Below are 55635 nucleotides of genomic sequence, written 5' to 3'. Positions count from 1 at the left end.
TTCGGCCTCGACACCCTCACCACCGCCTTCCCCGACGCCAAGGTGCTGGCGCCGCAACCGGTGGTCGATCACATCAAGGCCACCGTCGCCGGCAAGCTTGAGTTCTGGGGCCCGAAAATGGGTGCGGACAAGCCGGCCAAAACTATCGTGCCGCAGGTCCTCGAAGGCCACAGCTTGAGCCTGGAAGGCCAGCAACTGGAGGTAATCGGCCTGGACGGCCCACAGCCGGATCGCAGTTTTGTGTGGATCCCTTCGATCAAGGCCGTGGTCGGTGGCGTGGTCGTCGCCGAAAACATTCATGTGTGGATGGCCGACACCCAGAGCGCGCAGTCCCACAAAGACTGGCTGGCCACCCTGCAACGCATTGAAGACCTGCAACCGCGCACCGTGATCCCGGGCCATTACCTGGGTACGCCATCTGTTCAATCCGTGAAATTTACCGCCGACTACATCAAGGCCTTCGACGCCGAAACCGCCAAGGCCAAGGATTCCGCGGCCCTGATCGCGGCCATGAAACAGCGTTACCCGACCCTCGCCGACGAAAGCTCGCTGGAACTCAGCGCCAAAGTCGCCAAGGGCGAAATGAAGTGGTGAACCGTTTCAAACCTTAACCGTACTGGAGAACGTCATGAGCAAGATCGCAATCATTGGGGCCACCGGCCGTGCCGGTAGCCAACTGCTGGAAGAAGCCCTGCGTCGCGGGCATAGCGTTGTGGCCATTGCACGTAACACCGACACGCTGGCGACGCGCCCTGGCGTCACCGTCAAGCAGGTTGATGCCCTGGACGCAGAGGCCCTGCAACAGGCCATCAGCGGCAGTGACGTGGTGATCAGCGCAGCGCACTTCGCCACCCTACCGGCCAGCGCCGTGATCGGGCCGGTAAAGAAAGCCGGGGTGAAACGCCTGCTGGTGGTGGGCGGTGCCGGTTCGCTGTTGTTGCCGGGTGGCGGTCGGGTGATCGACAGCGCAGGTTTCCCGGCTGAGTACAAAGCCGAAGCCAGTGCAGGTGCCGCGTTTCTCGACACACTGCGCCAGGAAAAGGAACTGGACTGGACGTTCCTGTCGCCTTCGGCGGAGTTCGTCGAGACCGAGCGCACCGGTCAATTCCGCGTGGGCCAGGACGATCTGCTGGTGAGCAGTGAAGGTCGCAGCTGGATCAGCTTTGCCGACTACGCCATTGCCTTGATCGACGAAGTCGAAACACCCAAGCACCCGCGCCAGCGTTTCACTGTCGGCTACTAACATGTGGGAGGGGGCTTGCCCCCGATACCGGTCGATCAGTCACACCTGTATTGACTGGCACACTGCAATCGGGGGCAAGCCCCCTCCCACATTTGATAGATGAATGTCAGGAGATTTTGGCTTGGGTGACCAACCAATCCATCAACGCCTCAAGCCCCGCCGAAGGCTCGGTGCCCGGTGGATACACCAGGTAATAGCCCATCCCCGTCGGCACCCGCAGCTCAAACGGCGTCGCCAACCGCCCGGCCTTCAAATCGTCGCCAATCAACGCGCGGTCGCCGATCGCCACACCGGAGCCTTGCGACGCCACCGTCATCGCCAAATCCAGCGTCTCAAAATGATGCCCCTGGCTCAGGTTACTCAGTCGCGTCTTCGCCGCTTTCAGCCACAACGCCCAGTCCCGTTCATCCCGCGTGGGGTGCAGCAGCACCTGTTGCTGCAAGTCTGCCGGGCTGTGCAGCACACCGAGCAGAGCGGGCGTGCAGACCGGGGTGAGTTGTTCATCGAACAGATGCCGCGCCTCGGCCGACTGCTCGGCGATGGGCGCATAGATCACCGCCGCATCGAATTGCTCGCGGCGAAAGTCCACGGTGTAGGCCACGGTGGTAGTGAGCGCTACCGGCACATCCGGACGCTCCTTCTGCCACTGCATCAGGCGTGGCAACAACCAGCGCATCACACAGGTGGAGGCCTTGAGTTGCAGGACCTGGCGGCGACTGCCGATCTGCTCCACCGCCTCGCCGATCAGACCGAAGACCTGCTGGGCGCGCAACGACCACTCACGCCCCTCCTCGGTCAGGCTCAAGCCCCGCGCCTGGCGTTGGAACAGCGCGTAGCCCAGGTGGCTTTCCAGCCCGGCAACCTGCCGGCTCACGGCACCCTGGGTGATGTGCAGTTGCTCGGCGGCGCGGGTGAAGTTGCAGCATTGGGCCGTGACCCAGAAGGTGTGCAACGCGGACAGCGGCGGGAGGCGTTTCATCGGGGCGCAGCCATGACGTGAGGACATGGCTAGTATGACTTTTTATCGATTGTTGCCGCTACCGGCCAGCCGGTCCAATAACGCCTTATCTCAACAACAAGAGCGACGTTTATGGCGACCTGCGGCGAAGTATTGGTCAACCTCCTGGAAGGCTATGGCGTGGACCAGGTGTTTGGCATCCCCGGCGTGCATACCGTGGAGTTGTATCGCGGCCTGGCCCGTTCCAGCATCCGCCACGTCACCCCGCGCCACGAACAGGGCGCCGGCTTCATGGCCGACGGTTATGCGCGCACCAGCGGCAAGCCCGGCGTGTGCTTCATCATCACCGGCCCCGGCATGACCAATATCACCACCGCCATGGGCCAGGCCTACGCTGACTCGATCCCGATGCTGGTGATCTCCAGCGTACAGTCGCGCAGCCAATTGGGCGGCGGGCGCGGCAAGCTGCATGAGCTGCCGAACCAGGGCGCGATGATCGCCGGCGTGGCGGCGTTCTCCCATACGCTGATGTCGGCGGCCGAGTTGCCCGGCGTGTTGGCGCGTGCCTTTGCGTTGTTCCAGGCCGGACGACCACGCCCGGTGCATATCGAAATCCCGTTGGATGTATTGGTAGAAAACGCCGACGCACTGCTGGGCAGTGAACCGGTCAGCGTGGCGCGCGCCGGTGCCGCGCCATCGGCGATCAAGCAGATGAGCCAGTTGCTCGCAGCGGCCAGGCAGCCCTTGATCCTGGCCGGTGGCGGCGCCATCGATGCAGCCGCAGAACTCACGCAACTGGCCGAAGCCCTCGGCGCGCCGGTGGCCCTGACGATCAATGCCAAGGGCATGCTGCCTGCCAACCATCCGCTGTTGATCGGCTCGACCCAGACCCTGGTCGCCACCCGCGCCTTGGTCGCCGAAGCGGACGTGGTGTTGGCCATCGGCACCGAGCTGGCGGAAACCGACTACGACGTCACCTTCGCCGGCGGCTTCGGGATTCCCGGTGCGTTGCTGCGCATCGACATCGACCCGGACCAGACCGTGCGCAACTATCCGCCGCAGGTTGCCTTGGTGGCCGATGCACAAATCGCCGCCGAAGCGCTGCTGGTCGAGTTGAACAGCAAACCCTTGCCGCCCCGCAATCGCGCGTGGGGCGCGGCGCGTGTTGCACGCTTGTGGGCCGAACTGAACCCCGGCTGGGACGCCGCCACCCGCGCACAAACCCGGTTCCTCGACACCGTCCTGGAGGAGTTGCCCAACGCTGTGCTGGTCGGCGACTCGACCCAACCGGTGTACAGCGGCAACCTGACCCTGAACCTCGACCACCCGCGCCGCTGGTTCAACTCGTCCACCGGCTACGGCACCCTGGGCTACGCCCTGCCCGCCGCTATCGGGGCGTGGCTGGGGCGTGGCGACGGGCAACCGGTGGTGTGCCTGATCGGTGACGGCGGCCTGCAATTCAGCCTGCCGGAACTGGCCAGCGCCGTGGAGGCGCGCACGCCGATCATCGTGCTGCTGTGGAATAACCAGGGCTATGAAGAGATCAAGAAATACATGGTCAACCGCGCCATCGAGCCGGTGGGTGTGGACATCTATACGCCGGACTTTATCGGCGTAGCCAAGGCGTTGGGCTGTGCCGCTGAAAGCATCCAGGGCATCGCGCATCTGCGGACGGCACTGCGCAGCGCCGCTGATCGCCAAGGGCCGACGCTGATCGAAATCGACCAAGGCCTGTGGATGAAGGAGGTGGCGGTATGAGCGCGGTGTCGAACGGGATCTACATCGACGGCGCGTGGCAAGCCGGCCAAGCCGTACTCGAGGTGATCAACCCGGCCACCGAGGCGGTATTGGCCCGGGTCAGCGTCGGCGATGCGGCGGCGGTGACCCAGGCGGTCGACGCCGCCAGCGCGGCCTTCAGCGAATGGTCGAACAGCACCGGCCGTGATCGCGCCGCCCTGCTGCGCAAGATCGCCCAGGGCGTGAGCGAGCAGCGCGAACAGCTGATGCACCTGCAATCGAGCAACAACGGCAAGCCACTGTTTGAAGCCGCAATTGATGTGGACGATGTGATCGCCACGTTCGAGTACTACGCCAGCGTTGCCGAAGAAATGGACGCCGCTCAGGACCAGCCGGTGGCGTTGCCCGGCGATGACTTCAGCGCACGTATGCGCCGCGAGCCCTGCGGCGTGGTGGGGCTGATCGTGCCGTGGAATTTCCCGATGGTGACCACCGCCTGGAAACTCGCCCCGGCCCTGGCCGCCGGTTGCTGCGTGGTGCTCAAGCCCTCGGAAGTCACGCCGTTGGCCGAGTTGCAGTTGGCGCGGATCATCGCCGAGGCAGGCTTGCCCGCTGGCGTGTTCAACCTGGTGTGCGGCACAGGCCTGGATGTCGGCGCGCCGTTGGCGGCGGACCGTCGAGTAGCGAAGATTTCCTTTACCGGCAGTAACGCCGTTGGCGTGCAGGTGATGCAGCGCGCGGCCGAAACCATCAAGGGCGTGAGCCTGGAACTGGGCGGCAAGTCTTCGCTGCTGGTAATGGCGGATGCCGACCTGGACCTGGCGGTGGAACTGGCCTGTGGTGGCGGTTTTTTCAACGCCGGGCAGATGTGTTCAGCCACCAGTCGCGTGTTGGTGGCTGACACGCTTGCCGATGAATTCCTGGTGCGTGTGCAGGCGCGGGCCGAAGCGATTCGCGTGGCGGACCCGTTTGCCGATGACGTGGAAATGGGTGCGCTGATCAACCGTACCCAGTATCAGCGGGTGCTGGGACATATCCAGCGCGCAATCGCGGACGGCGCCCGCTTGCTGTGCGGCGGTGAACGCCCGGCGGACTTGCCCAAGGGCTTTTTCATTCGCCCCACAGTGTTCACCGACGTGCCGCTGGACAGTGCGTTGTGGAACGCAGAGATCTTCGGCCCGGTGCTCTGTGTCCGGCGTTTTACCTGCGAGGCAGAAGCGATCGCTCTGGCCAACGACAGCGATTTCGGCCTGGTGGCGAGTGTGGTCAGCGGCCATGCCGAAACCGCCGAGCGTGTGGCGAATGCCTTGCAGGCCGGGCTGGTGTGGATCAACGCGCCGCAAGTGATCTTCCCGCAGACCGCGTGGGGTGGTTACAAGCAGAGCAGCATCGGCCGCGAGCTGGGACCGTGGGGGCTGGCGGCTTTCCAGGAGATCAAGCATGTGATCCGGTCTATCTAATGTGGGAGGGGCCTGACCCCTCTCACATTTTGACCAGCGCAATTTTTAGATAGACCTAGCGACTTTCTCATTTGCCCCCTGCTCCCACCCGTGGCCTGATTCGCCCTTGATCACTCAAGGGCCTCCCATGGAAACCGTTCACGCAAAACCCACCACCGCCCTCTGGCTGATGACCAGCGTCGTGCTGGTCGCCCTCAACCTGCGTCCGTCGATGGCGGCGGTCGGCCCGTTGTTGTCATCGATTCGCGGTGATGTGTCGCTGAGTTTCAGCAGCGCCGCGTTGCTGACCATGTTGCCGGTGATGGCCATGGGCTTGGCGATGTTCTTCGGCATGGGCCTGGCCAAACGCTTTGGCGAGCACCGCAGCATCGTGGTGTCCCTGCTGGTGATCGGCGTGGCTACGCTGTCGCGGTTGTTCCTCGATTCGGCGCTGGAGTTGATCGTCAGCGCCATCGCGGCCGGGGTGGGGATCGCGATGATCCAGGCGTTGATGCCGGCGCTGATCAAGTCGCGGTTCAGTGACAATGTTGCGCTGTTCATGGGTGTTTACGTCACCGCGATCATGGGCGGCGCAGCACTGGCGGCGTCGTTCTCGCCGTTCGTGCAAGTGCAGACCGGCAGTTGGCGCATCGGCCTGTCAATCTGGGCGGTGTTGGCAGTGCTGGCGTTGGTGTTCTGGTACGCGCAACGCTCGGTACTGCCACCGTTGCCGCAAGCCGGCACAGCTCAACAGGCGTCATTTTTCGGCAATGGCCGGGCCTGGTTGCTGGCGGTGTTTTTCGGCCTGGGTACCGCGTCCTACACCTGCGTACTGGCGTGGCTCGCGCCGTACTACGTGGAGCAAGGCTGGAGCGAGCAGAATGCCGGCCTGCTGCTGGGCTTCTTGACGGCCATGGAAGTGGTGTCCGGCCTGGTCACTCCCGCCATCGCTAACCGCCTCCAGGATAAACGCGGTGTGGTGGCGGTGCTGCTGGTGCTGATCATCCTCGGTTTCTGCGGCCTGATTCTCAGCCCGCACCACCTGAGCCTGTTGTGGCCGTGCCTGCTGGGCCTGGGCATTGGCGGTCTGTTCCCGATGAGCCTGATCCTGTCCCTTGACCATTTGGACAACCCGCGCCGCGCCGGTGGTCTCACCGCCTTTGTGCAGGGTATCGGCTACCTGATCGCCGGGCTGTCGCCGCTGATCGCCGGGATGATCCGCGATCAACTGGGCAGCTTCGAATGGGCCTGGTGGTCGCTGACAGCGGTGATTGGGGTAATGCTGCTGATCGTCACGCGCTTCAACCCCAGGCATTACGCACGACATATCCGCTGACGTCGTATTGCAAACAGTATTTGTCTCAAGCCAAACATAGAAACGCCCTACAGAGCTTTCTAATGGCACGTTCGTTCCGTTAAGCTTTTGTGCTGTCTTGTACTGAGTTCGGTACAAAGGGTTTACGGACGAAACCGATGCTAAACAGTAACTTGCTCAGAAAGCTCGATATGCAGGACTTGATGGTGTTTATCGCCGTCTACGACCAGAGCAGTGTTACAGAGGTGTCCGAAACGCTGTTTGTCAGCCAGTCCACCGTGAGCTACAGCCTGAAGAAGCTGCGCACCAGCTTTGAAGACGAGTTGTTCATCAACACCCGGGCGGGCATGCGCCCAACGTACAAGGCCACCACCATGTACGGGCATGTGCAGAAGATCCTCGAATCCATCAACCTGTGCCACGCCGGTGGCCAGGCCTTCGACCCGACCCAGAAGGCCGTGACCTTCAACGTGTGCGCGCCGGAATACTTCGAACAGTTGATCCTGCCGCGCCTGTTGAAGCACTTCGACCGTGCCGACCTGCCGGTGATCGTCAACGTGCAAAAGCTGGAAACCGACATCCCCGCGGACGACCTGCGCGAAGGCCGCCTCGACCTGGTGATCTGTTTCGGCCCCAACTTCCACCGCGCCCACAAGGACTTGCGTACCCAGATGCTGCTCGAAGACGACCTGGTGTGCGTGTTCGATAAACGCTCGGCGCCACGGGAACCGGCGTTCAGCCTGCAGTCCTTCGTCGAACGGCGCCACGTGTTCCCCACGCCGTGGACCTCCGACACCAACATGATCGACGGCTGGCTGGCGCGCCAGGCCCACAAGCGCCAGGTGATCGCCCGCGCCAACAGCTACAGCGCAGCGTTGAAGATGATCACCGGCACCGACTTCATCGTCACCCTGCCGCGTCGCGTACAAAAGTTGCTGGCGCCCGCCACGACGTTCGGCCACTGCGAAGTGCCCAACGGGTTGCCGGGATTCACCCTGGAGATGCAGTGGAACGAAACCAGCGAACAGGACAGTGCCAATACCTGGTTTCGTGAGCAGGTGGTGAAGGTGTGCGCGGATCAGGGTTTGTTGTAAACCTCAGCCGATGGCGACTTTGCTGTAGCAGTCGCGATCCATGTCGACCAGTTGGACGCTGAGTTGAACCTGGATACCCTCCGGCCAATCGCCCATGTCCTGCAGGGCTGCCAGCAGGCTGTCCGACAGCTGTTTCTTGACCTGGGGTGGGCGCCCGCTGAGCAGCGACAGCTTCACCGCGATAAACCCGCGTGCTTCGAGGGAGGTGCCCACCTGGAACGTCTCGACCTTGACCACACGACTTTTGATGTCCAACTCGGAACTGAACTGCCCGGACGCCATCAGCACGTTGTTGAGCCGCAACAGGGTCTTCTCGACAGCAAGGCCCGTCAGGTTGGCGGTGTATTCCAGGTGCAGGTGCGGCATGGATGGCTCCGAGTCTTTGGTAGGAAGATTCCTAGATATACCACGGATAAAAGCATCAGGCTTTGCTGGCCAGCCCTCTGTCGCTCATAAACGCTTCGAGCCGCGAACGTACCCAGCGCTCAGCCGGGTCGGTGTCCACGTGGCTGAGCCAGACCATCGACAAATCCAGGGTTGGCGTTTCGAACGGGAACGGCTCACAGAACAGGTGGCCCGACACTGCCATGGCCTCGGCGGTGTAGTCCGGCAGGCTGGCGATCAGGTCAGTGCCGGCGAGCAAGGCCGGCAGCGCGCTGTATTGCGGCACCGACAGCACCACATGGCGTTTGCGGCCGATCTCCGCCAGCCACTCATCGGCAAACCCCGACACGTTGGCGGTATGGGAAACCAGCACGTGGGGCCGTGAGCAATATTCATCGAGGGTCAGCGGCGTTTCAGACGCATCGGCGCGCAGGATACGCGGACGGATATGGCGCAGCAGCTTACGCTTGGCATTCGCCGGCAGGCCACGGGTCTGGGTGATGCCGACGGTGATATCGCCGGAGGCCAGCAGGTCGGGAATGCGCCAGTAGTCCACATGCTGCACCACGAATACCACTTGCGGCGCTTCCTGGCGCAAGGCGCGCAGCAAGGGCGGCAACAGGCCGAACTCCACGTCATCGGAGAGGCCGATGCGAAAGGTCATGGTGCTGATCGACGGGTCGAAATCGTGGGTCAGGCTCAAGGCCGATGACAACGAATCCAGGGCCGGCGACAGGTGCTGGATGATCTCCTCGGCCCGCGCGGTGGGCTCCATGCGGTGGCCGACGCGGATGAACAGCGGGTCGTTGAACAAAGTACGCAAGCGGTTGAGGGCCGAGCTGATGGTCGGCTGGCCGAGAAACAGCTTCTCCGCCACCCGCGTCACGTTGCGCTCCAGCATCAACGCTTCGAACACCACCATCAGGTTGATGTCGGCTTTGCGTAGTTCATTGCGATTCATCGGCGCCTGCCCTTTTCCCAAGACAAGCCGCAGTTTAGAAAGCCCCGTAGCCGGCGTCTACGTGTAGGACGCTTCGCTGGCCTGCGCACCACGCTCAGGTTCGTGCCCCATGCGCAAGCGCAGGGCCGCCACGGCCGCCACCACCAGCACCAGCGCAATGACTTTCAAGCCGTTCATTGCATTGCCGGTGCTCATCTCGATCGCGCCCATCACCGACGGCCCGACAAAGCCGCCCAACAGCCCGCAGGCGTTGACAAATCCCAGCCCGCCGGCCAGCGCAACGCCCTTGAGGCGCGAAGCCGGGTACAGGAAGATGATCGACTGCACCACAAAGAACATCACCGCCGACAGGCAAAAACCCAGCAGGCTGAACACCGGCCCCGACACCGAGGCAATGCCCAGGCCCAACGCCATGGTCAGCAGGCCGGTGACCAGCAAGCGACGGCAGCGCCCGGGTGTAGTGGCAAAACGCGGAATAAACAATGCCCCGAGTGCCGCCGCGATCCACGGTAATGAAGTCAGCAGGCCGACGTTCATGGTGCTCAGTTCGCCATACTTGCTGATGATGCTCGGCAGGAAAAAGATCACGGTGTAGAGGGTGATCTGGTGACAGAAGTACACGAAAATCGCCAGCAGGATCTGCGGGGTCAGCCAGTTTTTCAACGAGTGACCGTCCTCGCCCGCGCCCTCCTCGACTTCCCGGGCAATGCGCTGCTCGATACCGCGCGCTTCCTCGGCCGACAGCCACGGCGCCTTGCTCGGACGATCCGGCAGTTTGCGCCAGACCACCCAGGCAAACGCCACGGCTGGCAAGCCTTCGAGCAGGAACATCCACTGCCAGCCGTGCCAGCCGTGCCAGCCGAGCAGGCCGTCCATGCGCATCAGGGCCGCACCCACCGGGCCACCGATGATGTTGGCAAAGCACACGCCGAGCAGGAAATACCCGGTGGCCCGCGCCCGTTGCTCACGGTTGAACCAGTAGGTCAGGTACAGCATGACCCCAGGAAACAGCCCCGCTTCGGCGATGCCCAGCAACAGGCGCAACACGTAGAACGAGGTTTCGCCCTGCACAAAGGCCATGGCCGCCGAGATCAGGCCCCAGGTCACCATGATCCGCGCGATCCAGAATCGCGCGCCGACCTTGTGCATTATCAGGTTGCTGGGGATTTCCGACAGCGCATACGTCAGGAAAAACAACCCCGCGCCCAAGCCATAGGCGGCGGCTGAAATGCCCAGGTCGACGTCCAGGTGATGCTTGGCCAGGGCGATGTTGGTGCGGTCCAGGAAGCTCAGGATGTAGGCGATGATCAGCAAGGGCATCAGCTTGACGAACATCAGTTTGTTCAACGCCTGCGGTGTGCGGGCGGCGGTGGCGGTGGTCATCGGCAGTTCCTCTTGGCGCCCCGCCAGGCGGGCTGGGGGGCGCATCGGTGTTGTTCTAGGAGTCGAGTTGCAGGGCCAACGCCTGGGGGCGATGGGAAAACAGTTGCAGCAGCGCGCCGCCGAGGGCACAGCCGGCCATCACGAAGAAACACACGGTGTAGCCGTGCAGCGTGGTCCAGCCGCCGCCCATGGCGATCAGGCTGCCCATCAGCACCGGCGCCAGGCCGCCGCCGATAAACATCGCGGTGGTGATGATGCCGTTGGCGGTGGACGTCGCCGACGGCTCGGCCGAGTCGCAGGCCACCGCGTAGTAGATCGGCCACACCGCGTTGGCCACCAGGCCGAACAGCAGTTGCACGACGATGATCAGGGTCAGGGTGTTGGCGAAGTAGAACGCGCCGACACTCGCCGCCATCCACACCCCGCAGATGATCAGGGTGGTGCGTCGGCCGATGATGTCCGACAGCGACGGCCACACCAGTTGCCCGAGGATGCCGGTGAGGGTGAACACCACGCTCATCCCCGCCGACTCGGCCAGTGACAGTCCGGCGATGTTGTAGAGGTAGGCCGGTAACACGATGTTGACGCCCATGTACACCACCTGGGTGAGCATCGTATTGCCCGCCGTGAGGGCGATATTGCGGTTGCGCAAGGTGGCGACGAAAGTGCGCCAGGCCTCGCCCTTCACCGAACTGGCCGGCGCGTTGTCCGGTGGCGTCATGCCCTTGGCGGCGATGTCGACGTACAACGCGGTGATGCGTTCGGCGGTGGAATAACGCGCCCAGAAAATCATCAGCGGCAACGCCACCACGAAGGCGAAGAAGAACACGTAGCGCCAGTTGTCCTCGCCAAACACGGTGATGACGAAACTGGCGACGATACCGCTGAGCATCGCACCAATCGGATAGCCCGTATGGTGCGCACCCAGGGCGAAGCCGCGCCGCTCCACCGGCCACCATTCGGCGGTGTTGCTCACCCCCACCGGCTCACCCCAGCCGGCGCCGAGGTTGACCCCGACGCGCAGGGCAATGAAAGTGGCGAGGTTGCCGCTCAGGGCCTTGAAGCCGGACAGAAACGAGATCGCCGTGTAGCCCAGCACCAGCGGCACCTGGAAACGTGCACGTTTCCAGCCGCCGCCGTAGCGGTCGCTCCACATGGAGCCGGGTATATCCAGCAACGCCAGGGCCAGCATGACCACCGTGGCCACGGTGCCCCATTGGTCGGCGGATAAATCGAAGTGCTTGGAGATGGTCGGCCCCAGGCGCAACACGATCTCACGGTCGTAGGCGTTGAGAATCCAGATCATCCAACAGACCAGCAGCGACACCCAGGAATGTCGGTGAATGCTGCGCAGCGACGCTTTTTTGATAGTTGCCATGGGCCTCTCCAGGCGCGCGAGGGCGCGCACTGACACAAGGTTGCGAAGGAATATGCCTTGTCACACACACGCGCTAGCTGGCGAACCGTCGCTCGGCTATTCCTTGCACGCCCAACCCGGTAATGGCGAACAGCGCTCCGCGCTGCTGGCCGTCCGCCGGAAAACGCGGCAGCGGCGGCTTGGCCATGGAAGTCACAAACAGGGTGTCCAGGTTCGGCCCGCCAAAGGTCAGGCTGGTGACCTTCTTCACCGGCATCTGGATGATGCGGTCGACGTGACCGTCGGGGGTGTAGCGCACCAGTTTCCCGGCGTAGACCAAGGCTTGCCACAGGCAGCCCTCGGCATCCACCGTGCAGCCGTCGGCAGCGCCGCCGCCCGAGGTGTCGACCCTGGCGAAGGAGCGGCGGTTGCTCACATTGCCGGTGGCCAGGTCATAGTCGTAGGCCCAGATCTCGCCGGACCAGGTGTCGCAGAAATAGAAGGTGTCACCGGACGGGCTCCAGCACGGGCCGTTGGACACGATGATGCCTTCGTCCAGGGTGTGCAGGCTCAGGTCGGCGTCCAGGCGGTAAAGCCTGGCGCTGGCGTTGTCCTCCAAGGTGTCCATGGAGCCGAAGATGAAGCGGCCCTGGCGGTCGACCTTGCCGTCGTTGAGGCGGTTATCCGGCAGGTGCGGTTCCGGGTCGATGACCAGGTTTAGCTCACCGCTGTTGAGGTCGAGGGTGTGTACACCGTTTTGCAGGGCGACAATCGCCGACTCACCGTTATGGCGCAGGGCCATGGAGCCGATTTTCTGGCCGACCTCCCAGGCACGCAGTTCGCGGCCGTCGTCGGTGCAGCGCAGGATGCGGCCGTCGGCGCTGTCGATCCAATACAAGCGTTGTTGTTCGACGTCCCACACCGGGCCTTCGCCCAGGGTGGTCTTGACGTCGACAAGCACTTCGATACGCATGGTGTGATCCCCTTATTGTTGTTGTGCGGGATGCAGGCCGCGCCGTGACGCGGCAGTTGGTCGGGTTAGAAATTGACCTGATCGCGCCCCTTGAGCCCGAGGATTTCCCGCGCTTCATCCGGCGTGGCGACGCGATGGCCGAGCGCCTCGATCACCGTACGGATACGTCGCACCTGGTCGGCGTTGGACGCGGCCAATTTGCCCGGGCCGTCCCACAGCGAATCCTCCAGACCGACACGCGCATTGCTGCCCATGGACAGGCCCATGGTCGCCAGCGGAATCTGCCCACGCCCGGCGCCGAGGATCGACCACACATAGTCGTCGCCAAACAGGCGGTCGGCAGTACGCCGCATATGCGCCAGGTCTTCGGGGTGCCCGCCGATGCCACCACGCAAGCCGAACACTGACTGGATAAACAACGGCGGCTTGAGCAGGCCGCGTTCCAGGAAATGCGCGGCGGTGTACAGGTGGCCGATGTCGTAGCACTCGATCTCGAACCGCGTGCGGTTCTCGGCACAGGAATTGAGGATATGGGTGATGTCACGGAAGGTGTTGCGGAAGATCCGGTCGTCACTTTCTTCCAGGTACGGCCGCTCCCAGTCGTGCTTGAAGTCGGTGAAGCGGTTGAGCATTTCATACAGGCCGAAGTTCATCGAGCCCATGTTCAGCGAGGCCAGTTCCGGCTTGAACTGCATCACCGGTTGCAGGCGCTCTTCCACGCCCATGGTCGGCGCGCCGCCGGTGGTGATGTTGATTACCACGTCGCTGGCGGCCTTGATCTGCGGCAGGAATTCGGCGAACAGCGCCGGGTCCTGGCTTGGGCGGCCATCGTTGGGATCGCGGGCATGCAGGTGGACAATCGCGGCGCCGGCTTCGGCGGCACCGATGGCGGCATCGGCGATTTCCTGCGCAGTGATCGGCAAATGCGGCGACATCGACGGCGTATGAATCGCACCGGTAACGGCGCAGGTGATGATGACAGGACGATTTTTGGACATGACAACTCTCCGACTTTTATTCTTATGAAAAAAATCCTGGGTGCAGCGCGCTATGTTCTTGCGTGGCTTACAGGTACTCGACGTTACCGTCGACGCTGATCGCCTGGCCGGTCACGTTGCGTGCGGCGGGCGAACAGAGGAACAACGCCATGGCAGCCACGTCTTCGGCGGTGACCATGCGTTTGAGGGAAATTTTGTTGAGGTATTCCTGGCGCATCTCGGCTTCGGGCACGCCGACCTGCTCGGCACGGGCACGAATCACGCCGTCCATGCGTGGGCCTTCGACAATGCCGGGCAGCAAGGCGTTGACGCGGATATCGCTCTCGCCCAGCTCCGAGGCCAGGGATTTCATCAGGCCGACAATCGCCCATTTGGTCGCCGCGTACGGCGTGCGCCACGCGTAGCCCAGGCGCCCCGCCACCGAGGCGATATGCAGCAGGTGGCCGTGGGACGACGCCTTGAGCATCGGCACCGCATGGTGGGCAAAGCGGTATTGCGCGGTGAGATTGATGTTGATGGTGGCCTGCCACTCGGCGTCGCTGATCGCATCGATGCCGCCGGTAGGCCCGGCGATCCCTGCGTTGTTGACCAGCACATCGAGACCGCCGAAGTGCTCGCGCTGCACCTTGAATACCGCCTCGATCTGCACGGCATCGCTGACGTCGGCGCGGGTGGCGACGGTGCCCGGGTAATTGTCGCGAAACGCGGCCAGGGCCGGCTCGCTGACATCACACACATGCACCTGGGCACCGGCTTCCAGATACGCCGCCGCCAGCACTTCACCAATGCCGGCAGCCCCGCCGGAAATCAACACACGTAACCCAGGATAGGGCTGCAGCCGCTGTAAGACACTCATGCACGTTTACCTCCTGAAGCAGACGACCGCGAACGGTCGTTCTTGACGAGCAGGCGCGCCAGGGAATCGGCGGCCTGCATGATGTCATCGGTCACCGCTGCGCGTGCACCGGCGCCATCGCGGGCCGCCAGGGCTTCGACGATGCGCGTGTGCGCCTCCATCGAGCGTTGCAGGTGAGCTTTATCCGGGGCGACCAGCGCAAAGCACGGGCCCATGTGCAGCCAGAAGTTTTCCACGGCGGCCATGGTCAACTCGGCCTGGGCCACGGCGTAGATGCGCCGGTGAAACGCAAAGTTGGTCCACAGGTAGCGCGACACGTCGACTTCGTCGGCGGCGTGCTGCATTTGCTGGCAGAGGTCGGTGATTTCGTCGAGGTCGGCCTTTTGCAGGCGCAGCACGGCTTTTTCCGCCAGCAGCCCTTCGAGGGCGACTCGTGCATCACGAATTTCACGCAGGCGTTCGACCGTCATCAAGCGCACGCGCAGACGAGAGGTCTCGGTGACTTCAAAGGCGTTTTCGGCGCTGAGGCGTTGCAGGGCTTCGCGCACCGGCATCGGGCTGGAACCGAGGGCTTCGGCAAGGCCGCGGATGGTGAGTTTCTGGCCAGGCTGGAAACGGCCACTCATCAGCGCTTCGCGGATCTGGCGGTAGACCTGGTCTTGCAAGGTATCGCGGGACACCTGGCGCAGGGTGGGCAGGAGGAGCGGACCATCTGTCATGAGGCAAAACCTGTGTTGTCGTTCTTATGGCCTCAATATGTGATCACAAATCAAATATGTCAAATAGTTTCCTGATTTTGGGAGTTGCACATACAACTGTGGGAGTGGGCTTGCCCACTCCCACATTTGCAGCGCATTTAACCTGATATCAGGGTTTTAGCGGACGCTCCTGATCCCGCTCTGAAAGCTCGGTGCCATCATCGGGATGTTTCCAGGTCTGCGGTTTTTCTTCCTCACGCCGCTGGGGCTGCTCACGTTCCGGCTCGTCCCGCCGTTTCTGTTGATCCGTCATTGCCACCTCCCATCCGTAAGAATTGGTCACATCTTCAGCATAGACAGCGAACGCATTTCCGACTGCATTACCGATTGATAGCCAACGAACATCAATCTATCCAAAATTGTCACTTAACATTTCTAAATGTGTCAGCCACTATTCCAGGTCTTAAGCGAAACAAGCACATTCAAAAAGAACGCTGGAGACATAAAACCATGACTAGCCCTACCCGGCCCGACTCTACCCGTTCGAAAGTGGGGGCGGTATTTCGCGTTACTTCGGGCAACTTCCTCGAACAGTTCGACTTTTTTCTGTTCGGTTTCTACGCCACCTACATCGCTGCCGCCTTCTTCCCCGCCGCTAATGAGTTTGCGTCATTAATGATGACCTTCGCCGTATTCGGCGCAGGGTTTCTGATGCGTCCGTTGGGCGCGGTCATCCTGGGTGCCTATATCGATGACGTCGGTCGCCGCAAAGGGCTGATCGTGACCTTGTCGATCATGGCCAGCGGCACCCTGCTGATCGTGCTGGTGCCCGGTTATCACACCATCGGTTTGTGGGCACCGCTGCTGGTGCTGCTCGGTCGTTTACTGCAAGGCTTCTCGGCCGGTGCGGAACTGGGCGGTGTGTCGGTGTACCTGTCCGAAATGGCCACGCCAGGCCGCAAAGGCTTCTACACCAGCTGGCAATCCGGCAGCCAGCAGATCTCCATCGTGGTCGCCGCCGCACTGGGTTATGGCCTGAACGTGTGGATGGAGCCGGCCGTGGTGGCCGATTGGGGCTGGCGCATTCCGTTCGCCCTCGGCTGCGTGATCATCCCGTTCATTTTCATCCTGCGCCGCAACCTGCAGGAAACCGAAGAGTTCGCCAACCGCAAGCATCGCCCGACCATGCGTGAAGTGATGGCGACCCTGGTGAAAAACTGGACCGTGGTCATCGGCGGCATGCTCATGGTGGCCATGACCACTACCGCGTTCTACCTGATCACCGTGTATGCGCCGACTTTCGGCAAGACCGTGCTGCAATTGAGCACGTCCGATGCGCTGCTGGTGACCTTGCTGGTAGCCGTTTCGAACTTTGTCTGGCTGCCGATCGGCGGCACCTTGAGCGATCGTTTCGGTCGCAAGCCGGTGCTGATCGCGATGACCGTACTGACCGTTCTCACGGCTTACCCAGCGCTGTCCTACGTGGTGAACGCGCCAAGCTTCGCCCATATGCTGGAAACCCTGCTGTGGTTCTCCTTCCTCTATGGCATGTACAACGGCGCGATGATCCCGGCCCTCACCGAAATCATGCCGGTGGAAGTGCGCGTGGCGGGCTTCTCACTGGCCTATAGCCTGGCCACCGCGATCTTCGGCGGTTTCACCCCGGCGATCTCCACCTGGTTCATCCACATCACCGAAGACAAGGCCTCGCCGGCCTACTGGATGATGTTCGCCGCAGCATGCGCGCTGTGCTCGACCCTCGCGCTGTATCGTCGTGCCAACGCCCGTGGGCAAGTGATGCAGGGGGCCGCACAATGAAGGCTCTGCTCAAGACCCTGACGGCCCTGGCCCTGGGCGCACTGGCATTGTCGGCCCAGGCCGAGCAGTTGAAGGTAATGACATCGGGTGGCTTCACTGCCGCCTATAAACTGCTTGGCCCGCAATATGCCAAGCAAAGCGGCGATACCCTCGACACTATCCTCGGCCCGTCGATGGGCAAGGCGCCGGAAGCGATTCCCAACCGCCTGGCCCGAGGCGAACCCGCTGACGTGGTGATCATGGTCGGCTACGCCCTGGATGACTTGATCAAGCAAGGCAAGGTCGACCCGGCCTCCCGCGTGGAACTGGCAGACTCGCGCATCGGCCTGGTGGTAAAAGCCGGCGCCGTCAAACCGGCCATCGGCACCGATGCCGAATTGAAAGCCACCCTGAGCAAAGCCAAGTCGGTCGCCTATTCGGACAGCGCCAGCGGTGTATACGTCGAGAAAGAGTTGTTCAAGAAGCTCGGCATGCCCGCCAAAGGCACCATGATCGAACGCCAGCCGGTGGCCGAACAGGTGGCCAAGGGTGACTACGAAGTCGGCCTGCAACAGGTGGCGGAATTGTTGCCGGTGCCAGGTGTGACCTTCGTCGGCAAGATCCCGGAAGATGTGCAATCGGTGACGCGCTTTGCCGCCGGCATTCCGGTCAACGCGCAACACCCGGAGCAGGCCAAGGCGTTGTTGCAATTCCTGGCCTCACCCCAGGCGCAACCGGTGGTGCAATCCACCGGCCTGGACTCGGTGTCACGCTGAGCGAAACGGCATCTCCCGCAATAACCGCTCCAACTCCAGCGCCGCTGGCGGCAATGTCCGCCCGCGGCGTTTTATCAAGCCCACGTTGCGCATCACCTGCGGTTCCACCAGCGGCACGCCGACCAGGATCGGGTGCTCCAGGGCCGGCATCGCAATCGATGGCACCATCGCCACGCCCAATCCCGCCTCCACCAGGCCGATCATGGTAGTCACATGGTGCGTCTCGCAGACACTCGGCTTTTTCACCCGTATGCCGCGCAAGGCCTGGTCAAGCAGGAGGCGGTTGCCGGAGGTCTTGTCCAGGGTGATGTAATCATGTTCGCAGGCCTCGGCCCAGCTCACGCTGTCGCGCTGGGCCAGCGGGTGATCGCGGCGACAGGCCAGCACGTAGCGCTCCTGCAACAACAGTTCGAATTCCACTTCCTCGGCCAGGCTGCCGCTGAAACTCAAGCCGAAATCCGCTTCGCCACTCTCCACCGCGCTGCACACCTCGCCGGCACTGGTATCCAGCACCCGCAAGCGGATCTTCGGGTACAGCTTGCGGAATTCGGAGATCACGTGGGGCATGAAGTAGTACGCGGTGGACGGCACGCAGGCGACAGTGACATTGCCCATGCGCGTGGACGCGACGTTGCTGATGCCCATCAGCGCCACGTCGAGGTCGTCAAGCATGCGTTCGACTTGTGGCAAAAACGTACGGCCCACCATGGTCAGGCTGACCCGCCGGGTAGTGCGTTCGAACAGCTTCACATCAAGGGCGGTTTCGAGCTTTTCGATGCGCCGGCTGAGGGCCGGTTGCGAGATGCGGATGGCCTCGGCGGCGCCACGGAAACTGCCCTTGTCTACCACGGCGCGGAAGGCCTGGAGGTCGTTGAGGTCGAAGTTGATGATCACGGGAGGGCCAATATGGTCGAAGTGGCGGGCATTATCGTACGCGAGCCGCAGGGTCGCCATCTGTGCGTGACCGATACGCCGTTAAATGACCCGCGTCACTGGCCAAACAGAAGGCCCAAACTATAGTCCCCCAGGGCACTTTTTAAAGTGACGGCCCCCCTGAACGAATCCGCTTGAAACAATTCCAAACAGCTCAATTTAGTATAGATTGCGCGCACCGCATCAATGGCATTCAAGGAGGTTACCGTGGCAACTCTGCAAACGAACACAATCCAGGCCCTGCAAGCTAATCGCAGCACTCTCCTTGATCAATGGAAAGCCAGTCTCGAAGCCTCGGGGGCCACGCGCAATATCAAGCCTGACGACGTGCAAACACAGACCGCCGAGTTCCTGGCTCTGCTGACTGAAGCCCTGCAAAATGGCGGTTCGCAGCACATCGATCATGAAAACTGGGCACAAACCCGCCTATTCCTGGAAAAGCTCTCCCACACCCGCGCCCTCGCCGGCCAGGACTCCCAGCAGACCGCCAGCTTCATTTTTGTCCTCAAGGGCCCGCTGTTCACGCTGTTGCAGCGTGAATATGCCGACCAACCGGCACAATTGGCCGAACAACTGCTGACAGTCTCCGAGCTGCTCGACGCCCTGGGCATGCACACCATCCGCACCTTCCAGAAATCCCGCGAGTCGGTGATCAAGCGCCAGCAGGAAGAGTTGCTGGAGCTGTCCACGCCGGTGGTCAAGTTGTGGGAAGGCGTCCTGGCCCTGCCGATGATCGGCACCCTGGATTCGCAACGCACCCAGGTGGTGATGGAATCGCTGCTGCAACGCATCGTCGACACCGGCGCGGAAATCGCGATCATCGACATTACCGGCGTACCGACCGTCGACACCCTGGTCGCCCAGCACCTGCTCAAAACCGTCACGGCCATCCGCTTGATGGGTGCCGACTGCATCATCAGTGGCGTACGCCCGCAAATCGCGCAGACCATCGTGCACCTGGGTCTCGACCTGCAAGGCGTGGTCACCAAGGCCAACCTGGCCGATGCGCTGGCACTCTCCCTCAAACGCTTAGGCGTTACCGTCACCAAGGCCGTTTAAGCATGGAACGCATCCCTATTTTGCAGATGGGCGAGTTCCTGCTCGTGACCATCCAGGTGGACATGCACGACCAACTCGCGCTGACCCTGCAGGACGACCTGTCCGAGCGCATCAGCCGTACCTCCGCCCGCGGTGTGCTGATCGATATCTCGGCGCTGGACATGGTCGACTCGTTCATCGGACGCATGATCGGCACCATCTCCGGCCTGTCGCGCATCATGGATGCCCAGACGGTATTGGTCGGCATGCAACCGGCCGTGGCCATTACGCTGGTGGAACTGGGCATGACCCTGCCTGGCGTGGCGACGGCGTTGAATGTCGAGCGCGGCATGAAACTGCTGCGCGACCGGGTAGAACACTCATGACCCAAGCCAGCAATGGCACCCACCCGGTGCTGATCGAACAGGACGTCGTGCTGGCTCGACAACTCGTACGCAAACTGGCCCAGGACTGCGGCATGCGCCTGATCGACCTGACCAAGCTGGTCACGGCGGTCAGCGAGTTGGCGCGCAACACAGTGGTCTATGGCAAGGGTGGCTACATGGACTGGGCGGTGGTCGAAAAAGACCACCGACCCGGCCTGCGCCTGACCTTTCGCGATGAAGGCCCGGGCATTCCCGACCTGAAACTGGCAATGACCGACGGCTGGACCTCCGGCAGCGGCCTGGGCCTGGGGCTCACCGGGGCCAAGCGCCTGGTGGATGAATTTGAACTGGAGACCGCGCCAGGCCAGGGCACCCGCGTGACGATCACCCGATGGGCCTGAACATTCCCAGTGCCTTGACGCATGTGCTGCTGATTGAAGACCCCAGCCAGGTCGGCCACGCCCGCCGCACGGCGCAGCAACTCGCCGAGCAATTGGGCTTCGACGACACCGATGCCGGGCGCGTGGCCCTGGTGGCCACCGAACTGGCCAGCAATGTCCTCAAGCATGCCGAACATGGCCAACTGCACCTGCGCACCACCGGTAATGGCGGCCTCGAACTGATCGCCATCGACCGTGGCCAAGGCTTCGACCTGAACAGCTGCCTGGTGGACGGTTACTCTACCGGGGGCACCCAAGGGATTGGCCTGGGTGCGATTTCGCGCCTGGCCCAGGTATTCGATGCCTACGCCAATCCACGCGGAACGGCGATCCTGGCCAGGCTGTATCCACGCGGCTCAGTGGCAAAGGACATTCGCTACGGGGTCAGCCAGCACTCACTGCATGATGATCCGCATTGCGGCGATGCCTGGCACCTGGCAATCGAACCCGGTGGTTTCAGTGTGATGGTGGCCGATGGACTGGGCCATGGCGAATATGCCGAGCAAGCCGCCCGGGCAGGTGAGGTGGTATTTGCCCAGAATGCCTTCCTGGATTCGACGGTGCTGATGAACGATCTGCACATTGCCATGAACGGCACCCGCGGTGGCGCCCTCGCCGTGGCCCAATACGATGCCCAGGCCGATAACCTGAGGTTTACCGGCGTGGGCAATATTGGCGCCAGCCTGATCGGGCCGGAAAAGTCCCGTGGCCTGGCCTCCCATCCCGGGATCGTCGGCGTGCAGTTTCGCAAGGCACATGCCTTCGACTACGCTCAAGTGGGCGGCCAGTTGCTGATCCTCTACAGCGACGGCCTGCAGTCACGCTGGAACCTGTCGGACTACCCCGGGCTCGTCCACCGCCACCCTGCCCTGATCGCCGCCGTCCTGCACCGTGACTTCTGTCGCGGCCGGGATGACGTCACGGTCTTCGTGATTGCCCTGGAGGCCATTGATGGCTGACACCCCTGCCGCGCTCGCCGCTGAAATCCAACGCCTTCGCCTGGAGGCGGACGCCCTGCGTTCCGAGCTGGACGAAACCAACCAGGGCGTGCTGGCGCTGTATGCCGAACTGGACACCCAGGCCGACCAACTGCGCCAGGCGTCGGACCTCAAGAGCCGCTTCCTGTCCTACATGAGCCATGAGTTCCGCACGCCGCTGGGCTCGATCCTGAGCATCACCAGCCTGCTGGCCGATGAGCTGGATGGCCCGTTGAGCGAGGAACAGCACACCCAGGTCGGCTTCATTCGCAACTCGGCCCGCGAACTGCGCGAGATGGTCGATGACCTGTTGGACCTGGCGAAGATCGAGGCCGGACGTATCAGCATTTCCCCGGCCTGGTTCGATATGTTCGACCTGTTCTCGGCGTTGCGCGGCATGTTCCGGCCGATTGTCGATGCGTCCTCGGTGGACCTGATCTTCGAAGAGCCCTCCGGCTTGCCCAAGCTCTACACCGATGACAAGAAACTGGCGCAGATCCTGCGCAACTTTATCTCCAACGCGCTGAAGTTCACCGCGCAGGGCGAAGTGCGGGTGTCGGCGCGCATGGAGAATGAACACGAGATACGCTTTGCGGTGCAGGACACCGGCCTGGGTATACCGGGTGAATTGCACAGCAATCTGTTCGAAGACTTTTCCCAGATTGATTCACCGTTGCAAAAGCGCCTGCGCGGCACCGGCCTGGGCCTGTCCTTGTGCAAGCGTTTCGCCGAACTGCTCGGTGGCCGGGTGGGCGTGGAAAGCACACCCGGTGTGGGCTCGCTGTTTTTTGTGGTCATTCCCTTTTCCATCGCCAGCGAGACCGTCGATGAAACGTGACATACAACTGCTGATCGTCGACGACAACGCTGCCACGCGCTATGCCCTGCGCCGACGCCTGGAGCGCCATCATTACCTGGTACTGGAAGCCGGCACGGGCCAGGAAGGGCTCGACCTGATCGCGAGGGGCAAGATCGACGCACTGATCCTGGACGTCAACCTGCCGGACATGAGCGGCTTCGACATCGTACGTGGTTTGCGTGCCAACCCGGCCACGGCCTTGCTGCCGGTGGTGCACGTTTCGGCGGCGTCCATCGAGACCGGCGACATCATCACCGGCCTGGACGCAGGCGCCGATGCCTACCTGATCCACCCGGTAGACCCCGAGGTGCTCCTGGCGACCCTGCGCACCTTGCTGCGGGTACGCGACACCGAATACGCACTGCGCGAAAGCGAGGCGCGCTTCCGGGAAATCTTCTTCAATATCAGCGCACCGATTGCGGTGATGGACGCGCAGTTGAAGGTTCACGAGTGCAACCACGCCTTCGCCCAACTGATCCACGACAACCTCAACCCGGACGCCCTGCTCGAATGCTTCGCCAGCGATCAATACAGCGTCATCCAGGAGCTGTGCCTGCGCCTCGCGGCGGGTGAACGCTGGAAGGGCACGCTGCAGATGAAGGTCGATGGGCAACTGCGCGAAACCGAATGGCAGATTTCGCCCTATGACCGCGCCGAATTGAGCCTGGTGTTTGTCGAGGACGTGACCGAACACCGCCATCGTGAACGCCACCAACAGGCCGAGCTGGCCAACGCCGCCACCCAGTTGGCACGTACGGAAGCGCAACTGCTCCAGGCCCAGAAAATGGATGCCCTGGGCAAGCTCACCGGCGGTATCGCCCACGACTTCAACAACCTGCTGACGGGCATCATCACCAGCCTGGAACTGATCAAGAAGCGCATCGAAAGCCAGCGCACCGACAAGGTCCTGGGTTATGCCGACGCGGCGCTCAGTTCAGCCCTGAGCGCCGCCGGCCTGACCAACCGTCTGCTCGCCTTCGCCCGCCAGCAGCCGCTGGACACCCGGCCGACCGATATCAACGCACATATCCGCTCGCTGGAAGAGTTGCTGGTGCGCACCATCGGCGAACACATTGCCCTGAAACTGGAGCTGACCACCAACCCCGCCGTGGCGCTGGTGGACCCGATCCAACTGGAAAGTGCGGTACTGAACCTGGTGATCAACGCGCGGGATGCACTGCCCCAGGGCGGGATTATCTGGGTGACGACTTACCCGTCGTATTCCAACGGCAACCTCAAGCTGCAAGATGGCCCGTACGTTGCCCTGTCGGTACGGGACAACGGTGTGGGCATCGAGCACAGCGTGATCGACAAGGTGTTCGACCCCTTCTTCACCACCAAACCCGTCGGCCAGGGCACCGGCCTGGGTCTGTCGACCATCTATGGCTTTGCCCGCCAGTCCGGCGGTGATGCACAGATTCGCAGCGTGACCCGCCAGGGCACCGAGGTGACCCTCATGCTCCCCGCCGCCGACGGCCCCGCCACCTTTGCCACCAAGACCGTGGCGGTGCCGGGCAACAGCAAGGGCGAACACATACTGATCGTGGAAGACATGCCCTCGGTCCGCAGTTTTGTCGCCGAGGTACTGGCGGATGCCGGCTACCGCTGCAGCCTGGCGGCCGATGGTGACGAAGCCATCGTCATCCTGAAAGCCAATGCGGGCATCGACCTGCTGCTGACGGATGTCGGCTTGCCGTACATGACTGGCCGGGAGCTGGCCGACCACGCGCGAGCCCTGAACCCCAACCTGCCGATCCTGTTCATGACCGGCTACGCCGAGAATGCGGCCAACCGCCAGAACTTCCTGGGCGAACGCATGGACCTGATCACCAAGCCTTTTCATATCGATGAGCTGCTGGAAAAGATCAGACAGGGCGTAGGGGAGCAGGGCTAGGCGCCGATAGACCGGGACACCTAACAGGGCAGGAAGCCTATCTGCTGGCGGAAGGCGGCAGCGATCCGGTGCTGGAACGCACGCGTGCCCGGGCCTCAGAAATTTTCACCGTAAAACTGCGCAGTATCACTCAATTGATCGAGCCGCGAACCTGTCAGGAATGACAGTACCGCTGGTCTTGCGACGCGTTGACGGGTGGCCGCTTCGGGACTTTGCTTAGGCATACCGCTACCGGCAATGTGTCGGCGTACAGCGGGAGACGTGGGTTTGCGAGGATACGAAGAATGAGCGGAAGACAAAACGGTACGGTGAAGTGGTTCAACAGCGAAAAAGGGTATGGGTTCATTACTCCGGAGAGCGGGCCTGACCTTTTCGTTCATTTCAGAGCGATTCAGGGGGATGGATACAAAGAATTGAAAGAGGGGCAGAAAGTCACTTTCGTAGCCGTGCAAGGTCAGAAGGGCATGCAGGCGGATGAAGTGGCCGTGCAGGTCTGATCCCCTTCGGATCAACGTTTGAGGCCCTCACTGAAGTCGCTATGTTGCACTGAAAAAGGAGAACGGCCATGCCCTGTAAAGCTCCGCGGACTGCAATCACCACCAGCAGCGAGACAGCGACCTACGATGACCAGGATATCTTCTTCCACAGCCCGTCCTTCGCCAGGGGAGGCCAGTTGCTACGCGAAGGGCAAACCGTGACCTACGAGTTGAGAAGAAGAAGCGACGGTGTGCTGGAGGCATTCAACATTCGCGTTGAGGAAGAACCCAGTACGCATTAGTGCAGCCTACGGCGTGCCATGAACCGCGTTCGCGGCACGCCTTTCACTCTTTCCTCCCCCGTACGGCCAACGCCCCACCTGCGCACGGACTGCTGCCTCGTCATGCAGTGCGTGCCAGAGCGTCGCATCGATAGCACTGATGATTACTATCGAAACGAGCGCCTGCCCGATTTTCAGTACCGGTTCCTATAATCGCCTCCAATTTCCCTCCCCCGCGCCTGGCTTCAGGCGACATTCACCCTGGAACCCAACACCATGCCAAGTGCCAGCCAAGCCCCCAGCGGCCTCCCCGAACATAATCAACAGAGCGTCAAACAGCAGTGGCTGGCGATTCTCTCGGTCGCCGTCGGTGCCTTCGCCCTGGTCACCAGTGAGTTTCTCCCGGTGGGCGTGCTCAACGACGTCGCTGCCGACCTCGGCATCAGTGCCGGCCACGCCGGCCTGATGGTGACCCTGCCCGGCATCATGGCCGCCCTCGCCGCCCCATTGCTGTCGGTGATCATTGGCGCCATGGACCGCCGCTACCTGCTGATCGGCCTGACGCTGATCATGATCATTGCCAACATGGTCGTGGCGTTCGCCAGTGACTTCAGCCTGCTGCTGTTCGGCCGCGTGCTGCTGGGCATCAGTATCGGCGGTTTCTGGGCGACGGCCATCGCCCTCAGCGGCCGCCTGGCGCCCAAGGGAGTGGACGTCGCCAAGGCCACCTCGATCATCATGATGGGCGTGACCCTGGCCACCGTACTGGGCGTGCCGGTCGGTACCTGGCTCAGTGGCTTGATGGGTTGGCGCATGACGTTCCTGGTCACCGCGCTGGTGGGTATCCCGGTGTTGTTGGCGCAGGTCCTCCTGCTGCCCCGGCTGGACCCGGAGAAAGCCATTCTCGTGCGCGACCTGCCCGCCTTGTTCATCAACCCACGGGCTCGGGTCGGGTTGATCGCGGTATTGCTGATCGGGTTGGCACACTTTGCTGCGTACACCTATGTCGCACCGTTCTTTAAATACAGCTCCGGTTTCGACGGCCCAACGATTGGTTCACTGTTGCTGCTCTTTGGCGTGGCTGGGGTATTCGGAAATATTTTTGCCGGTTTTGCCGCCAACCGCAGCGTACGCCACACCTTGATGCTGGTTGCACTGATGATCGGCACCAGCACCGCCCTTTTCCCTTACTTCGCCACCGGCATGACCGGCGCAGCGATGCTGATCGGCCTGTGGGGCTTTGCCTTCGGCGCCTTCCCGGCCTGTGCAAGTATCTGGATGTTCGTGGTCGCGCCCAAGGATGTCGAACGCGGCATGCCGCTGTTCGTCGCCTTGTTCCAGGTGATCATTGCCCTGGGTTCGTTCTTTGGCGGGCGGATCGTCGACCAGATGGGCAGCTCGGTGTTGTTGAGCCTGGCCACGGCCTTGGTCGGCGTCGGTTTTATGACCGTGCTGGTGCTGGGGCGGAATGTAAGCAATAGCCTGGCGGCCCAACCCGCCTGAGCGAAGAGTGCCCACCCAAAAAGCCTGCTGAGCCTTAAGCCCAGCAGGCTTTTTTATTTTCAATGTCCCAACGACCGTCACAGCGATGGAAAAGCCTGGTAATGAGAATTCGCACAATGAATCTTGTGCCCCCAGGCCCCTGGGCTAGCCTGAAAAAGTCGCCGCCGTGGCGACAGACTGCCAAGGAGGTTATATGCCAGCTAGATATCGTGATGCGGTCACAGGGGAGTACGTGACAGAGGCTGAGGCAAAGAAGAGGCCTAGGGAGACGGTGAAGGAGACGGATAAAAAGCCGCCGTCAAAGCCCAGGGGCAAGAAGCAGGGTCACGCTTGAAGGCTTGCTGGCTACAGCGAAGGAACGATTACATTCCAAAATGAAAAAGCCCCGTAGCTTACTCGGCTACGGGGCTTTTTCTATGTAATGGCGGAGAGATAGGGATTCGAACCCTAGGTACCGGTGAAGGTACAACGGATTTCGAATCCGTCCCATTCGGCCACTCTGGCATCTCTCCAACGGCGCGCATCATAACAGCATGATTCGTGGATGCAAAGCGCCGAAGCGATTTTTTTCCGTGCTATCAGATGCTTGCGTCGATTAAAGCGGTACGCCGAGACGATTGGCGACTTCTTCGTAGGCTTCGATCACGTCACCGAGGCCCTGGCGGAAGCGGTCTTTGTCCATCTTCTTCTTGGTGTCCTTGTCCCACAGGCGGCAGCCGTCCGGACTGAATTCGTCGCCCAGAACGATGGAGCCGTCGTGGAACACGCCGAACTCGAGCTTGAAGTCCACCAGCAGCAGGCCGGCGGCGTCGAACAGCTTGCTCAGCACGTCGTTGACCTTGAGGGACAGCTCCTTCATGCGCGCCAGTTGCTCAGCGGTACCCCAGCCGAATGCCACGACGTGGGATTCGTTGATGAACGGGTCGCCCTTGGCGTCGTCCTTCAGGAACAGTTCGAAGGTGTACGGATTGAGCTTGAGGCCCTCTTCCACGCCCAGGCGCTTGACCAGGCTGCCGGCGGCGTAGTTACGCACGACGCATTCAACCGGGATCATGTCGAGCTTCTTGACCAGGCACTCGTTGTCGCCCAGCAGTTTGTCGAATTGGGTCGGGATGCCGGCCGCTTCGAGCTTCTGCATGATGAAGGCGTTGAACTTGTTGTTCACCATGCCTTTGCGATCAAGTTGTTCGATGCGTTTGCCGTCGAACGCCGAGGTGTCGTTGCGAAACAGCAGGATCAGGCGGTTGGCGTCGTCGGTCTTGTACACCGACTTGGCTTTGCCGCGGTAGAGTTCTTCACGTTTTTCCATGATGGGCTCCGCTTGCTAAATGGTGGGCTAGGCGATGTGTCGCCAGTCGAGCCCTGAATCTTGATCGGCCAGTTGCAGCCAGTCCGGGTCGCACCCGAGGGTGTCGACAAAACATTGCCGGGCCAGCTGCGGCAGGTTGTTCTTGCTGCTCAGGTGGGCCAGGACCAGGTGTTGCAAGTCTTGCCAGCCCAACTCATACACCAGGTACGCCGCCTGGTGGTTGTTCAAATGTCCCAGTTCGCCGCCCACCCGCTGCTTGAGGAAGTAGGGGTAATGACCACGGGCCAGCAGGTCTCGGCAATGGTTGGACTCGATCATCAAAGCATCGAGGTTCCGGTAGCCGTCCAACACCTTAGCGCAGTAGGAGCCCAGGTCGGTCAGTACGCCGAAGCGCCGCTCACCGTCACTGAAGACATACTGCGTCGGCTCCTGGGCGTCATGCGCCACGGCAATCACGTCGATGCTCAAGGCGCCGATTTGCAACTGCTCGCCACCGGCCAGGAAACCTGCGGGTTCAATGGGTTTGCGCATCCCGCGCAAGGTGCCGCGACTGAGGTACACCGGGAGATTGTAGCGCCGAGACAGCAAACCCACGCCATGCACGTGGTCGGCATGTTCGTGGGTTACCAGAATCGCGCTCAGCTGCGCGGGGTGAACCCCCAGGCGCAGCAGGCGCCGCTCGGTTTCTTTTAACGAGAAACCACAATCCACCAGCACATACGTGTCGTCATGTGCGACCAGCGTGCCGTTCCCTTGGCTACCGCTGCCGAGAACGGCAAAACGCATCGGATCAGCCCAGGTTGTCCTGAATCACGCCCAACACTTTGCGCGCTGTTTCAGCTGGCGCAACGGTATTGATGTTCTTCTCGACGGTGACCTGCACGCTGTCGCCCACCTTGCTCAAACGAACCTGGTAACGCTCGGCGCGGGTCTCGATCTCTTCCTTGGTCGGCTTGCTGCCGAACAGTTTGCCGAAGAAACCAGGCTCGTCGTCTTTACGCTCGGCCTTTTCCGCCACGTTGATGTAGTACAGGCCCAGGCTGCGGTTGATGTCTTCAACGCGCCAAGGGCCCTGCTCCAACGCGCGGCCAACACTGGCCCATGCACGGTCGAGGTCTTCACCCAGGTTCAGCACCACGTTGCCGCTGCCGTCTTCGGTGAGGCTGACGCGGCTCGGGGTGTCGTAATCACGGGCGGCGAGCAGGGAAACCGAACCACCCTTCTCGGAGATACGGCTCATGCTGGCCAGCATCTCGTCGACCAGCGCCGAGTCGACACCGGTGTTAACCGAGCGGTTGGTGAAGTCAACGTTGGCGGTGCTGCCGGCCGGGCGCTCGGCGCTGACCACGTAGACCTCACTGGTATTGCGCTGTACGCCTGGCTCGATGCGCACACGCACGCGGGCTTCGCTGTCGGCGGCTACGCCACCGGCCTGCAAGCGCTTGGCCATGGTGGCGGACAGCTCGCTGCCCTGCTGCCATGCGGTGGTGAACTCACCGGTCTGCGGGCGCTGCTCGTCCAGGCGGAAACCGTTGTCCTGGAAGAACTGCACGGCCACCGGCCAGACTTCGGCAGGTGGGCGTTGTGCCACGATCCAGCGCGAGTCGCCGCTCTTCTGCAGGCTGTAGTCGCTGGCATCCGCCACCGCCGAGATCGGCTGTGGCCGCGGCACCACATACTCACCCTTGGTGGTGTCGTCGGCGACGTTGCGCGGGATCGGCAGCAACGGGTCAAGGCGCTTGGCGACGTTGACGCCCGGCGGCAATTCCATCGGTTTGGTGGGTTGTGCTTCCAGGTAATCGCTGCCGCGGTCACGGAAGTAGCCTTCCGGGCCCCAGATCCAACCGCAGCCACTGGTGCTGGAGATAATCAAGGCAAGTGCGGAAAGTCCGGCCAATCGCTTCATGCGTAGTGCTTCCTCAATTAAACCAGGACGCCGGACTGGCGCAGGGCCTGTCGCAGCGGTTCGTGACAGGCTTCGCTGAGACGGGTGAGCGGCAGACGGATACCGCCCGGCATCATGCCCATTTCAGTCAGTGCCCATTTCACGGGAATAGGGTTGGATTCGATAAACAGTGTCTTGTTGAGCGGCATCAGCTTCTCGTGGATCGCGCGGGCGGTCACGGCGTCGCCTGCGATGGCGGCGGCACACATTTCGCTCATGGCGCGGGGGGCCACGTTGGCGGTCACGGAGATGTTGCCCTTGCCGCCCAGCAGGATCAGCTCGACAGCGGTGGCGTCGTCACCGGAATACACCAGGAAATCGCTGTTCACGCCGGCCAGGATGTCCTTGGCGCGCTGCAGGTCACCGGTGGCTTCCTTGATACCGATGATGTTCGGCACGGTCGACAGGCGGATCACGGTCTCGGCCTTCATGTCGCACGCGGTGCGACCCGGTACGTTATAGAGGATCTGCGGGATATCGACCGCTTCGGCAATGGCGCGGAAATGCTGGTACAGGCCTTCCTGGGTCGGCTTGTTGTAGTACGGGGTCACCAGCAGGCAGGCGTCGGCGCCGGCCTTCTTGGCGTTTTTGGTCAGCTCGATGGCTTCACGCGTCGAGTTGGCGCCCGTACCGGCGATCACGGCAATACGGCCGGCAACACGCTTGACCACGAATTCGATGACCTGGATATGTTCTTCCACGTCGAGGGTAGCCGATTCACCGGTGGTGCCGACCGCCACGATGGCATTGGTGCCTTCTTGCAGGTGGAAGTCCACCAGTTTGCCCAGGCTGTCCCAGTCGAGATGACCTTGTGCATCCATGGGTGTGACCAGTGCCACCATACTGCCCGCAATCATGCAACCGCTCCTGCCGGAAAAAGAGAGCCGTAATGGTACTGGCGCCAAGATGCTTGCACAAGCGAAGTACCGCCTGAGGATGCGTTCTGCCGCAACTAAACGACGGGCAATGCCATCATTGGACGAAAGCATGCCCTGAAGCACGCTGAAATCGGACTGATCACGCAATGAAAACGCCACCTCCTATCCCTTGGCGACGGTTTTCGCTACCCTTCATCCTTTGATCGATACAGCCCACACGGTATCGACCGCTCATCGTTTTAGGAAGGCTGCATGTCCACCCCCACAGTTCGCGAACAATTCCTTGTTATCAGTGCCCTCGGCGCCAACCCCATGGAGCTGACCAACGTCCTGTGCCGCGCCAGCCATGAAAACCGCTGCGCCGTCGTGACCTCCCGCCTGACCCGCCACGGCGAGTGCAGCGCGCTGGTCCTGCAGATCTCCGGCACCTGGGATGCCCTGGCGCGCCTGGAGACCGGCCTGCCAGGCCTGGCCAAGAAGCATGACTTCACCGTCAACGTGGTGCGCAGCGCAGCCCTGGAGAATCGTCCCCAGGCCCTGCCGTATGTGGCTTACGTCAGCTCCGCCTACCGCTCGGACATCGTCAATGAGCTGTGCCAGTTCTTCATCGACCACAACGTCGAGCTGGAGAACCTGACCTGCGACACCTACCAGGCCCCGCAAACCGGCGGCACCATGCTGAACGCCACGTTTACCGTGACCCTGCCGGCCGGCGTGCAGATCAGCTGGTTGCGCGACCAGTTCCTGGATTTCGCCGATGCCTTGAACCTCGACGCCTTGATCGAGCCATGGCGCCCACAGAACCCAATGTAAGGAAGTTTTCATGGCGGTAGTCATCGACAAACCCGTAGCCGATTTCGAAGCCCAGGCCACCAGCGGCCAGACCTTCAGCCTCGCCGCCCTCAAGGGCAGGCAAGTGGTGATCTACTTCTACCCGAAGGACAGCACGCCGGGCTGCACCACCGAAGGCCAGGGCTTTCGTGATCAGTACGCAGCGTTCAAGGCGGCCAATACCGAGGTGTTTGGCGTGTCGCGTGACAGCGTGAAGTCCCACGAGAACTTCAAGGGCAAACAGGAGTTTCCCTTCGAGCTGATCAGTGACAAGGATGAAGCGGTTTGCCAGCTGTTTGATGTGATCAAGTTGAAGAAGCTGTACGGCAAGGAATACCTCGGCGTGGATCGCAGCACCTTCCTGATCGACAAGGATGGCGTGCTGCGCCAGGAATGGCGTGGTGTGAAGGTGCCGGGCCATGTGGATGCCGTGCTGGCGGCGGCGCAGGCCTTGAACAAAGCCTGAGACGCAGCAGACTTTTGTATGAGCGGGCTTGTCCCGCTCACTACAGAAGCGGCGCCACGACAGGCTCCTGCCGCGGCCACGCGTCCAGCACCGCCTTGAACAGCGTTGCCAGCGGGATCGCAAAAAACACGCCCCAGAATCCCCATAACCCACCGAACAACAGCACCGCGCAGATGATCGCCACCGGGTGCAGGTTGACTGCCTCTGAGAACAACAGCGGCACCAGCACATTGCCATCCAGGGTCTGGATAATCCCGTAAACCGCCATCAGGTAGATGAACTGGTCGCTCCAGCCCCACTGGAACAAGGCGATCAAGGTCACGGGCACCGTCACCACCACGGCGCCGACGTAGGGCACTACCACCGAAATCCCCACCAGCAAGGCCAACAAGGCTGCGTAGTTCAGGTCCAGGGCGATGAAGGCGATGTAGGTCACGCCCCCGCAGATAATGATCTCGATGACCTTGCCGCGAATGTAGTTGGCGATCTGCCGGTTCATTTCCTCCGCCACCCGGGTGATCAGCGCGCGCTCGCGCGGCAGGTAGCCTCGCACCCAGCGACCGATCATGGCGCGGTCCTTGAGGAAGAAGAACACCAGGATCGGCACCAGCACCAGGTAGATCATGATGTTGACCAGCAGCGGCAGGCTGGACAGAGAAAAGGTCAGCGCCCATTGCCCGAACTTTCCGATCTCGCCGCGCGCCACTTCGATGGCTTGCAGCACCTGTTCGTCCGACACCAAATGCGGGTAGCGCTCCGGCAACAACAGCAACAGCGACTGCCACTTGGCGAGCATGCCGGGCAGTTCATTGAACAGGGTGATCAACTGATGCCATAGCAACGGCAATACCACCACGATAAACAGCACCAACAAGCTCATGAACAAGGCGAACACCAGCCCTACCGCCGCCCCACCCGGCAGGTGCAGGCGCTCTAGCGTAGTGACCAGGCCCTGCATCAGGTAAGCCAGCACCATCCCCGCCAATACCGGCGCCAGCATGCCGCCCAAGGTGAGTACGGCCGTAAAGGCCAGAAACAGCAGGACTGCCAGCACCACCGCCTCCTCATCGGAGAAGTAGCGCTGGATCCAGTCTCGTAACACTTTGAACATCAATCAACCTCGGGTGATAGGGCAAACGATTCAGGCCTTGCGCAACCAGTAACGGTACACACCGGCGGCGTCTTCTTCATGCAGCAGCGTGTGGCCGGCCAGCTTGGCAAACGTACGGAAATCACGCTGGGAGCCGGCGTCCGTAGCGATCACCTTGAGCACTGCGCCACTGCTCAGACGGTTGAGTTCCAGCTTGGCCTTGAGCAAAGGCAGCGGGCAATTGAGGCCGCTGGCATCGAGTTCGGCATCAAAGGCTACAGCGTTGGTCATGGTTTACTCCGGGCAAGCGTTGAGAGTGCTTAGAATATCTGGTCCGAAGCTCAGTGTCCGGCTACAGTAAGCTCTTTGTCGAAAGGCTCTGTGCATGACTTTTTTGCGCCCCACCCTGCTGACGCTGGCTTGCCTGCTGGCCTCCCCAGGCTTCGCCGACGACCTGCCGTCACTTGGCGACGCCAGTTCTGCCATTGTCTCGCCGCAACAGGAATACCAACTGGGCCGCGCGTGGCTGGCCTACCTGCGGGGCCAGGTCTCGCAACTCAACGACCCGCAGCTCAAGGACTACGTTGAAACCAGCGTGTACAAGCTGGTGGAGACCAGCCAGGTCAATGACCGACGGCTGGAATTCATCCTGATCAACAGCCCGCAACTGAACGCTTTTGCCGCACCGGGTGGCATCGTCGGGGTCAACGGCGGCCTGTTCCTCAACGCCCAGACCGAAGGGGAATATGCCTCGGTACTGGCTCACGAACTGGCGCATTTGTCCCAACGCCACTTCGCCCGTGGCGTTGAAGCGCAACAGCGCATGCAGATTCCGATGATGGCCGCCCTGCTCGGCGGCATCATTGCTGCTGCGGCGGGTGCAGGCGATGCAGGCATTGCCGCGATTGCCGGCACCCAGGCCGCGGCGATCCAGGAACAACGTCGGTTCTCTCGCCAGAACGAACAAGAGGCAGACCGTATCGGCATCCTCAACCTGGAAAAAGCCGGATATGACCCGCGCTCCATGCCGACCATGTTCGAACGCCTGATGCGCCAATACCGCTTCGACGCCAAACCGCCGGAGTTCCTGTTGACGCACCCGGTCACCGAATCGCGGATCGCCGACACCCGCAACCGCGCCGAGCAATCCAAGCCTGGCGGCAAGGAAGACAGCCTGCGTTATCAGCTCATCCGCGCGCGGGTGCAATTGCAATACGAAGACACCCCTGGCCTCGCCGCCAAGCGTTTCCAGGCGCAGCTGGACGAAAACCCGAAGAACGATGTAGCGCGCTACGGCTTGACTATCGCCCAGATCAAAGGCTCCCAATTCAAGCAGGCTCGGGAAAACCTCGCGCCGCTGCTGGCCAAGGCGCCCAACGACATCACCTACAACCTGGCGCAGATCCAGCTGGACATCGACAACAGCCGCCTGCCGGATGCCCAGCAACGCACGGATCGGATGCTCACCCAGTACCCAGGCAACTATCCGTTGAATCAGGTGCGCGTGGACCTGCTGCTCAAGCAGAACCGCACGGCGGATGCAGAAAAGGCACTGGACGGTTTGCTCAAGTCTCGCCCGGATGACCCGGACGTGTGGTACCAGGTCGCTGAGACACGCGGTTTGTCGGGCAACATCATCGGTTTGCATCAGGCCCGCGCCGAGTACTTTGCGCTGGTCGGTGATTTCCAGCAGGCCATCCAGCAATTGGATTTTGCCAAGCGTCGCGCCGGCAGCAACTTCCCGCTGTCGTCGCGCATCGATGCACGCCAGCGTGAGTTGATCGAACAGGAACGCCTGGTCAAAGGGATGATGAGCTAAACCGATCAGGCACAAAAAAGCCCCGCCCTCGTTAAACGAAGGCGGGGCTTTTTGTTATTACCGACTTACTCAGCCAGTTTGAAGGTAATGAAGCTGGCGCGGCCCTGACGCAACACACGCATCGACACCGAGCGGTTCTTCGGCAACGCCTTGGCGATGTCGGTGAACTGCTTGGTGGTCTCGATCGCCTGGTTGTTCAGGTGGGTGATGACGTCACCCGGCTGTAGGCCGATCAGAGACGCCGGGCCATCCTGCACTTCCTTGATCACGACGCCGCTCTTGAGGTCAAAGCTCTTTTTCTGCTCAGCGGTCAGCTCGGCCACGGCGATGCCCAGGCGGTTGCTGCTGCGCTCGGCGCCCGGCTTGGTATTGCCCAGGGCATCCAGGGTGGCGCCTTCTTCAGGGATTGCGCCCACGGTCAGCTCAACAGTCTGGCGCTTGCCTTCGCGGATCACTTCCAGCTTGGCTTTGCTACCCGCCTTGAGCGCACCTACGAGATGCGGCAGGTCGGCCGACATGACGATTGGCTGGCCGTTCATGCTCAGGATCACATCGCCAACTTGCAGGCCGCCTTTGGCAGCCGGGCCGTCGTCCTGGATCTGTGCAACCAGTGCGCCGGCCGGCTTGTCGAGGCCGAAGGACTCAGCCAGGTCTTTATTCACTTCCTGGATCACTACGCCCAACCAGCCGCGGCTGACCTTGCCACCGCTTTTCAGCTGGTTGGAAACGTCCATGGCCACGTCGATCGGAATCGCGAACGACACCCCCATGAAGCCACCGGAACGGGTGTAGATCTGCGAGTTGATGCCGACCACTTCGCCCGCCAGGTTGAACAGCGGACCACCGGAGTTACCCGGGTTGATCGGCACGTCGGTCTGGATGAACGGTACGTAGTTTTCGTTCGGCAGGCTGCGGCCGATGGCGCTGACGATGCCTTGGGTCACGGTATGGTCAAAACCAAACGGCGAGCCGATGGCGACCACCCACTGGCCGGCTTTCAGGTCCTGGGATTTGCCCAGCTTGAGCACAGGCAAGTCCTTGCCGTCGATCTTCAGCAAGGCCACGTCGGAACGTGGGTCGGTACCGACGAGCTTGGCTTTCAACTCACTGCGATCGGCCAGGCGCACGAGAATCTCGTCAGCGTCGGCAATCACGTGGTTGTTTGTAAGGATGTAGCCGTCCGACGAAATGATGAAACCCGAGCCCAGGGACTGCGCCTCGCGCTGACCACCGCCACCACGGGGTGCGCGCTGTTGCGGCATGCCGCGCTCGAAGAACTCGCGCAGCATCGGCGGCAGGCCCTCCAGGTCCGGCATCTGCTGGTTGGAGACTTTGCGATCCGGCAGTTTCTGCGTGGTACTGATGTTCACCACGGCAGGTGAGGCTTGCTCGACCAATTGGGTGAAGTCAGGCAGCTCGACTGCTTGCGCAGGCAGGGCCTGACCCAGCACCAACACCGTGGCGACTATGGATAGGTAAGACTTCAAACGTGGTATCGACATACAGCTCCCGTTACGACGAGCAGGGTTGAGCGACAGGGTTCAAGAAACGCCGGAAACCGCGACCGACATCTTTGTTCCGCGAATAAAACAAGGCCAGAGCCGACAAGCCCTGACCTATAAAAAACATGGGGGATTTTTGCAAGTGAAAATGCTGATCCAGACATTTCATGCTCTCGGCAGCCAACCTGGCATGGGAATACAGTGAAACGTCAGGATGAACATAGGATTAACGACTCACGGTTGGGCGGCTGGCTTTTTTTCACCGCGCACCGATAGGGCGATACGCTCTGCGGTGCCGATGGGTATTTCACCCACCACCGTTACCATCATCTCACCGTCTACCGTATTCAGCCGACGCGATACCGCGACTGTAGGGCCCAACTGAGTGCGGGTCTCCGTCATGCTTGCATCGCTGATCGGCTCCAGGAATACCGAGAACCGCGCCAGCCCGTCTTCATACATCAGGCTGTCGACGGTCGCCTTGGTCTGGGTATCTTTGCGGGCACTGGTGTTGGTCAATTGAAAACCCGGTGGCAACCATTCCATATGCCAAGTCTCGGTAGATTGCACCTCGGGCGCTTTGCTATTAACGACGGCGATAGGTGTGCAGTCGTTGCTGGGTTGCAGTTCCCGGTCATCAGGCACGACGGAAGTATTCAACCGCGTGAACTGGAAGCGCTCCAGCAACTGCCCTTGATCATTGAGCAACAGGGACTTGAGCGGCAGCGCGGTTTCCCGATCCAGGTGCAGTTCAAAGCCATAACGGTACTGGTCACGCGGCGTGATCGATACGATGACCGCATTTCGACCGGCCACGCGGGACTTGCCAATGACGGCCAGTTCGTAGAATTGATTGAGTTTTTGCGGATCAAGCGCACGTGATGGTGCATCACGCGAATTGCCAAGGCCTGCGACAAGAGTGCCGCTGACGCATTGCGTCCGGCCATTCAACCGCACGACTTCCTGGGCAGAACCATCGAGCTGCAAGAGCCGCTCACGGACCTGACCGTCCTGGACACGATGCCAGATGTCATGGGTAGAAAAACTGCCGTTGCGTTCGTAGACGAACGTACCTTGAAAGCTTTGCTGTTGCTCTGCACGCCCAAGTCGAGTCAGCCAGTCTTGGGCTTCATCGGCGTGGGCGGGGAGTGCAAACCAGCCACTGAGCAAAAGCGTAAGGAGCGGTATGGCTCGCATAGAGCTCCTTACGGATTAGCGGTTTTCCAGGCTTGCTGCACGAGCATAAGGCAGAGCGCTTTCAGTGCCCTTCAGAGCCGATTCCTGTGCGTGTTGGCGCAGGTAGCCTGGAAGACGCTGGTCTTGCCAACCGGATTGCCCTTGCAGTACACCGTTGGCCATCGGGCCGGTGGTGTCAGCGCTTTCCTTGTAGCCGGCCAATACCGCTGGGCCTTTGACCTGCGGACCCGCCATTACCGGCTGCTGGGTCTGCTGAGCCAGTTCGGCACCGGCGATCTCGTCCTGGTTGTACAGGCGAACACCCGCCAGCACGGCGACAGTCACCGAGGCAGCAACCGCCAGGCGACCCAGGCTACGCCATGGACCACGAGCAGCCTTTGCCGGAACGGCTTCATCAGCCAGTGCAGCAGAAACGGCCGCAGCAATATCCAGACGAGGGATTAGAAGATCCTTGTGCATCACCGCCCGAGCGACTTGGTAACGAGACCAGGTATCACGGGTTTCGGCGTCATCAAATGCGTTGAGCACTCGACGAAGTTCCAGTTCATCCGCTTCGTTATCCATCACTGCGGACAGCGATTCCTGCAGGGCATCACGACTCATGGCGGTTCCTCTCTTGGCTGTCGCCGCTGTCTTTAGTTCTCTTGCAACAACGGTTGCAAGGCTTTATCGATGGCTTCCCGGGCCCGGAAAATCCGTGACCTTACAGTCCCCACCGGACACTGCATGACGCTCGCAATGTCTTCGTAACTCAGACCATCGAATTCACGTAAAGTTAACGCCGTACGCAAATCTTCTGGCAGTTGCTGAATTGTGCGATGAACGGTGCCTTCGATCTCGTCGCGCAGCAATGCACGCTCCGGCGACTCGAGATCCTTGAGGCCGTGATCACCATCGTAAAATTCCGCATCTTCTGAACTTACATCGCTATCCGGTGGGCGGCGTCCGCGAGACACCAGATAGTTCTTCGCCGTGTTGATGGCGATTCGGTATAGCCACGTGTAAAACGCACTATCACCGCGAAAGTTACCAAGTGCACGGTACGCCTTGATAAAGGCTTCCTGTGCAACGTCCTGCGCTTCATGGGTGTCGTGCACAAACCGCACGATCAACCCGAGAATTTTGTGCTGGTATTTCAGCACTAGCAGATCAAAAGCTCGCTTGTCGCCGCGTTGAACGCGCTCGACCAGCTGCTGATCCTCTTCCTGGGTTAGCATGAACACTCCTCGTAGTACTTGAAGGAGGCTTGCATAACTAAACGATCAGGCTTGCAAACATAGACTCGGTCTTTTCGCAAAAGTTCTCCCCCTTCAAGCAAGTTTCCGGCACGCACTGATTTGGCACACACGAAAAACGCAGCACGGGCAACGCCGACTGCGCGAATAATCTTGTCGTCGGTTTTCTGACGCGTCCAATGCTCCCGACGGGCCAATAAACTCAACGTTTTCCCAGCTTTCGGGCAACCTGCTATTGAGTCGGGGGCCATGCAAAAAGTTCCCGCCTCAATAACCAGCTGATTTTACCCGAGCCGTGCACCGTAATCTCACATTGCCACGAATGCCCGGCTATTGTGCCGCTCCACCCCTCTATATACTAGTAGCCCGTGTGACCCTTTGATTCGCCGATCCAGGCGTCCTGTTTGCGCCACCTCTTCGGATCGCTTTTTGCGGAATCCTTCAAATGAGCCAACAGTTTCAACACGATGTCCTGGTGATCGGCAGCGGTGCGGCCGGCTTGAGCCTTGCGCTGACCCTTCCCAGCCACCTGCGCATTGCGGTTCTGAGCAAAGGCGACCTGGCCAACGGCTCTACGTTCTGGGCCCAGGGCGGTGTCGCCGCGGTGCTGGACGACACCGACACCGTGCAATCCCACGTCGAAGACACCCTCAACGCCGGCGGCGGCCTGTGCAATGAAGAAGCGGTGCGTTTCACCGTCGAGCACAGCCGCGAGGCCATCCAATGGCTGATAGACCAGGGCGTCCCCTTTACCCGCGATGAACACGCAGGCAGCGACGACGGTGGTTTCGAGTTCCACCTGACCCGCGAGGGCGGCCACAGTCACCGCCGCATCATCCATGCCGCCGATGCCACCGGCGCGGCTATTTTCAGGACACTCCTCGACCAGGCCCGCCAACGCCCCAACATCGAATTGCTGGAGCAACGCGTCGCCGTCGACCTGATCACCGAAAAACGCCTGGGCCTGGACGGCGAGCGCTGCCTCGGCGCCTACGTGCTCAATCGCGGCAGCGGCGAGGTGGACACCTACGGCGCACGCTTCACCATCCTCGCCTCCGGTGGCGCGGCCAAAGTCTACCTCTATACCAGCAACCCCGATGGCGCCTGCGGTGATGGCATCGCCATGGCCTGGCGCTCCGGCTGCCGGGTGGCCAACCTGGAATTCAACCAGTTCCACCCCACCTGCCTGTATCACCCACAGGCCAAGAGTTTCCTGATCACCGAAGCGCTGCGTGGCGAAGGCGCGCTCCTGAAACTGCCCAATGGCGAGCGCTTCATGCAGCGTTTCGACCCCCGTGCCGAACTGGCCCCGCGCGATATCGTCGCCCGCGCGATCGACCATGAAATGAAGCGCCTGGGCATCGACTGCGTGTATCTCGACATCAGCCACAAGCCCGAAGCCTTCATCAAGACCCACTTCCCCACCGTCTACGAGCGCTGCCTGGCCTTCAATATCGACATCACCAAAGGCCCAATCCCCGTAGTACCGGCAGCGCACTACACTTGCGGCGGCGTGATGGTCGACCAGCACGGACGTACCGACGTACCCGGCCTTTATGCGATTGGCGAAACCAGCTTCACCGGCCTGCACGGTGCCAACCGCATGGCCAGCAACTCGCTGCTCGAATGCTTCGTCTATGCGCGCTCTGCAGCGGCGGACATCCTTGAACAACTGCCGCGCATTCCGGTGCCCGCCGCCCTGCCCCGCTGGGACGCCAGCCAGGTGACCGACTCGGACGAAGATGTGATCATCGCGCACAACTGGGACGAGCTGCGCCGTTTCATGTGGGACTACGTGGGGATCGTGCGCACCAACAAGCGCCTGCAACGGGCGCAGCACCGGGTGCGGCTGCTGCTGGACGAGATCGATGAGTTCTACAGCAACTACAAAGTCAGCCGCGACCTGATCGAGCTGCGCAACCTGGCCCAGGTCGCCGAACTGATGATCCGCTCGGCCATGGAACGCAAGGAGAGCCGGGGCCTGCATTACACCCTCGACTACCCGCAGATGCTGCCCGAGGCCCGCGACACTATCCTGGTGCCAACCACCTACGGCGGCTGAACTTCAGGCGCACACGCAGGCGCCGATGCACATCGGCGGCCTGCGCGTCCCTGGGCACACAGGCTGAACGTACCCGCCATTCGCCCTGCACCCGATAACGCAGCACCACGATCAACGGCAACGCCAGGCTGTCGGGACGCAATTGCACGGCGTGCCAGCCCCGTGCGGCGCTCCATAGCTGCCAACCATCTTCATCGCGTCGCAGGCCACGAATCGACGAACGGTGAGTCAGCAAGATAGAACGCGGCAAAACCCAGGCGGCGTGCGCCAGGCACACCAGCATGCCCAGGCTCGAAAAAGGAAGTTGCATAAACATCAAGGCGCCCAGCGCAAACAGCTGGGCAAGCAGGTACGCCGCCAGCAACAGCCGCGAGGCCTGCCAGCGGCATTCAAAGCTATTACTTGGGCTGGACACGATCCAGGATCATCCGGACCATGCGCTGCAGCTCCGGGTCTTGCGACTCGGCGCGCTCCATGAACCAGCCGAACATGTCCTGGTCTTCGCACGTCAGCAGCCGCACATAGAGGTCGCGATCCACTTGATTGAGCGTCGCGTAGACCTCTTTGGTGAAAGGTACCAGCAACACATCCAACTCCAGCATGCCGCGACGGCTGTGCCAGTAGAGGCGATTGATTTCTACATCTTCGACCATGGAGCGCTCCTCAAATAGGCGGCAAGTATACAGACCCGACGGCACCGGAACAGTCGGCTTTGGTCGCCCCATACGGAAACTATCCATTTGCCGGGCGCCCCTCTATGATGCACCCATGACTTTTTTTGACCTGCGATGACCCATGGCCGACTCTGCTTTCTTCTGCCCCCTGTCCCACGAAGGCGTTCTCGCCGTCCGCGGTTCCGACGCTGCCAAATTCCTTCAGGGCCAACTGACCTGCAACCTCAATTACCTGAGCGACACCCAGGCCAGCCTCGGCGCGCGCTGCACGCAAAAAGGGCGCATGCAGTCGAGCTTCCGCATCCTGCTGCAAGGTGACGGCGTGTTGCTGGCCATGGCCAGCGAGCTGCTGGAGCCGCAACTGGCGGACCTGAAAAAATACGCCGTGTTTTCCAAGTCCAAACTCACCGATGAAAGCGCCGCCTGGGTGCGCTTCGGCCTGATGAATGCCGACCCGGCCCTGACGGGTCTTGGCCTTGAGCTGCCTGCCGAGACCGACAGCGTCGTGCGCAACGATACGTTGATCGCCATCCGCGTCTCCCCTGGCCGCGCTGAACTTTGGGTACCTGCCGAGCAAGGCGACGCCGTACGCAGTCAATTGGCTGCAACCCTTGAACAAACCGATCTGAATGAATGGCTGCTGGGACAGATCCGCGCCGGCATCGGCCAGGTCATGCCCCAGACCCGCGAACTGTTCATTCCACAGATGCTCAACCTGCAGGCCGTGGGCGGCGTCAGCTTCAAGAAAGGCTGCTACACCGGCCAGGAAATCGTCGCGCGCATGCAGTACCTGGGCAAACTCAAACGTCGCCTGTACCGCCTGAGTCTCGATACGTCTGAAATGCCCGCGCCAGGCACTCCGTTGTTTTCTCCCAGCCATAACAGCTCGATCGGCGAAGTGGTAATCGCCGCAAAAGCTGACCAGACCGTTGAACTTCTGGCCGTATTGCAAGCCGAAGCTGCCGATAGTGAAGATGTGCACCTGGGCGCGCTGGAGGGTCCCCGCTTGCAACTGCTCGACCTGCCTTACACGCTCGACCGCGATCGAGAGATCCAGCGCTGATCGCCGTACCTTTGTTGCAACACCCTAGAGAGCATGAATGAACAAGCTGGCGGAAAAAGTCCAACAGGCTTTGGTGAGGGCCATCGATAACGATGACCTGGTTCTGCCGACATTGCCGGAAGTGGCCCTGAATATTCGTCAGGCCGCCGAAGACCCGGAGATCAGCATCAGCCACTTGAGCAAAGTAATCGGTCGCGACACCGCACTGTCGGCACGCCTGATCAAAGTGGTCAACAGCCCGTTGTTGCGCGCGACCCAGGAAGTCACCGACCTGCACACCGCCATCACCCGGCTGGGTACCAACTACAGCAGCAACCTGGCGATCGGCCTGGTCATGGAGCAGATCTTCCACGCGCGCTCCGACGTGGTCGAACAAAAGATGCGTGATGTGTGGCGCCGCAGCCTGGAGGTCGCGGGTGTGAGTTATGCCCTGTGTCGCAGCCATTCCCAACTCAAGCCGGACCAGGCGGCCCTTGGCGGCCTGGTGCACCAGATCGGTGTGCTGCCGATCCTGACGTACGCCGAAGACCACTATGAGCTGCTCGCCGACCCGGTCAGCCTCAACCACGTCATCGAGAGCATCCACCCGCTGCTGGGCGACAAACTGCTGGGCGTCTGGGACTTTCCGGAAATGCTGGCGAAACTGCCGGGCCAATACCTGGACCTGGAGCGCGATTCAGCCCGCCTCGACTACATCGACCTGGTACAGGTCGCCGTGCTGTATTGCCATCGCGGCACCGATCATCCATTGGCAAACGTTGCGGTCTCCACCTTGCCGGCGATCAAGAAACTACGGGTCGACCCTTACAGCGACGCCTTGCGCGCCGAGCTGGATGAAGCGCGCTCGATGTTCTATTGATCAACCCGCGATAAAACTCACGCGCACCTTCAAGCCGGCGTGCTCGCCATCGTGCAGGCTAATCTGCGCCAGGTGCGCCCGGCAGATTTCGCCGACGATCGCCAGCCCCAGGCCTGAGCCCATGCCCTGCTGGCTGCGCCGGTAGAAACGCTCGAACACCCGGTCCCGTTCATCCAGCGGGATGCCCGGCCCGTCATCTTCCACTTCCAGCACCGCCGGCGCCGTCACCCGCAGGATCACATTGCCGCCCGGTGGCGTGTGGGCCAGGGCGTTGTCCACCAGGTTGCTCAACAACTCGTTCAATAGGGTAGGCTCGCCACGCAGCCACACCGGCTCGTCGGCTTCCAGCGCCAATGCCACACCGCGCGCATGGGCCAGCGGTGCCATGGCCATGCCCAACTCACGGGCCAGTTGGCTGAGGTCGAGCAACTGCGCGCCGCCTTCGGCAATGGCACGCGCCCCATTTTCGATGCGCGCCAGGGACAACAGTTGATTGGCCAGGTGGGTCAGGCGGTCAGTGCCCTGGGCGGCGGCTTCGAGGGTGCTGCGCCAGGTGGCGGGGTCCTCGGCGCGCAAGCCCAGTTCCAGCCGGGCCTTGAGGGCTGCCAGTGGCGTGCGCAGTTCATGGGCCGCATCGGCAATGAACTGCGCCTGGCGTTCGAACTGGCCGCGCAGGCGTTCGGTGAAATGGTTGAGGGAACGCACCAATGGGCCGAACTCATGCTGCACTTCCACCAGGGGCAACGGCCGCAGGTCGTCAGGCTGACGCTCCTCCACTGCCGTACGCAGGCGCTCGAGCGGCCGCAACGCCGCACTCACGGCAAACCACACCAGCAACAGTGCGCCGACGGCGAGCATGCCCAGGCGCAGCAGGGTATCGGCCATGAGGCTGCGGGCCATGCTCACGCGCGCTTCATCGGTTTCGGCAACGCGGATTTCGGCCATGCCGTTCATGTTCGGTTCGGAAACGGCCTTGAGCAGGCTCACCACGCGTACCTGCTGGCCCTGGTAGATGGCGTCGTAGAAGCGCGCCAATGCCGGATAGTCATCGGTGCGTGGCGTACCCGGCGGTGGGCCGGGAAGGTTTTCGTAGCCGGAGATCAGCTTCTGGTCGATGTCGTTGACCTGGTAGTAAATGCGCCCGGCACTGTCATAGGCAAAGGTGTCCAGGGCCACGTAGGGCACGTTGGCGCTCAGGGTGCCATCCACCTGGGTCAAGCCGGCGGCGATGGTACGCGCCGAGGCCAGCAGCGTGCGGTCGTAGGCGGTATCGGCGGCCTCGCGACCGTTCCAGTAGGCGCTCATGCCACTGGCCAGCATCAACAGCACCAGCAACAGCGCCAGGTTCCACAGCAAGCGCCAGCGCAGGCTGCTGGGCTTATGCATCGCGGGCTTCCAACAGGTAACCGAGGCCACGGAAGGTCACGATGGCGATGGGCTGGCCATCGAGTTTCTTGCGCAGGCGATGCACATAGATTTCGATGGCATCGGGGCTGGCCTCCTCGTCCAGGCCGAACACCTGGGAAGCCAGTTGCTCCTTGCTCATCACCCGGCCCGGGCGGGCGATCAGCGCTTCAAGTACGGCTTGCTCGCGGGAGGTGAGTGTCATCAGTTCACCCCCTACGGTAAAGCGCCGGGTGTCGAGGTCGTACACCAGCACGCCGCAGGCCTGCTGACGCTCCCCGCCCAGCACGCTACGCCGCAGCAGCGCCTTGACCCGCGCTTCCAACTCCGTGAGTTCGAACGGTTTGGCGAGGTAGTCGTCCGCCCCAAGATTGAGGCCGTGCACGCGGTCTTTCACATCACTGCGTGCCGTCAGCATCAGTACCGGCAGATTTTTCCCACGGGCACGCAGACGTGCGAGCACCTCGAAACCATCCATGCGCGGCAGCCCCACATCGAGGATCGCCGCCGCGTACTCCTCGCTGCTCAGGGCCAGGTCCGCCGCCACGCCATCGTGCAGCACGTCAACGGTCAGACCCGTGCTCTTGAGCGCTTGCGCAACACTTTCGGCGAGTTGCAGATGGTCTTCAACCAGCAAGACACGCATGGATTGCTACCTCATTCAGGGGTGGTCGGTGCCACGCTTTGGCGGGCAGTTTACAGGCGCCGACCGGCCTGTGAAGCCCGAAAACATTGAAAGCCGACTGAAAGGTTAGTGAAAGCTTCGCCCTTTAGCATCCAGTCTCGGTGGTCTATGCCCGCCGAGCTGCCTTATCCGCAGCGCCCGAATAACGCCTCGAAGCGTTTTCGCCAAAATAAGAACAATAACGGAGTACACAACGATGCTGTCGACACAGCCCCAGGCCTCCTCGCCTGTTCGTTTTTCTCGCCTGACCCAGACCGCCCTCGCCAGTGCTGCTACCCTTGCCGGCTTTTCGCCGCTTAGCCAGGCTGCCTTCTTCGAAGACAGTAGCGCGACCCTGGAAACCCGCAACATGTACTTCAACCGCGACTTTCGCGATGGCACCAGCGCGCAGCAATCCAAGCGCGACGAGTGGGCCCAGGGCTTCATGCTCAACCTGCAATCGGGCTACACCGACGGCACCGTGGGCTTCGGCGTGGATGCGCTGGGCATGCTCGGGGTCAAGCTCGACTCCAGCCCCGACCGCACCGGCACCGGCCTGCTGCCCACCCATGACGATGGCCGCGCCGCCGACGAATATTCCAAGCTGGGCCTGACCGGCAAAGTGAAGATCTCGGCCACCGAGCTGAAGATCGGCTCACTGATACCCGAGCTGCCGATCCTCAAGCCCAATGACGGGCGCATCCTGCCGCAGACCTTCAACGGTGGCCTGATCACCTCCAAGGAGTTCAAGAACCTGGTGTTCACCGGCGGGCGCCTGGACAAAGCCAAGGACCGTGACGACACCAATTACGAGGACATTGCCCTCAACAACAAGAACAGCCGCTTCGTCAGCGGCGCCACCGGCAAGCATTTCAATTTTGGCGGGGCCGACTACAAGTTCGCCGACAAGATCACCGGCAGCTACCACTTCGCCCAACTCGACGACGTGTACCGCCAGCACTTCCTCGGCCTGGTGGCTGCGCGCCCGATGGGTCCCGGTACGTTCGGCACCGACCTGCGCCTGGCCATCAGCGATGACACTGGCGCCGCCCGTGGCGGCAAGATCGACAACACCTCCCTCAACGGCCTGTTCAGCTATGCCCTCAACGGCCACAAGCTCAGCGCCGGCTACCAGCACATGTCCGGTGACAGCGCCTTCCCCTATGTGGATGGCAGCGACCCGTATCTGGTCAACTTCGTGCAGATCAACGACTTTGCCGGCGCCCAAGAGCGTTCCTGGCAGGCGCGCTACGACTACGACTTCGCCAAGCTGGGCATTCCCGGCCTGAGCTTCATGAGCCGTTACCTCTCAGGTGACAACATCAAGCTCAAGAACGGCGAGACCGGCAAGGAGTGGGAGCGCAACACCGAGATCAAGTATGTGGTGCAAGCCGGCACGTTCAAGGACGTGGCCGTGCGCCTGCGCAACGCCACGTACCGCTCCAACTACTCGGCCCGTGATGCGGACGAAGTGCGTCTGCTGGTCAGCTACAGCGTTGCACTTTGGTAAGTAGTGCCTGGTAAGCCATTCATAACAACAACGACGGAGATAACCATGACCCTTTCACTGCGTAAACTGGCCCTCGCCGCCGGCTGCATGCTGTTCGCCGGCCAACTGCTGGCCGCTGACGAACCCAAGCGCCCAGAGTGCATCGCCCCGGCCTCGCCGGGTGGTGGTTTTGACCTGACCTGCAAACTGGCGCAAAGCGCGCTGGTCAACGAGAAGCTGCTGAGCAAGCCGATGCGCGTGACCTACATGCCCGGTGGGGTGGGCGCGGTGGCCTACAACGCCGTGGTCGCCCAGCGTCCTGCGGATGCCGGCACGCTGGTGGCCTGGTCCAGCGGTTCGCTGTTGAACCTGGCCCAGGGCAAGTTCGGCCGCTTCGATGAAAGCGCCGTGCGCTGGCTCGCGGCGGTCGGCACCAGCTACGGGGCTATCGCGGTGAAAGCCGATTCGCCCTACAAGACCCTCGACGATCTGGTCAAAGCCTTGAAGAAAGATCCGGGCAGCGTGGTAATCGGTTCCGGTGGCACCGTCGGCAGCCAGGACTGGATGCAAACCGCACTGATCGCCAAGGCCGCCGGGATCAACCCGCGCGAACTGCGTTATGTCGCCCTTGAAGGCGGCGGTGAAATTGCCACCGCCCTGCTCGGCGGCCATATCCAGGTGGGCAGTACCGACATTTCCGACTCCATGCCGCACATCCTGAGCGGCGACATGCGCCTGCTGGCGGTGTTCTCCGAACAGCGTCTGGACGAGCCGGAAATGAAGAACATTCCGACCGCCAAAGAGCAAGGCTACGACATCGTCTGGCCAGTGGTGCGTGGCTTCTACCTCGGGCCAAAAGTCAGCGATGCCGACTACGCCTGGTGGAAAGAGGCGTTTGACAAACTGCTGGCCTCCGAGGAGTTCGCCAAGCTGCGTGACCAACGCGAGCTGTTCCCGTTCGCCATGACCGGGCCGGAACTGGACACCTACGTGAAGAAACAGGTGGCTGACTACAAAGTGCTGGCCAAAGAGTTCGGCCTGATCCAGTAATCGCCCCTCTTTTGTGCGGCCACGCCCTTTAGCCAAGCGGCGTGGCCCAGGAGTTCCACATGCTCTTACAACGCATTTTCGCCGCCGCTCTGCTGCTGGCCTGCGCCGGCCTCGCGCTGATGGCCTGGCCGTACCAGGCGTCGTTTTCCTACGAGCCGGTGGGGCCGCGCGCCTACCCGCTGCTGATGCTCGGGCTGATGAGCCTGGCACTGATCTACATGCTGTTTCGTCCACAGCCGACCAAACACACCGAAGAAGAACCCGCGCTGGACCGCGAAACCCTGATCAAGATCGGCGTGTGCGTCGCGCTGTTGATCGTGTTCGCCGGCACCTTCGAACCCCTGGGCTTCATCCTCAGCAGCATGCTGATCGGCATTCCCATGGCGCGCTTGTACGGTGGTCGCTGGTTGCCCAGCGTGGTGATCGTCACGTTGATGGCCATCGGCTTGTACCTGCTGTTCGACAAAGCCATGGATGTACCGCTGCCCCTCGGCCTGCTCGACGTACTGGAGAACTGACATGGATACTTTCGGCTACCTGGGCCAGGGCTTCGGCGTTGCACTGTCCCCTTACAACCTGGTGACCGCGTTGTGCGGCACCCTGATCGGCACCGTGGTCGGCCTGTTGCCTGGCCTGGGCCCGATCAACGGCGTGGCGCTGTTGATCCCCATCGCCTTCGCCCTGGGCCTGCCGCCTGAATCGGCGCTGATCCTGCTGGCAGCCGTGTACCTGGGCTGCGAATACGGTGGGCGCATCAGCTCGATCCTGCTGAACATCCCGGGCGAAGCGTCCACCGTGATGACCACTCTCGACGGCTACCCCATGGCCCGCAAAGGCCTCGCCGGTGTGGCGCTGTCGCTGTCGGCCTGGAGTTCGTTCATCGGCGCGTTTATCGCCACCTGTGGCATGGTGCTGTTTGCGCCGTTGCTGGCCAAATGGGCGATTGCCTTCGGCCCGGCGGAATATTTCGTACTGATGGTGTTCGCAATTGTCTGTCTCGGCGGCATGGCTGGCGACAAACCGCTGAAGACTTTTGTGGCAGCACTGATCGGCCTGTTCCTCTCGGCGGTCGGCATCGACGCCAACAGCGGTGTGTATCGCTTCACCGGCGACAACATCCACCTCACCGACGGCATCCAGTTCGTCGTGCTGGTACTGGGCCTGTTCTCCATCAGCGAGATCCTGTTGCTGCTGGAGAAAACCCACCGTGGGCAGGAGGCAGTCAAAGCCACCGGGCGCATGATGTTCAACCTGAAAGAAGCGGGCGCGGTCTTCGTGGTGAATATCCGCTGCGGCCTGCTCGGCTTCATCATGGGCGTATTGCCGGGTGCCGGCGCTACCTTGGCCTCGGCCGTTGCCTACATGACCGAAAAACGCCTGGCCGGTGCCAGCGGTAAATTCGGCCAGGGCGACATGCGCGGCCTCGCCGCTCCGGAAACCGCCATCGGCGCGTCCGCCTGCGGCGCCCTGGTGCCGATGCTGACCCTCGGCGTCCCCGGTTCGGGCACGACGGCGGTGATGATCGGCGCACTGTCGCTGTACAACATCACCCCGGGCCCGCTGCTGTTCCAACAGCAACCGGACATCGTCTGGGGCCTGATCGCCTCGTTGTTCATCGCCAACATCATGCTGGTGATCCTCAACATCCCGATGATCCGCATCTTCACGCGCATCCTCGCCGTGCCGAACTGGGCGCTGGTACCGGTGATCGCAATCATCACCGCCATCGGGGTATACGCGGTGCACGCCACCACCTTCGACCTGTTCCTGATGGTCGGTATCGGCATCTTCGGCTACATCCTGCGCAAGCTCGACTTCCCGCTGTCACCGGTGCTGCTGGGTTTTATCCTTGGCGGCCTGATGGAACAGAACCTGCGCCGTGCGCTGTCGATCTCCAACGGTGCGCTTGAGATCCTGTGGTCGAGCCCGATCACCTTTGGTGTGTGGGTACTGACCGCGCTGATGCTGGCTTTCCCGTTGCTGCGCATCTACCGCAAACGTGCCCTGCAGCGTCGTGCCGTGGCCGATGTCTGAGGTCACCTTTAAACATTGGTGGGGCACACCGCTGGTCGGCCTGGCCGGCGGATTCCTGGCCAGCCTGGTCGGCTGGCCTTTGCCGTACATGGTCGGTTCGCTGCTGGCGATCATCCTGGTGCGCTGCCTCACGCCGTGGCAGCTGGCGGAGATTCCCGGCGGGCGCAAATGCGGCCAATGGGTGGTGGGCATCGGCATCGGCCTGCACTTTACCCCGGTGGTGATCGAACAGGTGATGAGCCACTACGGGCTGATCTTCTTCGGCGCGCTGGTCACCAGCCTGTCGAGCGTGGTGGGTGTGTGGCTGATGCGCCGCAGCGGTGAAGACCGCGCCACGGCGTTCTTCTCGAGCATGCCGGGCGGTTCCGGTGAGATGGTCAACCTCGGCGCGCGTAATGGTGCGGTGCTCAGCCGTGTTGCGGCGGGGCAGAGTCTGCGGGTGCTGATGGTGGTGTTGTGTGTGCCGGCGATTTTCAAGTACTTGCTGGAAGGCGGTACACCGCAGTTTCATCCGGCGCCGGTGAGCTGGCCGTGGCTGCTGGCGCTGTTTCCGCTGGGCGCCTTGGTCGCCTGGGGTTGGCAGCGCTTGCGCCAGCCCAACCCTTGGTTGTTCGGGCCGTTGCTGGTGAGTGCCACAGCCAGCGTGGTCTGGGACCTGCATATCGGCCTGCCCGATGGCGGCAGCCAGATTGGCCAGTGGTTGATCGGTAGTGGTCTGGGTTGCCACTTCAACCGGCAGTTCTTTCGTCGGGCGCCGTCGTTCATGGGGCGCACCTTGATTGGCACCGCGTTGACCATGGCGCTGGCGACGTTGGCGGCGGTGGGGCTGAGTGCAGTGACTCACTTGGATTTACGCTCGCTGACCCTGGGCATGATGCCCGGTGGCATTGCCGAGATGAGTCTCACGGCCGAGACCCTGCAACTGTCGGTACCGTTGGTGACGGCGATGCAGGTGATGCGGTTGTTGTTTGTGTTGTTTCTGGCAGAACCGTTGTTTCGACATTGGAACCGTCAACCCTGACCGAGGCGAGCGTGGCTGACAACGCGCGACGGCCGCTGGTCTGAACTGTCAAATCTCACAGTTGTTGCGCTCCCCTCCTACGTGTTCTAACTCATCTCGCGCCCTCTAGCCCGAGATAATCATCATGCGCCCAGTACGAAATGCCCGCCCTTGCGTCGCTCAACTGGCACCGTATATTCCCGGGTTAAAAGTCCCGGTGGTCGGCTTTAGCGGCGGCGTCAACAAAGCCTTGCTCGAGTCCCATGGCAACGACGGACTTATTTGCATCTTGAGAAGCTATGCCAGCCAGGCCGAAGGCGACTTCATCGCGCTGATCTGCGCCAACCCCGACATACCAGTCGATACCCATACGGTCACGGCACAGGAAGCCCGTGAGGAGAAAGCGATTGTCTTGCGCACCCCCTTGGCACGCCTGCCGGATGGAACGGTAGGGCCTGTTTACATTGTTGTCACACACCTGGATTCAAGCCGCGAGGAAACCCAGCGCCTGAACCTCAAGGTCGACCGGGTGGCACCGACCGGTAACGAACCCATCGTGGCACCGCCCTGGGTCAACGAGCGCCTGCCGCGCCCACAACCCGCCCAGACTTTCATTGATTCGACGACAGCCCAGCGTGGTGTTGCGGTCAGCATCGGTTTTTACCCGCTCGACACCACCTTGCCCGCCAATACCCACCGCGCAGTGCGCGATCGAATCCGGCTGATCATCGGCAGTGAAATCGTCGAGCACCCTGTCACCGAAGGCCAGGCCAGCCATCGCAACCCGATCACGCTGACGGTGAATTACGGCACCTGGCTGAAGATTGGCAGCGGCCGCCATGCCTGCGCTTATGACGTACTGGACGAAGCGGGTAACTACGCGCCCGGCCGCTCGCCGACACAAATGCTCGAGGTACTTCTTAATCCAAACGAAAAACTACTGGACTCAGGGCATATCGTCGAGGCGCCCAGCGGCACACTGGATGCGGACAAGCTCGCAGGTAAGAGCGCAACCTTGCGATTCCCCATTGCCGGTAAAGGCTGGGCCAGCGGCGACACGCTTCGGGCCAGCCTCAGGGGGCGCACCCTGACCGGGGTGGAAGTGGAACAAATCTACAGCGCCCCGGTTAGTTCAACCGCTATCCAGTACCTCGATATTGCATGGCCAAACGCAAACTTGAGTTTACTGATAGGCGCCTTGATTCAACTCAGTTATGAGCGCCTTCGCCCCGGTCAACCTGGCGTACCTTCGGAGAACGCCTTCATCCAGGTAACGGGTACGCCGGTTGATAGCGGGCTGGACGCGCCTCAAGTGCCGGCAGCCAACGATGGCGTCCTCAACCCACTGACCGATCCCGTCAGAGTGATAATCCGCTCTTACATGGGCCAGCACCCTGACGATTGCGTAACCCTGGTATTGGACGGCAAGTATGCCAACGGCCACGGGTATTATCAGGAACATCGCCTGCCAGCGGGCACAGGGGACATCAGTTTCGATCTTGCCAACGGTCAGGACGGTGACATTCGCCAGTTGGAAAGCGGCACGCTGCGCCTCTATTACTACATTAACCTGCCCGGACAGCGTCCACCCTCAAAGGACCTGAACCTACTTGTCGGCGAGCCGATGGTGGCGTTGCCCAAGGTCCAGGTGCTCCAGGCGCCGGAACCCGACCCGACCTTTGACCCAGAGATCTTCCGCGCCAATGCCAATGTCACTGTCAGGTGGCACGCGGCATTTGTACGGGGCGCAACGGTGGTGCTGTACTTCGAAGGCAGCGCACTGGGCGGCAGTGCCCCCCCATGCGGCGGCTGATCACCGACGTCTGGCCCGGCGAGGATTTGATGTTTGTAGTCCCGCGCATCTACGTACTTGCCAACCTCAACCGTTCTGCCCGGATCTACTACATCGTCGAACGGCCCGGGCTGCGCACGCTGTATTCAAAACCGCTGGTGATGAAGGTCGGGAGCGTTTTGCAACTGGACGTGCCATTGATCCTGCAAAGCACTGTCACCGGCCCCGCGACAGCAACGTTAAACCCCCTGCATGTGCTACCGCCCTTGGCACCGATAGCCACCCTGCGCGTACGCTACCCGATGTTGCCGGGAGACGATATCCAGCCGATATTCAAGGGGACCTTCGGCCTGGGCACGCCGGTGATCGCGCCAAAACCTGCCGACCCAGCGCTCGGTCATGTCGACTTCTCACTGTCCAACCAAGTGATTGCCGCCAACCTCGGTCGGCAGGCCAGCGTGTCCTATATCGTCACTCGAGGCGGTGCGAGCACTTCATCACAAATCTTGAGCCTCACGGTAGAAACACTGCCGGCTCAACACCTCGACCGGGTCAGCGTGCCGCAGGCGCTGGTGGGTGCGATTGATGTCAGCAAAGCCCACAGCGTGCGGGTGCTGGAGTGGCCCTTCATGCGCAGCGGGCAACCGGTGTGGATAGACATCAATGGCGTCGCCAACCTGCCTTTACGGGAGGGCACGCCACTGAGTGCGCCAGAGTTCGCGGCCAAGCGCGTGGAACATAGCTTGCCTGCGGCCTATCTGCGCTCGCTCCCTCACCGCAGTACGCTGACAGTGGACACCCGCGTTTCACTCAATGGCAGCGCGCATAAAGATTTCGCGGTCAAGCTGGGAACCGTCAGCTACCGCATCGAAAATACCAAGGGGGTCATGGCCAATATCCGCGCAGCCGGAACGCCCACAAACCTGGCACTCAGTGCCGACGGCACGCGACTTTACGTGACCCAAGCCACCACACCCAAATCCGTGGCGGTGATCGATACACAGAACTACCGGGTCATCCACACGATTACGAACATAGGCTCACCGCTCTGGCTGGCCCTGCACCCCAACGGCAGCCGCCTGTACGTATCGGATAACAGCAGTGCAGCCAATACACCGGTTCGCGTGATCAGCACGCAGGACTACTCGACGATTCACACACTCACAGGCTTCACCACGGTGCACGGGCTCACGCTGAACAAGACGGGCACACGCCTGTATGTAGCGGACAACGGCGCCTCAGAGATGGTGATTTTCGATACGACCAACCACGACGTGGTAAGCCGCGTGACAACCACCCGGCCCAGCGCCATCGCCATCAGCCCGGATGGCACCCGCGCGCATATCGCTGGCGCGTTTGACTGGCGGGCCATCAACCTGGCAAACAACGCCCAGCTCAGCCAAGTGAACACCGTCTCGCATCCCCAGCAAATCGCCCACAGCCCCCTGCTACAACGCATCTATATCACCCAGCCCGACCGAGGCACAGTATTGATCGGCAATACCGCAACGCTGCAAATCAGCCAGACCTTGAGCGGTCTGCAACGACCATATGGGGTAGCCTTTCACCCAAGACTGGAGCGCGCCTACATCACACAAAGCGGCGCCGACTTGCTGACCCTCATGGATACGCGAGCCCAGAACGTGATCGGCACCTATGCGGGGTTCAGCCAGCCACGAGACGTGGTGGTGTCACCGGACGGCACCTATGCCTATGTGGCCAATGCGCGTAATAACACGGTGTCGGTGGTGGTGCTGTGAGCCGAGAATACCGCTGGTCGGCACTGTCATTTCTCACAGCTAGGCACCGAGGGAGAGGGAGCGTTGAATCGAGGCAGCGACTTCATTCAACAGTGGATCACGCGTCGCACCCTTGATTGAAAACCAGACAGGTATCCCGTCATGACCTATGATCAAAATCCCCCGTCGTCCCTCCCCTATCACTGCCTGCCTACAGGAGAGGATCATAACCCTCCCCCCGCCTTACCCCACGGCTGCGTGGCAACGGTACCGCGCAAAAAACCCAACAAAACACCTGTAGGACGCCTACCTGACCGCCGCCCGATGGGCGGCTGCCCTCCCGGGGCGCAAAGGTTACCTTCAACTCAGCTGCCATTCGCGGATCTGATCCCCTATATTCCCAACCTCACCCCCATACCTGGCACCGACGGCGCCCTCAACAAAGCCGCCTTGACGGTCAGCGCACTCGGCGTCATCTACATCCTCTATGCCTGGTTCGAACAGGCCGAGAACGACTTTGTCTGGGTTGAGCTCAATGGTGAAACGGTCGCTCACTACACCGTCTCCGCTGATGATGCAGTCCTCGGCAAGGACATTACCCTGACGATTGAGTCCGTTCGGTTTATCGACCAGGCTTACAACAAATTGCAAGGCTTCGTCAAACGCTTGAGCGGCGTCACGGACCAGACCACAGCCTTGAACATCTGGGTAGACCGAAAAGAACCTGGAGGCGGTGACCCACAGGTCAGTACCCCCCTCATCAATGAAAACCTGGGG

General features: G+C 61.7%; 57 protein-coding genes and 1 tRNA gene (1 of these 58 only partly in view). 32 read left to right on the top strand and 26 right to left on the bottom strand.

All coding sequences use genetic code 11. The features are described 5' to 3' along the window. Both BMX59_RS23125 and BMX59_RS23120 read left to right on the top strand, forming a co-directional pair. Positions 1-594 carry the 3' portion of an MBL fold metallo-hydrolase gene (locus tag BMX59_RS23125; protein WP_093126095.1) on the top strand. It extends 273 nt beyond the left edge of the window, so only the last 594 of its 867 coding nucleotides appear in the window; the start codon falls outside the window, past its left edge; its stop codon occupies positions 592-594. Between the two features lie 34 nt (positions 595-628). Further along, positions 629-1243, top strand: a complete 615-nt coding sequence (locus tag BMX59_RS23120; protein WP_092247277.1) for an NAD(P)-dependent oxidoreductase — start codon at positions 629-631, stop codon at positions 1241-1243. A gap of 106 nt (positions 1244-1349) precedes the next feature. Here BMX59_RS23120 and BMX59_RS23115 read toward each other — a convergent pair whose 3' ends face one another. Further along, positions 1350-2222 carry a LysR substrate-binding domain-containing protein gene (locus BMX59_RS23115; protein WP_092247273.1) on the bottom strand — a complete coding sequence of 291 codons (873 nt, stop codon included), beginning with the start codon at positions 2220-2222 and terminating at the stop codon, positions 1350-1352. Positions 2223-2333: 111 nt separating this feature from the next. Between BMX59_RS23115 and BMX59_RS23110 the strand changes: the two genes are divergently transcribed. The 4 genes from BMX59_RS23110 to BMX59_RS23095 all read left to right on the top strand — a co-directional run bounded on the left by BMX59_RS23110 (position 2334) and on the right by BMX59_RS23095 (position 7786). Then, the gene (locus BMX59_RS23110; protein ID WP_093126091.1) at positions 2334-3959 is read left to right on the top strand and encodes a 5-guanidino-2-oxopentanoate decarboxylase; all 1626 of its coding nucleotides are present in this window, start codon (positions 2334-2336) and stop codon (positions 3957-3959) included. Next, entirely contained in the window at positions 3956-5398 is a 1443-nt protein-coding gene (locus BMX59_RS23105) for an aldehyde dehydrogenase family protein (RefSeq protein ID WP_093126088.1), read from the top strand. The genes BMX59_RS23110 and BMX59_RS23105 overlap by 4 nt, the downstream gene beginning before the upstream one ends. A 127-nt stretch (positions 5399-5525) precedes the next feature. Continuing rightward, the gene (locus BMX59_RS23100) at positions 5526-6713 is read left to right on the top strand and encodes a cyanate transporter (RefSeq protein ID WP_093126085.1); all 1188 of its coding nucleotides are present in this window, start codon (positions 5526-5528) and stop codon (positions 6711-6713) included. A gap of 137 nt (positions 6714-6850) precedes the next feature. Next, positions 6851-7786: a LysR family transcriptional regulator gene (locus BMX59_RS23095; RefSeq protein WP_071488958.1), complete on the top strand. Its 936-nt coding sequence runs from the start codon at positions 6851-6853 to the stop codon at positions 7784-7786. A gap of 3 nt (positions 7787-7789) precedes the next feature. Here BMX59_RS23095 and BMX59_RS23090 read toward each other — a convergent pair whose 3' ends face one another. The 9 genes from BMX59_RS23090 to BMX59_RS30530 form a co-directional block, all read right to left on the bottom strand. Next, positions 7790-8152, bottom strand: a complete 363-nt coding sequence (locus tag BMX59_RS23090) for a 5-carboxymethyl-2-hydroxymuconate Delta-isomerase (protein ID WP_092247261.1) — start codon at positions 8150-8152, stop codon at positions 7790-7792. Between the two features lie 55 nt (positions 8153-8207). After that, positions 8208-9131, bottom strand: a complete 924-nt coding sequence (locus BMX59_RS23085; RefSeq protein WP_071488956.1) for a LysR substrate-binding domain-containing protein — start codon at positions 9129-9131, stop codon at positions 8208-8210. Positions 9132-9188: 57 nt separating this feature from the next. Beyond that, entirely contained in the window at positions 9189-10514 is a 1326-nt protein-coding gene (locus BMX59_RS23080; protein WP_093126581.1) for an MFS transporter, read from the bottom strand. A gap of 55 nt (positions 10515-10569) precedes the next feature. Further along, entirely contained in the window at positions 10570-11892 is a 1323-nt protein-coding gene (locus BMX59_RS23075; protein ID WP_092247258.1) for an MFS transporter, read from the bottom strand. Positions 11893-11965: 73 nt separating this feature from the next. Next, a complete protein-coding gene (locus tag BMX59_RS23070) occupies positions 11966-12844 on the bottom strand; it encodes an SMP-30/gluconolactonase/LRE family protein (protein WP_093126073.1) in 879 nt (292 codons plus the stop codon). Positions 12845-12909: 65 nt separating this feature from the next. Next, the gene (locus BMX59_RS23065) at positions 12910-13842 is read right to left on the bottom strand and encodes a 3,5-dioxohexanoate:acetyl-CoA acetone transferase (RefSeq protein WP_016975200.1); all 933 of its coding nucleotides are present in this window, start codon (positions 13840-13842) and stop codon (positions 12910-12912) included. Positions 13843-13909: 67 nt separating this feature from the next. Beyond that, entirely contained in the window at positions 13910-14698 is a 789-nt protein-coding gene (locus BMX59_RS23060; protein ID WP_093126070.1) for an SDR family oxidoreductase, read from the bottom strand. Next, complete coding sequence (locus BMX59_RS23055; protein WP_058425125.1) at positions 14695-15417, bottom strand: GntR family transcriptional regulator; 723 nt, start codon at positions 15415-15417, stop codon at positions 14695-14697. Before BMX59_RS23055 ends, BMX59_RS23060 begins: the two co-directional genes overlap by 4 nt. A gap of 148 nt (positions 15418-15565) precedes the next feature. Next, positions 15566-15709, bottom strand: coding sequence for a hypothetical protein (locus tag BMX59_RS30530; protein WP_165447906.1), 144 nt, complete (start codon positions 15707-15709; stop codon positions 15566-15568). A gap of 197 nt (positions 15710-15906) precedes the next feature. Here BMX59_RS30530 and BMX59_RS23050 point away from each other — a divergent pair, with 197 nt between their 5' ends. Further along, positions 15907-17214: an MFS transporter gene (locus BMX59_RS23050; RefSeq protein ID WP_071488951.1), complete on the top strand. Its 1308-nt coding sequence runs from the start codon at positions 15907-15909 to the stop codon at positions 17212-17214. Beyond that, on the top strand, positions 17211-17969 hold the full coding sequence (locus tag BMX59_RS23045) for a substrate-binding domain-containing protein (RefSeq protein WP_092247250.1): 759 nt from the start codon (positions 17211-17213) through the stop codon (positions 17967-17969). The genes BMX59_RS23050 and BMX59_RS23045 overlap by 4 nt, the downstream gene beginning before the upstream one ends. Here BMX59_RS23045 and BMX59_RS23040 read toward each other — a convergent pair. Beyond that, a complete protein-coding gene (locus BMX59_RS23040) occupies positions 17961-18863 on the bottom strand; it encodes a LysR family transcriptional regulator (protein WP_092247636.1) in 903 nt (300 codons plus the stop codon). The genes BMX59_RS23045 and BMX59_RS23040 overlap by 9 nt on opposite strands. Before the next feature lie 246 nt (positions 18864-19109). On the opposite strand from BMX59_RS23040, the gene BMX59_RS23035 reads away from it, so the two are divergent. From BMX59_RS23035 to BMX59_RS22995, 9 genes are all read left to right on the top strand, one after another. Next, on the top strand, positions 19110-19961 hold the full coding sequence (locus tag BMX59_RS23035) for an STAS domain-containing protein (RefSeq protein WP_093126577.1): 852 nt from the start codon (positions 19110-19112) through the stop codon (positions 19959-19961). A 2-nt stretch (positions 19962-19963) separates the two neighbouring features. Beyond that, complete coding sequence (locus tag BMX59_RS23030; RefSeq protein WP_017254285.1) at positions 19964-20326, top strand: STAS domain-containing protein; 363 nt, start codon at positions 19964-19966, stop codon at positions 20324-20326. Further along, positions 20323-20727, top strand: a complete 405-nt coding sequence (locus tag BMX59_RS23025) for an ATP-binding protein (protein WP_071488948.1) — start codon at positions 20323-20325, stop codon at positions 20725-20727. The genes BMX59_RS23030 and BMX59_RS23025 overlap by 4 nt, the downstream gene beginning before the upstream one ends. Then, entirely contained in the window at positions 20718-21725 is a 1008-nt protein-coding gene (locus BMX59_RS23020) for an ATP-binding protein (protein ID WP_093126065.1), read from the top strand. Before BMX59_RS23025 ends, BMX59_RS23020 begins: the two co-directional genes overlap by 10 nt. Then, entirely contained in the window at positions 21718-22581 is an 864-nt protein-coding gene (locus tag BMX59_RS23015) for a sensor histidine kinase (protein WP_071488947.1), read from the top strand. The genes BMX59_RS23020 and BMX59_RS23015 overlap by 8 nt, the downstream gene beginning before the upstream one ends. Continuing rightward, positions 22571-24496, top strand: coding sequence for a response regulator (locus BMX59_RS23010; RefSeq protein ID WP_093126062.1), 1926 nt, complete (start codon positions 22571-22573; stop codon positions 24494-24496). Before BMX59_RS23015 ends, BMX59_RS23010 begins: the two co-directional genes overlap by 11 nt. A 284-nt stretch (positions 24497-24780) precedes the next feature. Next, positions 24781-24993 (top strand): cold-shock protein, encoded by a 213-nt coding sequence (locus tag BMX59_RS23005; protein WP_092247236.1) that lies wholly within the window; start codon positions 24781-24783, stop codon positions 24991-24993. Positions 24994-25061: 68 nt separating this feature from the next. Next, the gene (locus tag BMX59_RS23000) at positions 25062-25274 is read left to right on the top strand and encodes a cold-shock protein (RefSeq protein WP_092247232.1); all 213 of its coding nucleotides are present in this window, start codon (positions 25062-25064) and stop codon (positions 25272-25274) included. Positions 25275-25529: 255 nt separating this feature from the next. Next, entirely contained in the window at positions 25530-26756 is a 1227-nt protein-coding gene (locus tag BMX59_RS22995) for an MFS transporter (RefSeq protein WP_071488945.1), read from the top strand. A gap of 422 nt (positions 26757-27178) precedes the next feature. Here the strand turns inward: BMX59_RS22995 and BMX59_RS22985 are convergent. The 5 genes from BMX59_RS22985 to dapA form a co-directional block, all read right to left on the bottom strand. Further along, positions 27179-27268, bottom strand: a tRNA-Ser gene (locus BMX59_RS22985). An 83-nt stretch (positions 27269-27351) separates the two neighbouring features. Beyond that, positions 27352-28065 carry a phosphoribosylaminoimidazolesuccinocarboxamide synthase gene (purC, locus tag BMX59_RS22980; RefSeq protein ID WP_093126057.1) on the bottom strand — a complete coding sequence of 238 codons (714 nt, stop codon included), beginning with the start codon at positions 28063-28065 and terminating at the stop codon, positions 27352-27354. A 27-nt stretch (positions 28066-28092) separates the two neighbouring features. Further along, on the bottom strand, positions 28093-28851 hold the full coding sequence (locus BMX59_RS22975) for an MBL fold metallo-hydrolase (protein ID WP_012722776.1): 759 nt from the start codon (positions 28849-28851) through the stop codon (positions 28093-28095). Positions 28852-28855: 4 nt separating this feature from the next. Beyond that, positions 28856-29971: an outer membrane protein assembly factor BamC gene (gene bamC / locus BMX59_RS22970; RefSeq protein ID WP_058425138.1), complete on the bottom strand. Its 1116-nt coding sequence runs from the start codon at positions 29969-29971 to the stop codon at positions 28856-28858. 17 nt (positions 29972-29988) lie between these two features. Continuing rightward, positions 29989-30867 carry a 4-hydroxy-tetrahydrodipicolinate synthase gene (dapA, locus tag BMX59_RS22965; RefSeq protein WP_093126054.1) on the bottom strand — a complete coding sequence of 293 codons (879 nt, stop codon included), beginning with the start codon at positions 30865-30867 and terminating at the stop codon, positions 29989-29991. Positions 30868-31140: 273 nt separating this feature from the next. On the opposite strand from dapA, the gene BMX59_RS22960 reads away from it, so the two are divergent. Further along, positions 31141-31701 carry a glycine cleavage system transcriptional repressor gene (locus BMX59_RS22960; RefSeq protein WP_003172487.1) on the top strand — a complete coding sequence of 187 codons (561 nt, stop codon included), beginning with the start codon at positions 31141-31143 and terminating at the stop codon, positions 31699-31701. 10 nt (positions 31702-31711) lie between these two features. Continuing rightward, a complete protein-coding gene (locus tag BMX59_RS22955) occupies positions 31712-32185 on the top strand; it encodes a peroxiredoxin (RefSeq protein WP_071488941.1) in 474 nt (157 codons plus the stop codon). A 40-nt stretch (positions 32186-32225) separates the two neighbouring features. Here the strand turns inward: BMX59_RS22955 and BMX59_RS22950 are convergent, their stop codons facing one another. Both BMX59_RS22950 and BMX59_RS22945 read right to left on the bottom strand, forming a co-directional pair. Continuing rightward, a complete protein-coding gene (locus BMX59_RS22950; RefSeq protein WP_092247223.1) occupies positions 32226-33296 on the bottom strand; it encodes an AI-2E family transporter in 1071 nt (356 codons plus the stop codon). A 30-nt stretch (positions 33297-33326) separates the two neighbouring features. Further along, positions 33327-33566, bottom strand: a complete 240-nt coding sequence (locus tag BMX59_RS22945) for a sulfurtransferase TusA family protein (RefSeq protein WP_092247220.1) — start codon at positions 33564-33566, stop codon at positions 33327-33329. Positions 33567-33660: 94 nt separating this feature from the next. Here BMX59_RS22945 and BMX59_RS22940 point away from each other — a divergent pair, with 94 nt between their 5' ends. After that, positions 33661-35094 (top strand): M48 family metalloprotease, encoded by a 1434-nt coding sequence (locus tag BMX59_RS22940; RefSeq protein ID WP_093126049.1) that lies wholly within the window; start codon positions 33661-33663, stop codon positions 35092-35094. Positions 35095-35159: 65 nt separating this feature from the next. Here the strand turns inward: BMX59_RS22940 and BMX59_RS22935 are convergent, their stop codons facing one another. Continuing rightward, positions 35160-36596 carry a DegQ family serine endoprotease gene (locus tag BMX59_RS22935; protein WP_092247213.1) on the bottom strand — a complete coding sequence of 479 codons (1437 nt, stop codon included), beginning with the start codon at positions 36594-36596 and terminating at the stop codon, positions 35160-35162. Positions 36597-36621: 25 nt separating this feature from the next. Between BMX59_RS22935 and BMX59_RS30265 the strand changes: the two genes are divergently transcribed. After that, the gene (locus BMX59_RS30265; RefSeq protein ID WP_102592614.1) at positions 36622-36801 is read left to right on the top strand and encodes a hypothetical protein; all 180 of its coding nucleotides are present in this window, start codon (positions 36622-36624) and stop codon (positions 36799-36801) included. Between the two features lie 29 nt (positions 36802-36830). On the opposite strand, the gene BMX59_RS22930 is transcribed toward BMX59_RS30265, so the two are convergent. From BMX59_RS22930 to rpoE, 3 genes are read right to left on the bottom strand one after another with little or no spacing between them, the layout of a single operon-like run. Then, on the bottom strand, positions 36831-37793 hold the full coding sequence (locus BMX59_RS22930) for a MucB/RseB C-terminal domain-containing protein (protein ID WP_092247210.1): 963 nt from the start codon (positions 37791-37793) through the stop codon (positions 36831-36833). A 15-nt stretch (positions 37794-37808) separates the two neighbouring features. After that, positions 37809-38396: a sigma-E factor negative regulatory protein gene (locus BMX59_RS22925; protein WP_071488935.1), complete on the bottom strand. Its 588-nt coding sequence runs from the start codon at positions 38394-38396 to the stop codon at positions 37809-37811. Between the two features lie 32 nt (positions 38397-38428). Further along, positions 38429-39010: an RNA polymerase sigma factor RpoE/AlgU gene (rpoE, locus tag BMX59_RS22920; RefSeq protein ID WP_003172477.1), complete on the bottom strand. Its 582-nt coding sequence runs from the start codon at positions 39008-39010 to the stop codon at positions 38429-38431. Between the two features lie 463 nt (positions 39011-39473). Between rpoE and nadB the strand changes: the two genes are divergently transcribed. Next, positions 39474-41090: an L-aspartate oxidase gene (gene nadB / locus BMX59_RS22915; RefSeq protein WP_093126044.1), complete on the top strand. Its 1617-nt coding sequence runs from the start codon at positions 39474-39476 to the stop codon at positions 41088-41090. Here the strand turns inward: nadB and BMX59_RS22910 are convergent. Together BMX59_RS22910 and BMX59_RS22905 are read right to left on the bottom strand one after the other, a co-directional pair. Beyond that, positions 41059-41505, bottom strand: coding sequence for a protein YgfX (locus BMX59_RS22910; RefSeq protein ID WP_071488933.1), 447 nt, complete (start codon positions 41503-41505; stop codon positions 41059-41061). The two genes, nadB and BMX59_RS22910, sit on opposite strands and share 32 nt — an antisense overlap. Then, the gene (locus BMX59_RS22905; RefSeq protein ID WP_071488932.1) at positions 41489-41743 is read right to left on the bottom strand and encodes an FAD assembly factor SdhE; all 255 of its coding nucleotides are present in this window, start codon (positions 41741-41743) and stop codon (positions 41489-41491) included. The genes BMX59_RS22910 and BMX59_RS22905 overlap by 17 nt, the downstream gene beginning before the upstream one ends. A gap of 142 nt (positions 41744-41885) precedes the next feature. On the opposite strand from BMX59_RS22905, the gene BMX59_RS22900 reads away from it, so the two are divergent. Both BMX59_RS22900 and BMX59_RS22895 read left to right on the top strand, forming a co-directional pair. Further along, complete coding sequence (locus tag BMX59_RS22900; RefSeq protein WP_092247204.1) at positions 41886-42827, top strand: CAF17-like 4Fe-4S cluster assembly/insertion protein YgfZ; 942 nt, start codon at positions 41886-41888, stop codon at positions 42825-42827. A 37-nt stretch (positions 42828-42864) separates the two neighbouring features. Then, on the top strand, positions 42865-43686 hold the full coding sequence (locus BMX59_RS22895; protein ID WP_071488930.1) for an HDOD domain-containing protein: 822 nt from the start codon (positions 42865-42867) through the stop codon (positions 43684-43686). On the opposite strand, the gene BMX59_RS22890 is transcribed toward BMX59_RS22895, so the two are convergent. Together BMX59_RS22890 and BMX59_RS22885 are read right to left on the bottom strand one after the other, a co-directional pair. Continuing rightward, complete coding sequence (locus tag BMX59_RS22890) at positions 43687-45072, bottom strand: sensor histidine kinase (protein ID WP_071488929.1); 1386 nt, start codon at positions 45070-45072, stop codon at positions 43687-43689. Continuing rightward, positions 45065-45736 carry a response regulator gene (locus BMX59_RS22885; protein WP_010212220.1) on the bottom strand — a complete coding sequence of 224 codons (672 nt, stop codon included), beginning with the start codon at positions 45734-45736 and terminating at the stop codon, positions 45065-45067. The genes BMX59_RS22890 and BMX59_RS22885 overlap by 8 nt, the downstream gene beginning before the upstream one ends. A 235-nt stretch (positions 45737-45971) precedes the next feature. Here BMX59_RS22885 and BMX59_RS22880 point away from each other — a divergent pair, with 235 nt between their 5' ends. The 8 genes from BMX59_RS22880 to BMX59_RS22850 all read left to right on the top strand — a co-directional run. Continuing rightward, positions 45972-47264 carry an OprD family porin gene (locus BMX59_RS22880; protein WP_093126040.1) on the top strand — a complete coding sequence of 431 codons (1293 nt, stop codon included), beginning with the start codon at positions 45972-45974 and terminating at the stop codon, positions 47262-47264. 39 nt (positions 47265-47303) lie between these two features. Next, on the top strand, positions 47304-48293 hold the full coding sequence (locus BMX59_RS22875; RefSeq protein ID WP_170856104.1) for a Bug family tripartite tricarboxylate transporter substrate binding protein: 990 nt from the start codon (positions 47304-47306) through the stop codon (positions 48291-48293). A 59-nt stretch (positions 48294-48352) separates the two neighbouring features. After that, a complete protein-coding gene (locus BMX59_RS22870) occupies positions 48353-48811 on the top strand; it encodes a tripartite tricarboxylate transporter TctB family protein (RefSeq protein ID WP_071488927.1) in 459 nt (152 codons plus the stop codon). A gap of 1 nt (position 48812) precedes the next feature. Next, positions 48813-50327 (top strand): tripartite tricarboxylate transporter permease, encoded by a 1515-nt coding sequence (locus BMX59_RS22865; RefSeq protein ID WP_058425153.1) that lies wholly within the window; start codon positions 48813-48815, stop codon positions 50325-50327. Beyond that, positions 50320-51348, top strand: coding sequence for an AbrB family transcriptional regulator (locus BMX59_RS22860; protein ID WP_093126036.1), 1029 nt, complete (start codon positions 50320-50322; stop codon positions 51346-51348). The genes BMX59_RS22865 and BMX59_RS22860 overlap by 8 nt, the downstream gene beginning before the upstream one ends. 124 nt (positions 51349-51472) lie before the next feature. Continuing rightward, entirely contained in the window at positions 51473-53140 is a 1668-nt protein-coding gene (locus BMX59_RS30870; protein WP_256572990.1) for a hypothetical protein, read from the top strand. Continuing rightward, entirely contained in the window at positions 53128-54879 is a 1752-nt protein-coding gene (locus BMX59_RS30865; protein WP_256572989.1) for a YncE family protein, read from the top strand. Before BMX59_RS30870 ends, BMX59_RS30865 begins: the two co-directional genes overlap by 13 nt. Before the next feature lie 141 nt (positions 54880-55020). Continuing rightward, a partial coding sequence (locus tag BMX59_RS22850; protein ID WP_175486701.1) for a hypothetical protein occupies positions 55021-55635 on the top strand: 615 nt, incomplete at its 3' end.

The organism is Pseudomonas sp. NFR09, assembly GCF_900111535.1.
GTDB classification, from domain to species: Bacteria; Pseudomonadota; Gammaproteobacteria; order Pseudomonadales; family Pseudomonadaceae; genus Aquipseudomonas; species Aquipseudomonas extremorientalis.
Note: the sequence above shows the minus strand (reverse complement) of the source record. Positions and strands in the feature narration are given on the sequence as shown.

What these genes read in the sequence shown, in the direction of transcription:
- BMX59_RS23120 (WP_092247277.1), top strand. Translation starts at nt 629, where the DNA reads ATGAGCAAGATCGCAATCATTGGGGCCACCGGCCGTGCCGGTAGCCAA.
- BMX59_RS23115 (WP_092247273.1), bottom strand. Translation starts at nt 2,222, where the DNA reads ATGAAACGCCTCCCGCCGCTGTCCGCGTTGCACACCTTCTGGGTCACG.
- BMX59_RS23110 (WP_093126091.1), top strand. Translation starts at nt 2,334, where the DNA reads ATGGCGACCTGCGGCGAAGTATTGGTCAACCTCCTGGAAGGCTATGGC.
- BMX59_RS23105 (WP_093126088.1), top strand. Translation starts at nt 3,956, where the DNA reads ATGAGCGCGGTGTCGAACGGGATCTACATCGACGGCGCGTGGCAAGCC.
- BMX59_RS23100 (WP_093126085.1), top strand. Translation starts at nt 5,526, where the DNA reads ATGGAAACCGTTCACGCAAAACCCACCACCGCCCTCTGGCTGATGACC.
- BMX59_RS23095 (WP_071488958.1), top strand. Translation starts at nt 6,851, where the DNA reads ATGCTAAACAGTAACTTGCTCAGAAAGCTCGATATGCAGGACTTGATG.
- BMX59_RS23090 (WP_092247261.1), bottom strand. Translation starts at nt 8,152, where the DNA reads ATGCCGCACCTGCACCTGGAATACACCGCCAACCTGACGGGCCTTGCT.
- BMX59_RS23085 (WP_071488956.1), bottom strand. Translation starts at nt 9,131, where the DNA reads ATGAATCGCAATGAACTACGCAAAGCCGACATCAACCTGATGGTGGTG.
- BMX59_RS23080 (WP_093126581.1), bottom strand. Translation starts at nt 10,514, where the DNA reads ATGACCACCGCCACCGCCGCCCGCACACCGCAGGCGTTGAACAAACTG.
- BMX59_RS23075 (WP_092247258.1), bottom strand. Translation starts at nt 11,892, where the DNA reads ATGGCAACTATCAAAAAAGCGTCGCTGCGCAGCATTCACCGACATTCC.
- BMX59_RS23070 (WP_093126073.1), bottom strand. Translation starts at nt 12,844, where the DNA reads ATGCGTATCGAAGTGCTTGTCGACGTCAAGACCACCCTGGGCGAAGGC.
- BMX59_RS23065 (WP_016975200.1), bottom strand. Translation starts at nt 13,842, where the DNA reads ATGTCCAAAAATCGTCCTGTCATCATCACCTGCGCCGTTACCGGTGCG.
- BMX59_RS23060 (WP_093126070.1), bottom strand. Translation starts at nt 14,698, where the DNA reads ATGAGTGTCTTACAGCGGCTGCAGCCCTATCCTGGGTTACGTGTGTTG.
- BMX59_RS23055 (WP_058425125.1), bottom strand. Translation starts at nt 15,417, where the DNA reads ATGACAGATGGTCCGCTCCTCCTGCCCACCCTGCGCCAGGTGTCCCGC.
- BMX59_RS30530 (WP_165447906.1), bottom strand. Translation starts at nt 15,709, where the DNA reads ATGACGGATCAACAGAAACGGCGGGACGAGCCGGAACGTGAGCAGCCC.
- BMX59_RS23050 (WP_071488951.1), top strand. Translation starts at nt 15,907, where the DNA reads ATGACTAGCCCTACCCGGCCCGACTCTACCCGTTCGAAAGTGGGGGCG.
- BMX59_RS23045 (WP_092247250.1), top strand. Translation starts at nt 17,211, where the DNA reads ATGAAGGCTCTGCTCAAGACCCTGACGGCCCTGGCCCTGGGCGCACTG.
- BMX59_RS23030 (WP_017254285.1), top strand. Translation starts at nt 19,964, where the DNA reads ATGGAACGCATCCCTATTTTGCAGATGGGCGAGTTCCTGCTCGTGACC.
- BMX59_RS23025 (WP_071488948.1), top strand. Translation starts at nt 20,323, where the DNA reads ATGACCCAAGCCAGCAATGGCACCCACCCGGTGCTGATCGAACAGGAC.
- BMX59_RS23020 (WP_093126065.1), top strand. Translation starts at nt 20,718, where the DNA reads ATGGGCCTGAACATTCCCAGTGCCTTGACGCATGTGCTGCTGATTGAA.
- BMX59_RS23015 (WP_071488947.1), top strand. Translation starts at nt 21,718, where the DNA reads ATGGCTGACACCCCTGCCGCGCTCGCCGCTGAAATCCAACGCCTTCGC.
- BMX59_RS23010 (WP_093126062.1), top strand. Translation starts at nt 22,571, where the DNA reads ATGAAACGTGACATACAACTGCTGATCGTCGACGACAACGCTGCCACG.
- BMX59_RS23005 (WP_092247236.1), top strand. Translation starts at nt 24,781, where the DNA reads ATGAGCGGAAGACAAAACGGTACGGTGAAGTGGTTCAACAGCGAAAAA.
- BMX59_RS23000 (WP_092247232.1), top strand. Translation starts at nt 25,062, where the DNA reads ATGCCCTGTAAAGCTCCGCGGACTGCAATCACCACCAGCAGCGAGACA.
- BMX59_RS22995 (WP_071488945.1), top strand. Translation starts at nt 25,530, where the DNA reads ATGCCAAGTGCCAGCCAAGCCCCCAGCGGCCTCCCCGAACATAATCAA.
- purC (WP_093126057.1), bottom strand. Translation starts at nt 28,065, where the DNA reads ATGGAAAAACGTGAAGAACTCTACCGCGGCAAAGCCAAGTCGGTGTAC.
- BMX59_RS22975 (WP_012722776.1), bottom strand. Translation starts at nt 28,851, where the DNA reads ATGCGTTTTGCCGTTCTCGGCAGCGGTAGCCAAGGGAACGGCACGCTG.
- bamC (WP_058425138.1), bottom strand. Translation starts at nt 29,971, where the DNA reads ATGAAGCGATTGGCCGGACTTTCCGCACTTGCCTTGATTATCTCCAGC.
- dapA (WP_093126054.1), bottom strand. Translation starts at nt 30,867, where the DNA reads ATGATTGCGGGCAGTATGGTGGCACTGGTCACACCCATGGATGCACAA.
- BMX59_RS22960 (WP_003172487.1), top strand. Translation starts at nt 31,141, where the DNA reads ATGTCCACCCCCACAGTTCGCGAACAATTCCTTGTTATCAGTGCCCTC.
- BMX59_RS22955 (WP_071488941.1), top strand. Translation starts at nt 31,712, where the DNA reads ATGGCGGTAGTCATCGACAAACCCGTAGCCGATTTCGAAGCCCAGGCC.
- BMX59_RS22950 (WP_092247223.1), bottom strand. Translation starts at nt 33,296, where the DNA reads ATGTTCAAAGTGTTACGAGACTGGATCCAGCGCTACTTCTCCGATGAG.
- BMX59_RS22945 (WP_092247220.1), bottom strand. Translation starts at nt 33,566, where the DNA reads ATGACCAACGCTGTAGCCTTTGATGCCGAACTCGATGCCAGCGGCCTC.
- BMX59_RS22940 (WP_093126049.1), top strand. Translation starts at nt 33,661, where the DNA reads ATGACTTTTTTGCGCCCCACCCTGCTGACGCTGGCTTGCCTGCTGGCC.
- BMX59_RS22935 (WP_092247213.1), bottom strand. Translation starts at nt 36,596, where the DNA reads ATGTCGATACCACGTTTGAAGTCTTACCTATCCATAGTCGCCACGGTG.
- BMX59_RS22930 (WP_092247210.1), bottom strand. Translation starts at nt 37,793, where the DNA reads ATGCGAGCCATACCGCTCCTTACGCTTTTGCTCAGTGGCTGGTTTGCA.
- BMX59_RS22925 (WP_071488935.1), bottom strand. Translation starts at nt 38,396, where the DNA reads ATGAGTCGTGATGCCCTGCAGGAATCGCTGTCCGCAGTGATGGATAAC.
- rpoE (WP_003172477.1), bottom strand. Translation starts at nt 39,010, where the DNA reads ATGCTAACCCAGGAAGAGGATCAGCAGCTGGTCGAGCGCGTTCAACGC.
- nadB (WP_093126044.1), top strand. Translation starts at nt 39,474, where the DNA reads ATGAGCCAACAGTTTCAACACGATGTCCTGGTGATCGGCAGCGGTGCG.
- BMX59_RS22905 (WP_071488932.1), bottom strand. Translation starts at nt 41,743, where the DNA reads ATGGTCGAAGATGTAGAAATCAATCGCCTCTACTGGCACAGCCGTCGC.
- BMX59_RS22900 (WP_092247204.1), top strand. Translation starts at nt 41,886, where the DNA reads ATGGCCGACTCTGCTTTCTTCTGCCCCCTGTCCCACGAAGGCGTTCTC.
- BMX59_RS22895 (WP_071488930.1), top strand. Translation starts at nt 42,865, where the DNA reads ATGAACAAGCTGGCGGAAAAAGTCCAACAGGCTTTGGTGAGGGCCATC.
- BMX59_RS22890 (WP_071488929.1), bottom strand. Translation starts at nt 45,072, where the DNA reads ATGCATAAGCCCAGCAGCCTGCGCTGGCGCTTGCTGTGGAACCTGGCG.
- BMX59_RS22885 (WP_010212220.1), bottom strand. Translation starts at nt 45,736, where the DNA reads ATGCGTGTCTTGCTGGTTGAAGACCATCTGCAACTCGCCGAAAGTGTT.
- BMX59_RS22880 (WP_093126040.1), top strand. Translation starts at nt 45,972, where the DNA reads ATGCTGTCGACACAGCCCCAGGCCTCCTCGCCTGTTCGTTTTTCTCGC.
- BMX59_RS22870 (WP_071488927.1), top strand. Translation starts at nt 48,353, where the DNA reads ATGCTCTTACAACGCATTTTCGCCGCCGCTCTGCTGCTGGCCTGCGCC.
- BMX59_RS22865 (WP_058425153.1), top strand. Translation starts at nt 48,813, where the DNA reads ATGGATACTTTCGGCTACCTGGGCCAGGGCTTCGGCGTTGCACTGTCC.
- BMX59_RS22860 (WP_093126036.1), top strand. Translation starts at nt 50,320, where the DNA reads ATGTCTGAGGTCACCTTTAAACATTGGTGGGGCACACCGCTGGTCGGC.
- BMX59_RS30870 (WP_256572990.1), top strand. Translation starts at nt 51,473, where the DNA reads ATGCGCCCAGTACGAAATGCCCGCCCTTGCGTCGCTCAACTGGCACCG.
- BMX59_RS30865 (WP_256572989.1), top strand. Translation starts at nt 53,128, where the DNA reads ATGCGGCGGCTGATCACCGACGTCTGGCCCGGCGAGGATTTGATGTTT.